This is a genomic window from Bifidobacterium samirii, assembly GCF_003952945.1.
Classification (GTDB): Bacteria; Actinomycetota; Actinomycetes; order Actinomycetales; family Bifidobacteriaceae; genus Bifidobacterium; species Bifidobacterium samirii.
Window position 1 is genome coordinate 115343 of record NZ_QXGK01000004.1, and the last position, 53251, is coordinate 168593.

45 protein-coding genes and 2 tRNA genes (1 of these 47 only partly in view) are annotated in these 53251 nt (G+C 66.5%); 12 read left to right on the forward strand and 35 right to left on the reverse strand.

What is annotated here, in order from left to right; translation table 11 throughout:
* A protein-coding gene (locus D2E24_RS03265; protein ID WP_125967900.1) for a Fic family protein crosses the window boundary here: on the forward strand, window positions 1-827 show its 3' portion. Its footprint begins 415 nt before the window's first position; 827 of the gene's 1242 nt are visible here — the last part of the coding sequence; its start codon lies beyond the left edge, outside the window; its stop codon occupies window positions 825-827.
* A gap of 89 nt (window positions 828-916) precedes the next feature.
* On the opposite strand, the gene D2E24_RS03270 is transcribed toward D2E24_RS03265, so the two are convergent.
* The 8 genes from D2E24_RS03270 to D2E24_RS03305 form a co-directional block, all read right to left on the reverse strand.
* Complete coding sequence (locus tag D2E24_RS03270) at window positions 917-1453, reverse strand: PBECR4 domain-containing protein (protein WP_125967901.1); 537 nt, start codon at window positions 1451-1453, stop codon at window positions 917-919.
* Between the two features lie 487 nt (window positions 1454-1940).
* Window positions 1941-3041, reverse strand: a complete 1101-nt coding sequence (ychF, locus tag D2E24_RS03275; RefSeq protein WP_125967902.1) for a redox-regulated ATPase YchF — start codon at window positions 3039-3041, stop codon at window positions 1941-1943.
* Between the two features lie 41 nt (window positions 3042-3082).
* Entirely contained in the window at window positions 3083-3649 is a 567-nt protein-coding gene (tsaE, locus tag D2E24_RS03280; RefSeq protein ID WP_125967903.1) for a tRNA (adenosine(37)-N6)-threonylcarbamoyltransferase complex ATPase subunit type 1 TsaE, read from the reverse strand.
* Between the two features lie 100 nt (window positions 3650-3749).
* A complete protein-coding gene (gene holA / locus D2E24_RS03285) occupies window positions 3750-4724 on the reverse strand; it encodes a DNA polymerase III subunit delta (RefSeq protein WP_125967904.1) in 975 nt (324 codons plus the stop codon).
* Between the two features lie 77 nt (window positions 4725-4801).
* Entirely contained in the window at window positions 4802-6520 is a 1719-nt protein-coding gene (locus D2E24_RS03290; protein WP_164520981.1) for a ComEC/Rec2 family competence protein, read from the reverse strand.
* 254 nt (window positions 6521-6774) lie between these two features.
* A complete protein-coding gene (locus D2E24_RS03295) occupies window positions 6775-7554 on the reverse strand; it encodes a ComEA family DNA-binding protein (RefSeq protein ID WP_241222827.1) in 780 nt (259 codons plus the stop codon).
* A 413-nt stretch (window positions 7555-7967) separates the two neighbouring features.
* A complete protein-coding gene (locus tag D2E24_RS03300) occupies window positions 7968-9302 on the reverse strand; it encodes a gluconate:H+ symporter (RefSeq protein ID WP_125967906.1) in 1335 nt (444 codons plus the stop codon).
* Window positions 9303-9331: 29 nt separating this feature from the next.
* Window positions 9332-10105: an SDR family oxidoreductase gene (locus D2E24_RS03305; RefSeq protein ID WP_125967907.1), complete on the reverse strand. Its 774-nt coding sequence runs from the start codon at window positions 10103-10105 to the stop codon at window positions 9332-9334.
* A 311-nt stretch (window positions 10106-10416) separates the two neighbouring features.
* Between D2E24_RS03305 and D2E24_RS03310 the strand changes: the two genes are divergently transcribed.
* Window positions 10417-11436, forward strand: a complete 1020-nt coding sequence (locus tag D2E24_RS03310) for a LacI family DNA-binding transcriptional regulator (RefSeq protein WP_125967908.1) — start codon at window positions 10417-10419, stop codon at window positions 11434-11436.
* 131 nt (window positions 11437-11567) lie between these two features.
* Here D2E24_RS03310 and leuS read toward each other — a convergent pair whose 3' ends face one another.
* From leuS to D2E24_RS03325, 3 genes are all read right to left on the reverse strand, one after another.
* A complete protein-coding gene (leuS, locus tag D2E24_RS03315) occupies window positions 11568-14537 on the reverse strand; it encodes a leucine--tRNA ligase (RefSeq protein ID WP_125967909.1) in 2970 nt (989 codons plus the stop codon).
* 166 nt (window positions 14538-14703) lie between these two features.
* Window positions 14704-15654 carry a magnesium transporter CorA family protein gene (locus D2E24_RS03320; RefSeq protein ID WP_125967946.1) on the reverse strand — a complete coding sequence of 317 codons (951 nt, stop codon included), beginning with the start codon at window positions 15652-15654 and terminating at the stop codon, window positions 14704-14706.
* Window positions 15655-15896: 242 nt separating this feature from the next.
* Window positions 15897-16673, reverse strand: a complete 777-nt coding sequence (locus tag D2E24_RS03325) for a nitroreductase family protein (protein WP_125967910.1) — start codon at window positions 16671-16673, stop codon at window positions 15897-15899.
* Window positions 16674-16857: 184 nt separating this feature from the next.
* Here D2E24_RS03325 and D2E24_RS03330 point away from each other — a divergent pair, with 184 nt between their 5' ends.
* Window positions 16858-17262 (forward strand): pyridoxamine 5'-phosphate oxidase family protein, encoded by a 405-nt coding sequence (locus tag D2E24_RS03330; RefSeq protein ID WP_125967911.1) that lies wholly within the window; start codon window positions 16858-16860, stop codon window positions 17260-17262.
* 201 nt (window positions 17263-17463) lie between these two features.
* Window positions 17464-18576, forward strand: a complete 1113-nt coding sequence (locus D2E24_RS03335) for a VanZ family protein (RefSeq protein ID WP_125967912.1) — start codon at window positions 17464-17466, stop codon at window positions 18574-18576.
* 119 nt (window positions 18577-18695) lie between these two features.
* Here the strand turns inward: D2E24_RS03335 and D2E24_RS03340 are convergent, their stop codons facing one another.
* The 15 genes from D2E24_RS03340 to D2E24_RS03410 form a co-directional block, all read right to left on the reverse strand.
* On the reverse strand, window positions 18696-19925 hold the full coding sequence (locus tag D2E24_RS03340) for a restriction endonuclease subunit S (protein WP_125967913.1): 1230 nt from the start codon (window positions 19923-19925) through the stop codon (window positions 18696-18698).
* A gap of 2 nt (window positions 19926-19927) precedes the next feature.
* Complete coding sequence (locus tag D2E24_RS03345) at window positions 19928-20815, reverse strand: hypothetical protein (protein WP_241222828.1); 888 nt, start codon at window positions 20813-20815, stop codon at window positions 19928-19930.
* Entirely contained in the window at window positions 20812-22389 is a 1578-nt protein-coding gene (locus D2E24_RS03350; protein WP_241222829.1) for a type I restriction-modification system subunit M, read from the reverse strand. Before D2E24_RS03350 ends, D2E24_RS03345 begins: the two co-directional genes overlap by 4 nt.
* Window positions 22390-22391: 2 nt before the next feature.
* Entirely contained in the window at window positions 22392-25304 is a 2913-nt protein-coding gene (locus tag D2E24_RS03355) for a type I restriction endonuclease subunit R (protein ID WP_125967914.1), read from the reverse strand.
* Window positions 25305-25754: 450 nt separating this feature from the next.
* Window positions 25755-25827, reverse strand: a tRNA-Ala gene (locus D2E24_RS03360).
* Window positions 25828-25969: 142 nt separating this feature from the next.
* A complete protein-coding gene (locus D2E24_RS03365) occupies window positions 25970-27187 on the reverse strand; it encodes a hypothetical protein (protein WP_125967915.1) in 1218 nt (405 codons plus the stop codon).
* Between the two features lie 383 nt (window positions 27188-27570).
* A complete protein-coding gene (locus tag D2E24_RS03370) occupies window positions 27571-29118 on the reverse strand; it encodes an amino acid permease (RefSeq protein ID WP_125967916.1) in 1548 nt (515 codons plus the stop codon).
* Window positions 29119-29405: 287 nt separating this feature from the next.
* Window positions 29406-30110, reverse strand: a complete 705-nt coding sequence (locus D2E24_RS03375) for a histidine phosphatase family protein (RefSeq protein ID WP_125967917.1) — start codon at window positions 30108-30110, stop codon at window positions 29406-29408.
* A gap of 9 nt (window positions 30111-30119) precedes the next feature.
* On the reverse strand, window positions 30120-30497 hold the full coding sequence (gene rsfS, locus D2E24_RS03380) for a ribosome silencing factor (protein WP_125967918.1): 378 nt from the start codon (window positions 30495-30497) through the stop codon (window positions 30120-30122).
* A gap of 66 nt (window positions 30498-30563) precedes the next feature.
* Window positions 30564-31946 (reverse strand): bifunctional UDP-N-acetylglucosamine diphosphorylase/glucosamine-1-phosphate N-acetyltransferase GlmU, encoded by a 1383-nt coding sequence (gene glmU / locus D2E24_RS03385; RefSeq protein WP_125967919.1) that lies wholly within the window; start codon window positions 31944-31946, stop codon window positions 30564-30566.
* A gap of 113 nt (window positions 31947-32059) precedes the next feature.
* Window positions 32060-32130, reverse strand: a tRNA-Gln gene (locus tag D2E24_RS03390).
* 119 nt (window positions 32131-32249) lie between these two features.
* Window positions 32250-33272 (reverse strand): ribose-phosphate diphosphokinase, encoded by a 1023-nt coding sequence (locus tag D2E24_RS03395; RefSeq protein ID WP_125967920.1) that lies wholly within the window; start codon window positions 33270-33272, stop codon window positions 32250-32252.
* Window positions 33273-33419: 147 nt separating this feature from the next.
* Window positions 33420-34091: a nicotinate-nucleotide adenylyltransferase gene (gene nadD / locus D2E24_RS03400; RefSeq protein WP_206430914.1), complete on the reverse strand. Its 672-nt coding sequence runs from the start codon at window positions 34089-34091 to the stop codon at window positions 33420-33422.
* A gap of 13 nt (window positions 34092-34104) precedes the next feature.
* Window positions 34105-34671: a phosphoribosylglycinamide synthetase gene (locus tag D2E24_RS03405; protein WP_241222830.1), complete on the reverse strand. Its 567-nt coding sequence runs from the start codon at window positions 34669-34671 to the stop codon at window positions 34105-34107.
* 108 nt (window positions 34672-34779) lie between these two features.
* Window positions 34780-36063: a glutamate-5-semialdehyde dehydrogenase gene (locus D2E24_RS03410; protein ID WP_125967922.1), complete on the reverse strand. Its 1284-nt coding sequence runs from the start codon at window positions 36061-36063 to the stop codon at window positions 34780-34782.
* Window positions 36064-36198: 135 nt separating this feature from the next.
* On the opposite strand from D2E24_RS03410, the gene thrC reads away from it, so the two are divergent.
* Entirely contained in the window at window positions 36199-37686 is a 1488-nt protein-coding gene (thrC, locus tag D2E24_RS03415) for a threonine synthase (protein ID WP_125967923.1), read from the forward strand.
* 120 nt (window positions 37687-37806) lie between these two features.
* Here the strand turns inward: thrC and D2E24_RS03420 are convergent, their stop codons facing one another.
* Genes D2E24_RS03420 through D2E24_RS03430 form a run of 3 tightly spaced genes read right to left on the reverse strand, consistent with a single transcriptional unit; the run spans window position 37807 to window position 39838 of the window.
* Window positions 37807-38553 carry an ABC-2 transporter permease gene (locus tag D2E24_RS03420; RefSeq protein ID WP_125967924.1) on the reverse strand — a complete coding sequence of 249 codons (747 nt, stop codon included), beginning with the start codon at window positions 38551-38553 and terminating at the stop codon, window positions 37807-37809.
* Complete coding sequence (locus tag D2E24_RS03425; protein ID WP_125967925.1) at window positions 38550-39443, reverse strand: ABC transporter ATP-binding protein; 894 nt, start codon at window positions 39441-39443, stop codon at window positions 38550-38552. The genes D2E24_RS03420 and D2E24_RS03425 overlap by 4 nt, the downstream gene beginning before the upstream one ends.
* 23 nt (window positions 39444-39466) lie before the next feature.
* The gene (locus D2E24_RS03430) at window positions 39467-39838 is read right to left on the reverse strand and encodes a GntR family transcriptional regulator (RefSeq protein WP_125967926.1); all 372 of its coding nucleotides are present in this window, start codon (window positions 39836-39838) and stop codon (window positions 39467-39469) included.
* A 276-nt stretch (window positions 39839-40114) separates the two neighbouring features.
* On the opposite strand from D2E24_RS03430, the gene D2E24_RS03435 reads away from it, so the two are divergent.
* The 7 genes from D2E24_RS03435 (at window position 40115) to D2E24_RS03465 (ending at window position 46955) form a co-directional block, all read left to right on the forward strand.
* A complete protein-coding gene (locus tag D2E24_RS03435; protein ID WP_125967949.1) occupies window positions 40115-41119 on the forward strand; it encodes an NAD kinase in 1005 nt (334 codons plus the stop codon).
* Complete coding sequence (recN, locus tag D2E24_RS03440; protein WP_125967927.1) at window positions 41119-42858, forward strand: DNA repair protein RecN; 1740 nt, start codon at window positions 41119-41121, stop codon at window positions 42856-42858. The genes D2E24_RS03435 and recN overlap by 1 nt, the downstream gene beginning before the upstream one ends.
* A gap of 54 nt (window positions 42859-42912) precedes the next feature.
* Window positions 42913-43629: an HAD family hydrolase gene (locus D2E24_RS03445; RefSeq protein WP_125967950.1), complete on the forward strand. Its 717-nt coding sequence runs from the start codon at window positions 42913-42915 to the stop codon at window positions 43627-43629.
* A gap of 157 nt (window positions 43630-43786) precedes the next feature.
* A complete protein-coding gene (locus tag D2E24_RS03450; protein ID WP_125967928.1) occupies window positions 43787-44056 on the forward strand; it encodes a type II toxin-antitoxin system TacA family antitoxin in 270 nt (89 codons plus the stop codon).
* Complete coding sequence (locus D2E24_RS03455) at window positions 44053-44547, forward strand: N-acetyltransferase (protein ID WP_125967929.1); 495 nt, start codon at window positions 44053-44055, stop codon at window positions 44545-44547. Before D2E24_RS03450 ends, D2E24_RS03455 begins: the two co-directional genes overlap by 4 nt.
* 222 nt (window positions 44548-44769) lie before the next feature.
* Window positions 44770-46233, forward strand: a complete 1464-nt coding sequence (locus D2E24_RS03460; RefSeq protein WP_125967930.1) for a TrkH family potassium uptake protein — start codon at window positions 44770-44772, stop codon at window positions 46231-46233.
* A gap of 68 nt (window positions 46234-46301) precedes the next feature.
* The gene (locus D2E24_RS03465) at window positions 46302-46955 is read left to right on the forward strand and encodes a potassium channel family protein (RefSeq protein ID WP_125967931.1); all 654 of its coding nucleotides are present in this window, start codon (window positions 46302-46304) and stop codon (window positions 46953-46955) included.
* Window positions 46956-47073: 118 nt separating this feature from the next.
* Here the strand turns inward: D2E24_RS03465 and D2E24_RS03470 are convergent, their stop codons facing one another.
* The 6 genes from D2E24_RS03470 to D2E24_RS03490 all read right to left on the reverse strand — a co-directional run bounded on the left by D2E24_RS03470 (window position 47074) and on the right by D2E24_RS03490 (window position 53024).
* Window positions 47074-47910: a TlyA family RNA methyltransferase gene (locus D2E24_RS03470; protein WP_125967932.1), complete on the reverse strand. Its 837-nt coding sequence runs from the start codon at window positions 47908-47910 to the stop codon at window positions 47074-47076.
* A gap of 25 nt (window positions 47911-47935) precedes the next feature.
* On the reverse strand, window positions 47936-48064 hold the full coding sequence (locus D2E24_RS10705; protein ID WP_277594585.1) for a hypothetical protein: 129 nt from the start codon (window positions 48062-48064) through the stop codon (window positions 47936-47938).
* 125 nt (window positions 48065-48189) lie between these two features.
* Window positions 48190-49221, reverse strand: coding sequence for an HAD-IIA family hydrolase (locus D2E24_RS03475; protein ID WP_125967933.1), 1032 nt, complete (start codon window positions 49219-49221; stop codon window positions 48190-48192).
* Window positions 49222-49229: 8 nt separating this feature from the next.
* Window positions 49230-51014, reverse strand: a complete 1785-nt coding sequence (locus tag D2E24_RS03480; protein ID WP_241222831.1) for a tetratricopeptide repeat protein — start codon at window positions 51012-51014, stop codon at window positions 49230-49232.
* A 214-nt stretch (window positions 51015-51228) separates the two neighbouring features.
* Window positions 51229-52551, reverse strand: a complete 1323-nt coding sequence (gene tyrS / locus D2E24_RS03485) for a tyrosine--tRNA ligase (RefSeq protein ID WP_125967934.1) — start codon at window positions 52549-52551, stop codon at window positions 51229-51231.
* A 113-nt stretch (window positions 52552-52664) separates the two neighbouring features.
* Window positions 52665-53024 (reverse strand): hypothetical protein, encoded by a 360-nt coding sequence (locus D2E24_RS03490; RefSeq protein ID WP_125967935.1) that lies wholly within the window; start codon window positions 53022-53024, stop codon window positions 52665-52667.
* Between the last annotated feature and the right edge of the window lie 227 nt (window positions 53025-53251).

Below are 53251 nucleotides of genomic sequence, written 5' to 3' on the forward strand. Positions count from 1 at the left end.
AGGGAGAGCAACGGCTTGACCTGCCGCGAGAACTGCAGGACATCCGCGGCATTTACGATCAGGTGACCGCCGGCGAGATCGCGGACAAGAACCGCCCGGACGGTGACCTGTTCCGTCAGGGGAAGGTCGCCGTATGGGATGCGAACGGCCGCAGGCTCCACGACGGCGCATACCCCGAATCCGAGATCAAGGTGCAGCTGACCAAATGGATCGCTTTGCTCTCCGACGAGGGCATCCCCCCGGTGCTGAGGGCGGCGATGTGCCATTACGCCTTCGAATGCATCCATCCGTTCTATGACGGGAACGGCCGGACCGGCAGGTTCCTGATGGCGCTGCAACTGAGCAAGCATCTGAGCGTGCCCACCGCGATATCGCTCAGTCCGGTCATCGCCGACGCCAAAAGCCAGTACTACAAGGCGTTCGACGACGCTCAATTCCCGCTCAACTGTTCGGATGCGTCGCTGTTCTGCCATCGGATGGTCCGATTCATCATCACGGCGCAGCGGAACATCATCGACGATCTGGATGGCAGGCGCACCGCGCTGACGGCGGCTCAGGACCAGCTTGGCCGCTACGTCGAGCAGGAGGGCCTGACGTCGAACCAGCGGGAGATCCTGTTCCACCTGCTGCAGGTGGAGCTGTTCGACGGCGACCCGCAGCCGGTGTCGCGCAAGAGCCTGCGCGCCCATCTGGACGTCGGCAACACCAGACTGATGACCTCCATCGAACGTCTGCTCGCGCTGGGACTGCTGCAGGAGCATGGCATGCGCCCGATCCGGTACTCGCTGTCCGAAGCCGCCCGGGAACGCTTCCTGCGACTGCGGTAGCGGCCGCGATAGAGGCCGACTCCGGACGTATCAGTCATGTACATCAGCGAAAAGCCCCGACCGCTCATCTACGAGCGCCGGGGCTTTGGTCAGCCGTCTGTGGTCGGCCGGTATTCGATGCGGTCGATGCGGTGGATGGCGCTGCCAGGCTTCATGGCTTTCTCGTAGGATTTGCGGACGAGTGACTGCGGGTAGTAATAGTCGTGTTCACGGTCGTAGCCGACGCCGATGCACCATACGGTGTTGCCGGTATAGAAGAGGATACGGCTGTTGCCTGATTCCACGATGACTTCGGCTTTGTCGAGATGGAAGGCCCCGGTGATGGCTTCGGCCTTGTATGGGAGCCATCTGGGGTCTCCGTTGGGGGCGAGTTGACGTTCGGAAATACGTTTGCCGGCGGCTATATGTTCGTAGAGTTTGACGTACGGGTATCGTCTGGTGCGGGTGCCGTCGGTGTAGTAGTCGAGGCCGCACAGATGAGCGAAGTTCGAAGCCTCCCACCGGACGGGCAGGGCAAATCCGTCCTCGCAGATGAACGTGGTGGTCATGCCGACCAGTCTGGAGTATGCGGGGATGGCGGCTCTCGCCGATGCGAGCATGAGGCTCTTGGCCTTGGTTATGTTCATGCGCACCCCCGTGAAGTCAAAAAAATTAGAGGGGCATCCGGCGAAGATGCCCCTCCGAAGCCGCGTGACCGTCTTTTTACAGTCTTCTGCATGACTAAACCCGAAGGTCTGTTGTGGCATCGGTCCGTCCAAACCGTCTGGCCCTGCCAGTGGGCGGTGACATCCAGCTCTCGCGGGTGGCGTTCATGATTGCGCCATCGGATGCCTGCGGCAGCCGGTCATGCGGCCTCAAGCCGGAAATCCCGCCCCACCAGCAAGGCGGACTCAGGCTTTCAAGCTCGCCTCACAGCCTAACATCCTCATCGACGAAAAGCCAACTCCTGTGCCGTCAGCGAGACGCGACAGGAACACTGCCGCCCCTCAAAGGGGATCCCATCGTGATTCCATCCGCACGGGAAACACCGGTTTCCCGATAATCGAAAAGCGGCGTGGTACCCGCGTTCCAGAACTCCGAAACGCGGGCACCACGCCGTTTTCGGCAACCGGCTTACTTGCCCTTGGACACGTTGAACTTGAACTCGACGATGTCGCCGTCCTGCATCACGTAGTCCTTGCCTTCGAGGCGCAGGCGGCCCTCCTCCTTGATCTTGGCGATCGAGCCGGAGGCGGCCACGAAGTCGTCGTAGGAGACGACCTCGGCCTTGATGAAGCCGCGTTCGAAGTCGGTGTGGATCACGCCGGCGGCCTGCGGGGCGGTGTAGCCCTTGTGGATCTGCCAGGCACGCACCTCCTTCTCGCCGGCCGTCAGGAACGTGGACAGGCCGAGGATGTCGAATCCGACGCGGGCCAGCTGATCGAGGCCCGACTCGTCGAGGCCGGCGTCGGCGAGCATCTCGCGCGCGTCCTCCTCGTCGAGGTCGGTCAGGTCGGCTTCGAACTGGGCGTTGAGGAAGATCGCCTTGGCGGGGGCGACGGATGCGGCCAGACGCTCCTTGAGCTCGTCGTTGGCGAGTTCGGCGTCGTCGACGTTGAACACGTAGATGAACGGCTTGGCGGTCAGCAGGTGCAGGTCGACCACGTCGGCCTTGTCGATGCGGCCTTCGGAGGCGGCGTGGTCGATGGTCTCGCCCGCTTCGAGGATCTCCTTGGCCTTCCTGACGGCGGCCACGTATTCGGGGGTGACCTTCTTGCCGCGCAGGTCCTTCTCGAGCTTCGGCAGCGCGTTCTCGATGGTCTGCATGTCGGCGAGGATCAGTTCGGTGTTGATCGTGTCGATGTCGTCGGCCGGGTCGACCTTGCCGTTGACGTGCACGATGTCGTCGTTCTCGAACGCGCGCACGACCTCGCAGATCGCGTCGGCCTCGCGGATGTTGGCGAGGAACTTGTTGCCCAGGCCTTCGCCTTCGGAGGCGCCCTTGACGATGCCGGCGATGTCGACGAACGTGACGGTCGCGGGCACGATCTTCTCGGTGTGCACGAGTTCGGCGAGCACGGGCAGGCGCTTGTCGGGCAGCGGCACGATGCCGGTGTTCGGTTCGATGGTGGCGAACGGATAGTTCTCCGCAAGCACGTTGTTGCGCGTCAGCGCGTTGAACATGGTGGACTTGCCGACGTTCGGCAGACCTACGATTCCAATGGTAAGAGACATGCCTTCCAGTCTAAGGCCACGCTGGACGTCGGCGCGGGCCGTCAGCCGAGCGACGCCGCGCGGTCGCGCCATGCGTCGCCGACCGGCACGAGCGTGACGGTGCGCACGCCGTCGCCGGTCAGTTCACCGTCGGCGGACGTCGCCGCGCCGGCGCGCACGGAGCGGTCGATGTGGATCTCGAGCCGTTCCGGTGCGAGCGCGGCGGCCATCTGCTCGCCCCATTCCATCAGCACGACCGTGCCGGCGCCGGGCGATTCGAGCTCCTCGTCGAGGCCGAGCGATTCGAGCTCGTCCAGGAGACGGCCGATCGCGTCCTGGCCGGGCGCGTACGCATTGCCGCCCAGCCGGTACGCGTCGACGTGCACGAGGTGTGCGGGCGAGCCGTCGGCGAGACGACCGTCGAGTTCGCGCGCGATGGTGAACGTGGGCGACACGATCGGCTCGTCGATGCCCAGTCCCCGTCCGAAGCCCTGTGCGAGCGTGGTCTTGCCGGCGCCGAGCGGGCCGGACAGGAGCAGCACGTCGCCGCCGCGCACGATGCGCGCGAGGCGTTCGCCCAGCGCGCGCATGTCGTCGCCGGTGGGCACGTCGATGGTGATTGCGGTCATGGTCGTGGGTCCTCCCCTGTTCCGTGTCGTCTGATAGGTGCGGGTCCGATGCGGCCGGATGCCGGCGGTCGCGCCCGTGGTTCCGTGGCGGTCGCGGCCGTCAGCGTCCCTTGTGGCTGATCGCCTCGATGCAGCGTTCGAGCGCGTACACCGGGTCGCCGCCGTTCGTCTTGCTCTGTTCGTCGGCCCATGCGAGCAGCTGCACGCAGCGGGCCATGCCGGCGGACGTCCATCCGCCCAGCTGGCGCATCGAGTTCTTGAGCACCCACGGGTTCATCTTCGCCTCGGCCGTGCTCAGCGTGCCGGATTTGACGGCGGACGCCTTGGCGAGGCCGCGCAGTTTCATCGCGAGCGCGCCGATGAGCGCGATCGGGTCGGTGCCCTGTTCGACGGCGGCGCGCATCTGCACGATCGCGTCGGCGGTGCGTCCGGCGATGGCCGCGTCGGCGACGGCGAATCCGGTGACCTGCGGGTTGGCGGTCATGTACTGGTTGACGCGTTCGATGCCGATCGGGTCGTCGTCGAAGTCGAAGCACAGCTGGTCGCACATGGCGGCGAGTTCGCCGGTGCGTTCGCCGAGCACGGCGACGAGCTGCTGGGCGGCGAGCGGGTCGACGCGGCGCCCCTGCCGTTCGAAGCGTTGGATGGTGAAGTTGAGTTTCGCGTCGGCCTTCTTGAGGTCGGGGACGGTCTCCTTGCGCGCGCCGGCCTTCTCGAGCCGGTCGACGAGCCGTTTGCCCTTCACTCCGCCGTCGTGGCGGCAGATGACGACGCTGGCGTCCGTCGGATCGTCGGCGGCCTGTCCGCAGTAGTCGACGATCGCGTCGCCGAGTTTCTCGTCGGCGTTCTGCAGGTTGGTGACGACGACGATGGCCGCGTCGCTGAGCAGCGACGGGCTGACGGCCTCGTCGAACGCGTAGCGTCCGGCGACGGTCGCGTCGAGTTCGACGGTTTCGGCGTCGGGGCGCCGGTGTTCGGCCTGGATGCGCAGGTCCCGTGCCGTCTGCTCGTTGAGGTACGGGTCGCCGCCGTATACGATGCGTACCGGCGCGCCCGCCCCTGCCTTTTTCGCCATGCCCACCAATCTGACCGTATCGCTGGACAACGCCGTCCGCGCGCGGGGCCGTGCATGGGTCCGATCGTAGGTCCCGGTCATGGTCCGGCCTCCCGTCCGGGCGGGTCCGCCCAGTCGGTGCCGAACGCGTCCGCGGTGCGCTCCCACCATAGGGCGATCCGGTCGCGGATGCGCGGGCGGAACGACTGGCCGGGCAGGCCGGGCACGTCCGTGCGCAGCCGTCGCGCGAGCCGTCGCCCGGCGACGACCAGCAGGGCGAGCGCCGTTTCGGCGGCGAGCATCAACACCGCGCCGGCGATGCCGTCGACCCATGGGAGGGTCGCGTGTTCGCCGGCGGCGAGTCGGGAGGCGACGGCTTCCATGACGCGCGTGCCGCATGCGGCGAGCCGGGCGGGCGGGTAGCCGAGGACGGGGCTGATCCAGGAGAGGGCGAGCGAGGCGAGGCCGGCCATCGTGGCGAGGTCGACGAACGGCGAGACGAGCAGGTTGGCGGGGATGGAGGCGAGCGGCAGTTCGGGGCTCATGATGATCTGGATGGGCAGGGTGAGGCTCTGCGCGGCGACGGTCATGGCGAGCGGCGCGGCGAGGAAGGCGGGCAGCAGCATGCCGAGCCATGCGCCGATCGGCCCGGCGAGGAGCACGATGCCGAGTACGGCGGCGCCGGAGAGCGCGAACCCGTAGCTGCGCGCCATGGTCGGGTCGACGGCGAGGACGATGAGGACGGTCCAGCTCAGCGCGCTGACGGATTGGCTGCGGCGGCCGAGCCAGTGGGCGCCGGCGCCGATGAGTCCCATGACGAGCGCGCGGCGCACCGAATCGGACGGGTACATGCCGGCGGCGAGCAGCAGGTATGCGCCGGCCACGCATGCGGCGGTGATGCGCCGCGGCGTGAGGAACCGGGCGCACAGGCGGCGGATCAGGCCGGCGACGAGCATGAAATGGCCGCCGGATACGGCCATGAGATGCATGATGCCGGATCGTCGGAAGTCGTCCTCGACGCGCTGCGCGTACGTGCCGTCGATGCGGGAGACGGTGCCGTCCGCGGCGACATGGTCCTGGCCGAGCATGCCGAGCGTGAGCCCGGGCACGAGGATACGGCCCTGGTCGGGCAGCCGGTCGGCGACGGCGAAGAACGCGTCGTGCATGCGGGCGATGACGCGCTTGTGCAGGCAGGGTGCGCGGATCGTCTCGATGCCGGACGATCCGCCGGCGGTCTCGCTGCCGGCGGTCAGCCACAATGGCTGCCGCCCGTAACGCGCCTCCGTCAGCACGCCGCGCACGCGTACCGTCGCGCCGTCGGCGAGCGCCGCGCAGTCGCGGCCGGACGCGTACAGTCGCGCCGGCATCGCGGACGCGCGTTCGACGAGCGCGTCGGCCGCGGCGGGGTCGGCGGCACTGACGACGGCGGTGTTCTCCCCCGTTCGTTCCGTCATGCCGGTCGTGCCGAGGACGTCAGCCGGCGCGGCGACGGCGTCGATGATGACGTCGGCCTGGCAGTCGGTGTCGCGCGTGTCGGCGACGGCGGCGGGCGTGCGGATGCGCACGCGGACGGTGACCGTCGTGTCGCCGGCGCGGACGGCCGTGGCCGCCGGGTCGGCCCATTGCCGCAGGTCGACGGCGAGCGTGGCGACGCCGATGGTCAGCGCGGCGGCGCAGGCGACCGTCATGATGCCGTGCGTTATGCGCATGCCGCGCGCCACGGGAGGTGCGAATATCCGGTGGACCGGCAGGACGGTCAGGATGACCAGTATGGCGGTGATGGCGACCGGCGCAATCGCGATGAGGACTCCGGCCACGATCGAATCCGGACCGGCTGCCGTTGCCGTGGCCGTATCCAATGTCGGTATCGGAGTCGTGGATGGCATCGCGTCTGACGCTGCGGAGGCAGTGGTCGAAGCCGACGATGCGGGCGGACCTTCCATGATGGTCGTGAATCCGTGGTGGACGGCGAGGCCGGACGCCCATGCGAACAGGGCTGCGGGCAGCATCCGCCAGTCGCGGCTCCCCTGTTCTCGATCCTTCCACCGCCGGTCCCGTTCGTGTCGGACGCTCATCGGACCGTCACCTGATCCCTGATCTTGGCGAGGGTCTTCGCGCCGATGCCTTTGACGTCGAGCAGCTGGTCGACGCTGTCGAACCGCCCGTGCTGCGTGCGGTAGTCGATGATGCGCCCGGCGGTGACCGGCCCGATGCCGTTGATGGTCTGCAGTTCGTCCGACGTGGCCGTGTTGAGGTCGATGCGCCCGTCGTCGGGGGCGGCGGCCTCGGCGGACGGCCGATTCCCATCGTTCGCGCTCGACTCGCCGACGCCGGGATTCCCGCCGTCGTCCGTCGGCCCGACGCCATCGGCGGCTGTACCGTCACCCTCCGATGTCGTACCAGCGGAATCGTCGGAGGATGATGCACCGGCACCGTCCGGGGATGTCCGCTCCCCCGTCGCAACGTCCGACTGCCCGCCGCCGACCCCGCCGTTCCCACTACCGTCATCGTCGCCGACGGCGCCACCGTGGTCGCCGGCGACGCGCGTCGCGGCGTTCGCGGCGGACAGGGCGGTCTCGTAGCGGATCGCCTGACTGAGAAGCATGGTCAGGCTGGCCGACAGTGCTGCGGCGAGCAGCAGGATCGCGCCCAGCGCGTGCGTCGGCGTGAACGCGAGTCGCGGACGGTCGCGTCGGACGCGGCCGCGTTCCGTCTCGCCGTCCGACGATCGCACGCCGGTCAGGTCAGCCAGCGACGCACGTTCCGCAGCGACGGCGCGGACATCGGCGTGGCGCCCTGCAGCGGCCGACTTGCGACAATCCGACGCATGACGGCCGTTCGACTGCGCCACCGTCGGTATCGGCGACGGCGGTGGCGGCGGAGGACCGACCGCCGCAACCATCGGAGCCGACGATGCCGGCCTGTCAGCCAACCCGCGCAGCCGCGAACCAGCCGCACCGGCGGCGGACACGGCGTGGCCGGCCGCACCGACCGCTCCGAGGCCGGCGTCACCGGTGCCGGCCGTCGATCCGGCCGGGAGTATGCGAAAGGCGCCCATGCATGCCACGATGGGTCATGCATGGGCGCCTTGTCCAGCGCGACCGGGTCATGTGGTCGAACGCTCGGGTTATCCACAACAGGTTATCCACACGAGCGCCGGGCCTCCCGCACCGGCGTCGTTATGACGGCATGAGGCCGAATCCACGCCCTGCCTCAGCAGATAGGTAGTGCGACTTCACCATCCACATCGCATCGGGCTGGGAATCATACGATCAGGGACAGTCCAAGCACCGACACGAGTCCCGTCACCGACATCACCGTGGTGGCGGCCGTCCAGGACATGAAGGTCTCCTTGAGGGTGAGGCCGAAGTATTCCTTGATCATCCAGAATCCCGCGTCGTTGACGTGGTCGGCGATCACGGAACCGGCTCCCACCGCCAGCACCATCAGGGCCGGATTGACCGGGGACAGCGCCATCAGCGGAGCCACCAGTCCGGCCGCGGTCAACGATGCGACGGTGGCCGATCCCAGACATAGACGCAGCACAGCGGCCACCAGCCACGCCGCGATGAGCGGAGGCATGTTGATATCGGCGAACAGGTTGGAGACGTAGTCGGAGATGCCGCCGTCCACGAGCACCTGCTTGAATGCGCCGCCACCGCCGATGATGAGCAGCATCATGGCTATCTGCTTGACGGACGCGGTCATCGAACCGGCGATCTCGGTCATGGTCCTGCCCCGGGCGAATCCCATGGACCAGACCGCGAACAGCATGGACAGCAGCATCGCCGCATCGGGAGCGCCGACGAACTGGATGACCTGGTTGATCGCATTGCCTTCCGGGAGCGCGAACGAGCAGATCGTGGCGACGGAGATCAGCAGCACCGGCATCATGGAGGTGAGTACGGAGATGGCGAAACCGGGGGTCTCGTCCTCGTCGAACTCGTGGAATTCGCCCAGCACCGCGATGTCGACGTTCCTGCGGTACAGCCCCGGCTTGATTCGATGCAGCAGCATGTTGAACAACGGACCGGCTACGATGACCGTTGGAACGGCGACGATGACGCCGTAGAGCAGAACATGCCCCATGTTCGCACCGAGGGTCTCGGTGATGGCGGTCGGCGCCGGATGCGGCGGCAGGAATGCATGCGCCACATTAAGGGTGATGGCCATCGGAATGCCGAGATACATGAGCGGCAGGTCAAGTTCGCGGGCGATCACGAAGATGATCGGCAGCAGGACCACAAGACCCACTTCGAAGAACAGGGCGAAGCCCACGATGAACGCCGCGAGCACCACGGCGATCTGGATATGACGCTGGCCGAATCGCCGGATCAGCGTCATGGCGATGCGATGCCCGCCGCCGGAGTCCGAGACGAGCTTGCCGAGCATGGATCCGAATCCGAAGATGACGGCCAGATGGCCGAGCTGACCTCCGATGCCGGTTTCGATGGTGCTTGGAATGTCACCGACCGGAATCCTGAGTACGAGCGCAGTCAGGAAGGAGACGACGATCAGCGAGACGAAGGTGTTGAGCTTGCATTTGACGATCAGGACGATGAGCACTGCCACGGCGCAGGCCACGATGAGCAAAGGCATGATGTTCTCCACTCAGAGGACCGTCGATGCTAGCGCAGCAGGTAGCCGCCGTCGACGGGCAGCATGACGCCGGTGACGTAGTCGGATGCGTCGGAGCACAGGAACACCATGGCACCCATGAGCTCATGGGGTTCTCCCCAGTGGCCGGCGGGAATATGCTCGCGGATTTCGACGCTGCGCACCGGATCCTCCTGCAGCGCCTTGGTCATCGGAGTGTTGATGTAGCCGGGGGCCAGTCCGTTGACCTGGACGTTGTATGGCGCCAGCGCGTCGGCGTAGGCACGGGTCAGGCCCATGACCGCATGCTTGCTGGCGGCGTAGGGGAAGATGAACTTGCCGGCCCGGTAGGACTGCATCGAGCCGATGTTGACGATCTTGCCGCTCCGCTGTTCGATCATCACCTTCGCCACTTCATGGGACAGATAGTACAGGGCGTTGAGGTTCAGTTCGATGACCGCCTTCCAGTCCTCGTCCGGGAAGTCGACGAGTTCGTGGCGGCGCTGCATGCCGGCATTGTTGATGAGCACGTCGATGCGGCCGAATTCGGACATCGCCGCGTCCACGATCTTCTTCGCCGCGCCGGGTTCGGTGATGTCCTGTTCGAGGAACACCACCTTGCGGCCGTTGGCTTCGACGGCGGCACGGGTCTCCTCCCAGCCGGTCCGGTCGTAGGATACGACGAATACATCGGCGCCGACCTTGCTTACGGCCTGGGTGTAGTACTGCCCCAGTCCGCTGGCTCCGCCGGTGATGAGCACGACCTTATCGGTCAGTTCAAAGCTGTGAATAGAAAACTCCGCCATTGTGGTTCTCCTCGTTGATTGCACCTTTGCAGGCCGCCAATGCTCGTTCACCGCCGGCCCGTTTCGGGATCATTATTGGTGTATCGTTATCATCACTCATAAAAACCCTGTTGTTTTCTGTGTGGTGTATCGATACCCCCAAAATATATCATCGCCACCAGAGTGCGTCAATTTGCATGGTGTATCCTTTTCCCAAGGAGGTGGAGAACGGCCCATTTCCAAGCATCCGCCGGCGTGTCGCCGCATGCCGTCACGCTGATCGGCACCCGGCGCGGGCCCCTCCATCACGGAGCTTGATACAAGGAGGTTCCATGGCCAAGGTGACCATCGCCGATATCGCCCGCGAGGCACAGGTATCGGTGACCACGGTGTCCAGGTTCATCAACGGCAATTACGGCAAGATGAGCGACGCCACCAGAACCCGCATCCAGGAGACCGTGGATCGTCTGCAATACCGGCCCAGCGCATCCGCCCAACGCATGCGCCAGCAGGACACCCACGTCATCGGCGTGGTCGTGGCGGACATCTCGAACGTGTTCTCGTCACTGATGTTCAAAGGCATCTACACCAAACTGCAGCCCATCGGCTATGACGTGATGCTCATGAATGCGAACAACTCGCTGCAGGAGGAGCATGATGCGATAGACCGTCTGCTCTCCCAGCAGGTGGACGGGCTGATCGTACAGCCCAGCGCCCGTCTTTTCTCCGCCTATGAATCCATCATCGATGCGCGTAAGCCGCTGGTGCTGATCGACAGGGAACCGGACGACCGTCCCGACGACATCGCCCAGGTCACGGCCGACAATACGGATTCCTGCCGTCTTCTCGCACGCCATCTGGCGGACAAGGGGTACGGCAACATCATCGCGCTCACCCGTGTACGCAGCGAGATCTCGGCGCAGAACAAACGTGTGGAGGGGCTGCTGTCCGGAGCGGAGGACAGCAATGCGCTGCTGCTGCATTTCGAAGCCGGCGAGGAGGACGTCGACTGGCTGGCGCGCAAGATCGCCGTCACGCTCGACCATGTGCATGGCCGGACCGCAATCGTCTCGCTGATGGGGCCACTGCTGTTCGACACCCTTGCCGCGCTGCGCCGTCTGCATATCACGTTTCCGAAGGATGTGGGGCTGGTCAGCTTCGACGACTGGCAGTGGTCGCAGTATGTGCAGGACGGCATCCATCTGCTGCAGCAGGACCCCCAGAAGCTGGGACAGGCCGCCGCGCACAATCTGCTCGAGCAGATCCGCTCCCGGGCCGGGGGGAACGACCCGTACGCCGCAAGCCGTATCGTCACATTGCCCGTCGAAGTGGTGGAGGCACCCTCGATATAGCGCAACCGCTCGCGGAGGCGCATGACCCGGCCGGAATACCGTGGCGCCCGTGAACCCCATCAGGTTCACGGGCGCCACGGTATCGGAAGATTCATGCCTTCAATCCCCGCTCAGGGCGGGGACGGCGAACGTCACTCGGCCGGGACGATCGACACGATCTTCGGGGCCTTGACGATCACCTTGCGCGGGGCCTTGCCGCCCAGACGCTCGGCGACGGCCTCCAGTGCAAGCCTCTCCAGCTCGGCCGGGTCGATGTCGGCGGCGACTTCGAGCTTGGCGCGCACCTTGCCCTTGATCTGCACGACCGCGGTGACCGTGTCCTGACCGACGTAACGCTCGTCGGCGACCGGCCACGGCTCGTGGGCCAGCGACTCGGCGTGGCCCAGACGCGCCCACAGCTCCTCGCAGATGTGCGGGGCGATCGGCGAGAGCATGAGGATCAGCGGCTCGACGGCGGCGCACGGCACGGCGTCCAGCGTCGTCAGATGGTTGTTGAGCACGATGAGCTTGGAGATCGCGGTGTTCGGGCGCATGCCCTCCATCTCCTCGGTCACCTCGGCGATCGTGTTGTTGAGCAGCTTGAGCGTCTTGGCGTCGAGCTCGCCGTCGGTCACGCGCACCTCGCCCGTGGCCTCGTCGAGCACGTTGCGCCACAGGCGCTGCAGGAAGCGCATGCCGCCGACCACGTTGCGCGTGTTCCACGGGCGCGAGTCGGCCAGCGGGCCCATGCTCATCTCGTACAGGCGGAACGTGTCGGCGCCGTAGTTCACGTACATGTCGTCCGGGGTGACGATGTTCTTGAGGCTCTTGCCCATCTTGCCGAACTCGCGGTTGACGTGCTCGCCGTTCCAGGTGAACGTCGGCTCGCCGCTCGCGTCCGGCTCGCCCTCCTCGACCTCGGCGGCCGGCACGTACTGGCCGCGGTCGTCGGTGTAGGCGAACGCCTGGATCATGCCCTGGTTGAACAGCTTGTGGAACGGCTCGGCCGAATCCACGTAGCCCAGGTCGAACAGGACCTTGTGCCAGAAGCGCGAGTACAGCAGGTGCAGCACCGCATGTTCGACGCCGCCGATGTACAGGTCGACGCCGCCGGCCTCGCCCGCGGTCTCGTTGTGGTTCGGGCCCATCCAGTAGTCGAATTCGGCGCGGTCGACCATGTGCTCGGCGTCGGTCGGGTCCAGGTAGCGCATGTAGTACCAGCAGGAGCCGGCCCAGTTGGGCATCGTGTTCGTGTCGCGCCAGTACGTCTTCACGCCGTCGCCCAGGTCGAGCTCGACCTTCACCCAGTCCTCGTTGCGGCTCAGCGGCGCCTCCGGGTTGGATTCGGCGTCCATCGGGTCGAAGGTGCGCGGCTGGTAGTCGGGCACGTCGGGCAGGTTGATCGGCAGCGACGAATCCGGCAGCAGGTGCGGCACGCCGTCCTCGTCGTAGACGATCGGGAACGGCTCGCCCCAGTAGCGCTGGCGGGAGAACAGCCAGTCGCGCAGACGGTAGCTGACCGTGCCGCGGCCGACGCCGGCCTCCTCAAGCCACGCGTTGACCTTCGCGATCGCGTCGTCGACGCGCAGGCCGTCCAGCGACAGCGCGTCGCCCTTGGCGTGGGTCGCCTCGACGGACGAGTTGATGACGATGCCGTCGTGCGAGACGAACGGCGCCCTGCCCTCGTAGGCGGACAGGTCGTCGCCGGATTCGGGCAGCGGCTGCACGGTGTAGATGACCGGCAGACCGTACTTGGCGGCGAAGTCGTAGTCGCGCTGGTCGCCGCCCGGCACGGCCATGATCGCGCCGGTGCCGTAGTCCATGAGGACGTAGTCGGCGGTGAACAGCGGCAGCTGCGCGCCGGTGATCGGGTTCGTCGCGTACAGGCCGGTGAACAGGCCGGTCTTCTCGCCGGCCTCCTCGACGCGGTCCTTCGCGGTCTTCGACTCGGCGGCCTTGCGGTAGGCGGCGACGGCCTCGACCGGGGTCGCGTAGCCGCCGGTCCACGCCTCGGGCGTGCCTTCGGGCCATTCGGCCGGCACGTGATGCAGCAGGGCGTGCTCCGGGGAGACGACCGCGAACGTGGTGCCGAACAGGGTGTCGGGGCGGGTGGTGTAGATCTCCATGTCCTGCACACCGTCGGCCGTGGCGACCTCGAAGTGCACGGACGCGCCGTGGGATTCGCCGATCCAGTTGCGCTGCATCAGCTTGACCTTCTCCGGCCAGTCGATGCCGTCGAGGTCGGCGATCAGACGGTGGCCGTATTCGGTGATGCGCATCGACCACTGGCGCAGCTCGCGCTGGAACACCGGGAAGTTGCCGCGCTCGGACTTGCCTTCGGCGGTGACCTCCTCGTTGGCGAGCACGGTGCCCAGGCCCGGGCACCAGTTCACCGGCGACTTGGAGATGTAGGCCAGACGGAAGTCGTTGAGCACGTCCGCCTGCTCGGCGCGGGTCAGGTCGGCCCACGCGCGGCCCTCGAAGCCGGGGATGGCGCGCTCGCCGGATTCGAATTCGGCCACGAGGTCGGCGATCGGACGGGCGCAGCCCTTGGTGCCGCTCGGGTTGACGGCCTCGGGATCGTACCAGGCGTCGTAGATGCGCGAGAAGATCCACTGGGTCCAGCGCACGTAGCCGGGGTCGATCGTGGCGAACGAGCGGCGGTCGTCGAACGACAGGCCCATGCGGTGCAGCTGGCGGCGCATGTTGGCGATGTTCTGCTCGGTGGTGATGCGCGGATGCTGGCCGGTCTGCACCGCGTACTGCTCGGCCGGCAGGCCGAAGGCGTCGTAGCCCATCGCGTGCAGCACGTTCTCGCCCTTCATGCGGTGGTAGCGGCTGACCACGTCGGTCGCCAGGTAGCCGAGCGGGTGGCCCACGTGCAGGCCCTTGCCCGACGGGTAGGGGAACATGTCCATCGCGAAGAAGGAGGGGCGGCCCTCGGCGTTGCGGCCCTTGCCGTCCTTGAGGTCGCCGTTGACGTTGGCGGCCCAGAACGTGCCTTCGTCATCCCACTTCTTCTGCCACTTCGTCTCGATGTCCTGCGCGAGCGTCGCGTTGTAGCGGAAAGCCGGTTCGGCGGGCACGCCGGCGGTCTCCGCGGGGTTCTTCTCATTAGCCATAAGCCGCATTATTGCCGTGTTGCCGGACATGCGCGAGCGCCCGCGCGCATAGTGGGACGGCGGCGGAGCGCCGGCGGGAAGGGCCGTCGCGGCGTAGGCGCGGGCGCCCGCGGGAACGGGTCCCACGGACGCTCCCCGCGCATCGCGCATCGTCGCGCCGATCGCGTTACTTGAACATGCGCGAGCGGGTGAGGAACCAGGTGACCACGGCGGACATGGCCACGGAGATGAGGATGATGACCGCGAACCCCCACGGCTTGTCGCTGAGCGGCATGCCGAGCATGCCCTCCTGGAAGTTCATGCCGTACATGGAGAAGATGAGCGTGGGGATCGACAGCGTGATGGAGATGATCGTGAAGATGCGCATCACGTTGTTGAGGTTGTTGGACACGATCGAGGCGAACGCGTCGGTCATGTTCGCGAGGACGCCACTGTAGATGTTGGCCATCTCGATGGCCTGCTTGTTCTCGGTGATGACGTCGTCGAGCAGGTCCTCGTCGTCCGGGTACTGGCGGAAGCGGCCGAGCGTGGTGAGCTTCTCCATCACGATCTCGTTCGACTTGAGCGACGTGGTGAAGTAGACGAGGGTCTTGCTCAGCTCCATGAGCATCACGATCTCGCGGTTCTGCATGGAGTGGCGCAGCTTGAGTTCCAGCTTGTCGCTTTCGCGGTCGATGATGCGCAGGTAGCGCAGGTACATGGTGGCGTTGCGGTACAGGATCTGCAGGATGAACCGCGAGCGCATGAACGTGTTGAATCCGCGGATCGTGCCTTCCATGAACGGGTGGAGCACGGGTGTGTCCTGCATGCATACGGTGATGATCATGTTCTTGGTCAGGATGATCGACAGAGGGATCGTCTCGTACCAGTCGCGTCCGCCGCGCTCCTCGACGGTGGGGATGTCGACGATGATCATCGTGTAGTCGTCCTCGACGTCGACGCGCGAGCGTTCCTCGTCATCCAGGGGGGCGCGCAGGTCGGCGAGGTCGATGCCGGTCTCCTGGGCGACGGTGGTCAGCTCCACGTCGGTGGGTTTGCTGAGCGATATCCACGACCCGTTCTCGGGTTTCTCGATCTGTTCCGTCTGTCCGTTGATGGTGCTGAAGATGCGCAGCATGATCGTCTCACCCGCCTTCCGTTCGCGATGTCGTTCCGTCACGGCCGGGCCGACGGATGCGCCGGCACGGCCTCGACAAGGATAGTCCCGCCTGTGGGACAGCCGCGGCGTGGCCGGAGCATCGGTGATGCCGCGGTTCCGATGCCCGGGTCACGCGAACCGTACGTTTCGCGTGACCCGGGCATCGGCATCCGGGATTCCCTCGTGTCCGGGTCACGCGGACGGCCGTGCCCCGGGTCGCGTCACTCCGATTCCGGACGGTCCTGCCAACGGAAGTCGGCGTCGGCCGCGCCGAGTTCGAAGTGGAGCCGGGCGATGCCCAGTCCGATGGCCGGCTGCACGCCGTCGAGCATGTCGGCGCGCACGGTGCGGCCGTCCTCCAGCAGCGTGAACCGGTACGGCTGCTTGCCGAGCGCGCTCGGCGCCAGCTGCACCGCCTCCAGCGCGCGCACGAACCAGTCGGGCGCGCCCGCCAGACCATCCGTCGCGTCCGTAGCCGCCGATGCATCCGCCGCCGATGCACCTGCGTCGACCGCATCCGTCACGCCCGCCGGCCGTTCGACCGCGCCGAGCTCGTCGACCGGCTTGCTGCGATGCGGCCGGCCCGGTCGCGCGCCGTGGCCGACGGCGATCGCCGCGGCCATGCGCTCGCCGGGCGCGATGTCCCATGATCCGTCGTGCTCCTGCGTCTCGTGCAGCACGACCCAGCCGGTGTCGAGGCCCAGCCGCACCGCCTCGAGTGCGAGGCGTTCGCCGTAGTAGCCGATGCGCTCGTCCAGGTCGTCGGATTCGGCGCCGATGAGCGCGATGCAGTGGCGCACGCCCTTGAACCGCCCGTAGTGGGTCGGGCAGCCGCCGAACGCGTCCGCGTCGTCGTGCACGAGCTGGATGTGCAGCCCGCCGTCCCGGTTCGCCTCCCCGATGGCGGCCGTCAGCGCCGATTCGACGTCGCCTCCGATCGGCTCGTCCGTATAGTCGCGCACCGCGTGGCGCGCCGCCATCGCCTCCATGATGTCCATGATCCCGTCCTCTCCCTTGGATCCATTCGGCCCATTCGGCCCGTCCGGTGCGTCCGGCCCGGCCGTCCAGCCCCACCTTCCTATCAGCCCGGGACCTCCCGTGAGATTGTTCACAGCGAAACGCGCGGCGTGCCGCATCCGTCGCGGCGTACGCTGGAATGACGCACGTTGGAAAGGACGTACCATGGCAGCACTCACCGCCGAGATGAAGGACTTCATCGCACACAACCTCGCCTGGATCACCACGGTCTCCAAGGATGGCGAGCTCGACCTTGGCCCGAAGATGTCGATGTTCGTGGTCGACGACACCCATATCGCCTATCACGAGCGCACCGCCGGCCAGCACTACCGCAACCTGCAGGACGGTTCGCCGCTGGTCATCGCCGTCGCGAACCTGGCCGAGAAGAAGGGCTACCGCTTCCGCGGCCCGGTCACCCTGCACACCGAGGGCGCGCTGTACGACGAGCAGGTGCGCATCGCCGAGGAGAAGGGCACGAAGAAGCCGGCCGCGATCCCGGTGATGGAGATCGCCGAGATCCAGGACCTCGCCTCCGGACCGACCGCCGGCAAGACGATCGTCAAGGACTGACGTCCGCGCAGCGTCGGACCGCGACCGGCCGCGACCGGGCGTAACGCACCGGGGCGGGCCGCCGGTCCGCCGCATACGTCATCATCCGAAGGGCGCCTCCGTACGCGGGGCGCCCTTTTCCATGCGCGGATCGGCTCCGGTGCGCGCCGGATCCGCCGCGGATGGGTCCGAAGAGAGGAAGACGAGAGGAGAGAGGGAATCATGGGGTATCTGGCGTATTTCTCGCGCCCGTTCCTGCTGGCGGTGGCGTTGTGGCCGTTCGTGTCGGCCATGCTGACCGTGCCGGTGCTGGCGCTGCTCTATCATCGCGACAACCGGCTGCGGTTCACGCAGGTGGTCGTCGCCTACGGGTCGGTGCTGTACGCGATCGGCCTGATGTGCTTCACGATGTATCCGATGCCGGACGATCCGGTCGCCTACTGCGCGGCGCATCATCTGCACCCGCAGCTCAACCCGCTGCAGTTCGTCGCCGACATCCGCTCCGACGGCACGTCCGCGATCATGCAGCTGGCGCTCAACGTGCTGTTCTTCATCCCGCTGGGATTCATCGCCGGCCGCGTGTTCCGCTGGCGTCTGCGTGCGGCGCTGCCGTTCGGCTTCCTGGTGAGCCTGCTCATCGAGACGATGCAGCTGACCGGCATGTTCGGCCTGTACCCGTGCTCGTACCGTCTGTTCGACGTGGACGACCTGGCGACGAACACGCTCGGCACGCTGGCCGGCTTCGGCATCGCGATGCTGCTCAACCGTCTGTTCCCGATCCGCGAGGCCGACAGGACGACGGTCACCAGCCCCGGTTTCGTGCGCCGTCTGATCGCCTACGCACTCGACTGCGCGGCGATCTCCCTGTCGGCGGGCACCGTCACCGCCATCGCCACGCTCGTCTACAACGATCTGATCCTGCCGCCCGACGCGCCCTGGCAGTCGATTCCGTCCGCCGGCCGTTTCAGCTTCGCCGACCTGATGTTCGGCGTCGCGTTCGCCGCGTTCGAGATCGTGGTGCCGGTGATGCGCGGCGGCCGTACGCTCGGCGGCAGCTTCACCCACATGACGTGCGAGACGCGCCCGCGTTCCGGCTGGCGTCGTCTCCTCTTCTACGTCGTGCGTTCCGCCGTGATGTTCGTCGCCGTGTTCTCCGGCCGCATCCCGTGGTCCGGTCTGCTCATGATCGCGCTCGCCGTCTTCTACGCCGTGCGCCACCAAATGCCGTACGACCTGCTGCCTGCCTCGCCGTCGGCGGCCGCGGCGGATGATACTGCACATACGACTTCGTCTGACAGCTGCTCCCCTGCAGACCCGTCATCGACCTTGGCGTAATTACATCGTTAACACTGTTATATCGTCGTTGCGCGCGATGATGGTCCATACGCGCGTAACGACGATATACCTCGACTAAGCCGTCTTTTACAGTCGGCACGGTGTCCGGCCTCAGCGAACTATACGAACATCTGCTGAAGCAAACCCTTCTTCAGCTCTCGCCACTTGGCAAGCTCGTCCTTCGCCTTAGCGATGACTTCATCGAGTGAGGATAAGCAGTCGGCAATCTTGCGCTGTTCGGAGAGAGAAGGAATGATGATGCTCGTAAGCGCGATATTTGTCTTGCTTATCGAAGTCACCTTGATACCCTGCATAAATGGGCGCAGCTGATCATGAAAAGCATCAGAGTTCAAATAATAGCCAAGGAAGTGACGCGAAAATTCTCGTTGCGGACGGCAAGCAATCGTATGCAGCCCCGACACTACATTCAAATCTCCGACACACTCAACCTCCACCGCCTTGCCGACTGTATCATCTTCAGCGGTATCAGCAATCACGACATCGCCATCTTGCAGCTTGTCATACTTGTCCCAAGCCGCATCATCATTGACAAATGGGACGTCAGCATTACGCACGTCCACGCAGGCTCCATACTTAACCAAAACGTCACCGTAATGGATGTTCTTTGCCGGTCCGCCTTCGTAGTTCAAATAGTCACGTGAGAATGTATTGTTATTAAGACCGACAAATGTATCAGCATATGACATTTTCTCCCACGCCGGATACTCTGATCCGTCGTCGTCCTTGAACCGCACTTCTTGGCTGAACAGCTTCTGCATCACGCCCTTCTTGCGCTCTTCCCACGCAGCGACTTCCGCCGTCTGAGCAGCAATGACATCATCAACCGAAGAAAGCAGCGCGACAATCTTTCGCTGCTCAGGGAGAGAGGGAACGACTATTCCCCTCCCACTAATGTCATTCCTACTTATGGCAGTAAAAGTGCCTCCTTGTGCAACTGAATCCCATGTCCGCTCAATCCTCTGAAACAGCTGATATAGGAACTCTTGATCATAACCTGGCTTAACTCTTACTGCAGCAACACCACGACCACAGCAGATATCTCTATCTGCGCGACCAACTAAACCAACAGGAGCTCGTACCGATATAATGATGTCTCCCTCGTAGGCCAGTTTAGTTACTTGACGCGTAAAACGAGTCGGGCATGTTTTACGCTCACACATATCAGCATTACCCTGTACTAACGGTTTTCCCTCACCAACAGTATTATAGGAACTTGATTCCGGCGATTGCCCCATGGTAATAAATGCCACGCTACCAAGTTCCCCGTTCGACCATTCCGGATACTCTGACCCATCATCGGCTTTGAATCGCAATGTCGGCTTAATCATGTTCACCCCTCCTTCAACACCAGTCGGGTATACATCTCAAAAACTGACAGCAAGAACAAATCCTCCATCGTTTCGATAGACTCCCCTGCATAACAACCCGGCGAACCATAGTTCTTATCTGACTCCATATCACCATACCCATAAACGGCAATATATTGAGCAAGCGTTGTCGCAAACTGACATGCTTCAATTTCTTGAACATTTCGGAATTGATATGCATCCTTAAGTTCTTCAATCGGATTATCAAATGAATTCAGGTCGCGAAAAACTTCACTTAGAACATCAGTAATGCATTCCTCGTAAACCGTAGTTCCATCAAATTTTGCCCCCATCATCAATCCTGCTTCCCTGTCCATATAAGCAGGTCGATACGAAATTTTTTGCAATGGAATCTTTTCACTGGAGTAACGTTCTAAACTACGCAAAACATATTTTCCACCGTCATAGAACGGCGACCTATCTTGCGGAAAATTATCGTGAATAACCTTTTCAACAGCATCAATACAGCGGTAAAACATTCTTTCCGTATGCACAACACGTAAATCAAGTTCGCAGTATTCAAGGATGCGATTCTGTACTTCAAGCGTCAAGCAGCAGAATTCTCGATACATCTCACGCGAATAATAAAACAGGTCATTCTGCATAGCAGCGATAGCACATAACGGAATCAATCCCCTGTCTGGATAATACTTTGATATGAACGCCACAGCCTGTGCTTTAACTTCTTGCTTATGACGACGCTCATCGCGTTCATCCTGCCATTTTTCGAAGGCTGCGATCTGCTTACTCTGTCTGTACTGGACCACGGCAATGACAATCGCCAGAATCAGCGACAATCCACCGCTAATAATCGAAATCCAGTCGGAGATGCTTAAACAGCACACCCTCACACCCCCAGTTCCTTCAGCATGCTTTCGACTTTGGCGATAGCCTCTACTTTTTCGACTTCGATGCGCTTGAGGTCGCGGCGTACCGATTCGAGGTCCACCGGTTCCTCTTCCTCGAAGGTGTCCACGTAGCGCGGGATGTTCAGGTTCCAGCCGTTGGCTTCGATTTCGTCCATGAACGCCACGTGGGCGAACTTGTCCACGTCCACACGGTTGACGTAGGCGTCGACGATCTTCCGGATGTGTTCGTCTTCCAGCGTGTTCTGGTTCTTGCCCGGCTTGAACTCCTTGCTCGCGTCGATGAACAGCACGTTCTCGCTGTTGCCGTTGCGCTGGGATTTGAGCACCAGCAGGCATACGGGGATGCTCGTGCCGTGGAACAGGTTCGGAGCCAATCCGATGACCGCGTCCAGACGGTTCAGGTCCTTGACGATGTACTTGCGGATGACCTCCTCGGCGCCGCCGCGGAACAGCACGCCATGGGGCAGGAGCACGGCCACGCGTCCGTCGTCCTCGTCCATGTGGTAGATCATGTGTTCCACGAACGCGTAGTCCGCATGGGATTTCGGCGGCAGCTTGCCCGCGCCCGAATACCTCGGATCGTCCAGGAGCGCCGGATTGGCGTCGTACTTGAGCGAATACGGCGGGTTGCACACCTGCACCGTCATCTTCACGTCGCCGTACTTGTCCTCGCGCAGCGTATCGCCCTTGTAGATGTCGAAGTGCTGATAGTCGACGCCGTGCATCAGCATGTTCATGCGTGCGAGGTTGTATGTGGTGGCGTTGTTCTCCTGACCGTAGAAGTGGCCCACGCGTCCGGTCGTCAGGTGCTTCTGCACTTCGAGCAGCATGGAGGCCGAACCGCACGTGCAGTCGCCCACGGTCTTCGCCTCGTCCAATCCGGCGGTCGCGAGCATCGCCACCAGTTTCGACGGCGCCGCCGGCGTGAAGAACTCGCCGCTCTTCTTGCCCGCGTCCGATGCGAACAGTCCGATGAGGATCATGTACGCGGTGCCGAGCACGTCGAACTGGGAGTCGGCGAAGCTGAAGTCGATCTCGCTGATTTTCACGATGACCTTCGCGATCAGCGTCGTACGGTCGGCGACCGTGTCGCCCAGATCCGGATCTTGCAGCTTCATGTCGTTGAACAGGCCGGAGAACGCCGCCTCCGACGCCTGCCCCATCGTGGAGCCGGTCAGCTCGTTCACGGCGCGCTCGTAATCCTCGACGCTGAACCGGTCGGCGTCGGACTCCGGGCGGACGATCCTGCGCACCAGTTCGCGGAACAGGTTCTCCGGCCTGATGATGTAGCCCAGATGTTCGATGGACCATTGTTCGACCACGGGACGGTACGCCGCGTCGGCGAACGCCTCCTCATAGGTGAGGCCGTCCTCCTTCAGGATCTCCTGCATGTAGTCCTCGGTGCGCTCCGACAGGTAGCTGTAGAAGATCGTGCCGAGAATGTAGTTGCGGAACTTCACGGAGTCCATGTTGCCGCGCAGGTCGTTTGCGATGGCCCACAGCTTCTGGGACAACGCGCCGGCCTGCGCCTGGTATTTCGCCGAATCGATCATCATCCTCATTCTCCTTCCGCCTTGTAGCGGTCATACATGTCCGTTACGAACTGTTTGATGTCGCCTGTCGTCTTCGTGATCTTCAGCAGTCCCATATGGTACGCCGCCAGCTTTCTGCGGATCGCCTCTTCGAGGACGCTGCCGTTGAACGTGTACTCCGAGAAGACCTCCGACACATCCTTCGCCTCCAGCCCATGCTCGTAGGCGAACGATTCGATCTCCGACTGCAGGCTGTCGCGTTCGAACTGCTCGTAGGCCTGCTGCACGTCCGCCCCTTCGGGCAGGTCGTAGAACCGCGTGCGGATGAAGGCTTCCAGAACATCCTTCTTCGCGCGCAGCGAATCATTGTCGGAGCGTTCGATCTCGCGCATCACCAGATCGATGTCGCGGGCGCGCTCCTCCTCGCTTTTGCCGCCGTCATGCGTGGACTTCAGCAGGCTCAGGATGTACATCACGTTGATGCGATCGGTGCGGACCAGTTCCACGTCGAAGTCCACGTCGACGGGGACGGGGACCTTCGGGTCGGCCTTCTTCGCTTCATCATGATAGTAGAGGTACCAGCTCTTATAGCCTTCGTACTCCTCATCACCCAACGCCACGGACAGGTCGGCCCAATCGAACTTGCCGAAGGTCTTCAACGTGGCGAGCGTCCCGGACAGCGATCTGAACGCGACGACGAACCGACGGATGTCATCCTCGCTCTGCAGCTGCCCCGCATCGTCCACGGTCTGCGCCGCCCGACGCAGCACGTCGACCTGATCCATCCACCTGCCCACGTAGTACTCGTAGCTTTCCAGCAGATACTCGTTCGGGTCGCCGTCGCCGGAGAACAGTCGCAGCGCATCGTCCTGGGCCTTCTTGATGTTGCGGTAGGAGACGATCTGCCCGAACTGCTTGGTGACCTTGTCGACGCGGTTCGTGCGGCTGTACGCCTGCACCAGTGTATGCCAGATGAGGTTCTTGTCGAGGTACAGCGTGTTCAGCGGCTTCGCGTCGAATCCCGTCAGCATCATGTTGACCACCAGCAGGATGTCCACCTGCGGCAGGTCCTTCTGCTTCATGCGGCGCGCGATGTCCTTGCGGTAGGCGTCGAACGAGTCCGGGGAGAACGCCGTGCCGAACATGCCGTTGTAGTCGCCCATGCAGCGCGACAGTAGTTCCGCGGAATGCTCGTCGCCGCCCTCATCCATGTCCTCGTTGGCCTGATAGGTGAAGATCGCCGCCACCCTGTACCGTTCGCGCTCGGGCCGCGCCTCGTTCAACGCCTTGAACGCGTCATAGTAGCGACCCAGCGTCCTGATGGAGTCCACGGCGAACAGCGCCGTGTACACGTCCTTGCCCTGCGGGCGGACGTGCTGCTCGTGATGCGCGAAGATGTCCTCGGCGATCACACGGATGCGTTCGTCATCGTGGTACAGGGATTCCAGGTCGAGATTGTGACGCCGGCAGTAGTCCGGATCGTCCAGCTGTTCCGGATCGATGCCCTGCGCCGCGATCTTCTTCGCGAAGATCGTGCGCTGGTATTCGACGGAGAACCGCAGCACGTTGCCATCCGCGATCGCATCCTTGATCATGTAGCGGTGCAGGCATGCGTCCAGCTTCGTCCCCGCATGGAAGACGTCGGCGGTCGTACGGCCGTCGCCTCCCTTGTTCGCTTCGAAGATCGGCGTTCCGGTGAATCCGATGTAGTTCGCGTTATTGAAATGCCGTTGGATGTCGCCGTGCATCTTGCCGAACTGGCTGCGATGGCATTCGTCGATGATGAACACAACCTTCCGGTCCCGGTACGAGTCCATCAGCTTCTCGTAACGCTTAGATTTGACGGCGTTCGCCATCTTCTGGATGGTCGTCACGATGAGCTTGCGGTCGCTCTGCCTCAGCTGTTCGACCAGCACGGCGGTGGAATCCGACCCGTCCACGCAGTCCTTTTCGAACGAGTTGTACTCGTCGACCGTCTGGTCGTCCAGATCCTTGCGGTCGATCAGGAATACGACCTTGTCGACCCGCGGCTCGTCACGGAGCAGCTGCGCCAGTTTGAACGAGGTCAGCGTCTTGCCCGACCCGGTGCAGGCGAAGACGTACCCGTTCTGGTTCGACTCCAGAATGCGGCGCTTCGCCGCCTTGACCGCGTAGATCTGATACGGGCGCATGACCATCAGGACGGGTTCGGTCGTCTTGATGACCATGTACTTGTCGAGCATCTCCGTGATCGCGGAACGGCGCAGGAACTCCGCCGAGAACTCGTCCAGCTTGTTGATGCGCGTGTTGTTCGCGTCCGTCCAGAAGAACACGAGGCTCTTCAGAATCGGACTGTATACGCCGTTCTCCATCTCGTTCTCGTTGCAGAAGTACTTCGTCTGCACGGAGTTCGACACCACGAACAGCTGCAGGTACCGGAACAGCCCCTTGAACGAGAACTTCCGGTAACGGTTGATCTGGTTGATCGCCTCATTGATTTCGACGCCCGGGCGTTTCAGCTCGACCTGCACGACCGGCAGTCCGTTGATGAGAATCGTCACGTCGTAACGGTTCGTGTAGACCACGTCGTCCTTGTGCGCGGCGTCCATCGTGACCTGATGCGTCACCTGATAGATGTTGCGGTCGAGATCGGAGCTGAAGAAATCCAGATACGCGGTCTTCCCGTTATCCAAGGTCAGCACGTACTTGTCGCGCAGGGTCTTCGCGGACTCGTACACGCTGTGGTTGTCCACATGGATCATCACACGGTCGAACTCGGCGTCGGTGAACGACGCCTCCCCCTTCGCGTCGATCAGCTTGCTCGCGTTGAACGCCGCCAGCTGCGTCCTGAAGTTCGCGACGACATCATCGTAATCACGGAGAGCCACGAACCGATATCCGAGGCTTTCCAGCCGGTCGATGAAGAGACTCTCCACCTCATACTCGGAAACATGCGCCATGCCCCACACCTCCCTTACCATTCATGGTTCGCAATATACTTCATTCCGACCCATAATCCGAACGCAACGATGCCGACGGAACCGAAACCTGAATTCAGTACCAATTTACCCGTTCACGCCGCTCTGAGCCGGAACCGTGCCGTAGCGTGAGTCCCGTAGTACACTATGCCGCCTCTTCCAAGGAGCAGGATATGCGGAGTAAGTCACACAGAAAATGGGGAGCCAAGAAGATAGGCAGCGCCATAGTCGCCGTGGTAGCTACCGGCCTAATCGTGGCCGTGGTCCCGTGCGGCACGGCTCACGCACCTGCGGTGAGCAGCTGCACGACGTGCGAGGTGCCGGATCCGACGGTATCGGCAACCTCCCCGACGGCCACGACCGACCGACTGTCGAATGCTCGCCGGCGGTCGTGAATACGAAAAAAGCCGGTCATTGCTGACCGGCTGTCTGTGGAGCTAAGGGGATTCGAACCCCTGACCCTCTCCATGCCATGGAGATGCGCTACCAGCTGCGCCATAGCCCCGTGTTCCTTGCGAACTTTTGATAGGTTACGGCAGATTCGCAAGGAACGCAACCGTCGGCGTGTCGCCCCGGTTCCGGCGGGATTCGTACCACTGACCGATGACCCTATTCGCCATCGGATGCGGCATCATATTCGGCCGACTTCATTCACCGTCGGATTGCGAGGACGTACCGTCCGATGTGCCGGCGTCCGTCGAACCGGTGGTGCCAGGCGTCGTGCCGGTGGTGGAACCGGAGCCGCTGCCGCCGGTCGTGTCGGACGAGGAGCCGCCGGTCGTGGTGCCGCCGCCCGTAGTCGTGCCGGAGCCGGTCGAGTCGCCGGTGCCGCCCGTCGTCGTGCCGGAAGTCGTACCCGACGTGGAGCCGGACGTGCCGCCGGTCGTGTCGGAGCCTCCGGTGGATCCGGAGGTGCCGCTTGTGCCGCTGCCGCCGGTCGTGGTGCCGGTCGATCCGCCCGTGCCGCTGTCGGCGCCGTCGGACGTACCGTCCTTGCCGGTGGTGCCGGCCGTGTCGTCGGCGTCGTCCTTGGTCGTATCGCCACTGGTCGTGCCGTCGGTCGTCGCATCGTCGCCGGTCTCCCCGTCGATGACGTCGGGGCGTTCCGGATGGCGTGCGGGCGCGTTCTGGCCGACCCAGTCACGCACGACGGTGTCGGTGCCCTGCCCCTGGGTGACGAGCATGACGATGCCGGCGGAGACGCCCACCGCGACGAGCGCGCTGACGACCGCCACGATGATCGCGGCGCGCTTCTGCCGGCGCTCGTCGAGCAGCCGGCTTGCGGTCAGCTTCGTCGTGCCGGACGCGCCGGCACGACCGGACACGCTGCGGCCGGACGCCACGCGACGGCCGCCTGTCGTCGCACCGGCGGACGTGCCCGCGGCCGCACCGCCCGCCGGCAGTCCGCCGATGACGGTCGTGGCATCGCCGGGGCGCAGGACGGTCGTCACATCGTCGGCGGCCATCGCCGTGCCGACGATCGCGGTGGCGTCGAGCGCACGCGTCGCGTCGACGGCGTCCATCGCGACCGTTTCGCCGGCCGCGGCGGCGTCGGCGCCCGACTTGCCCGCGACGGAACCGGCGTCGGACGACGCCTCGGCCGTGCCCGACGCAGCAACAGCATCATCGGACGACGACGTGCCGTCGTCCTTGCCGACGCCGGCGGCGCTCTGCAGCTTCTCCCCCGACGCCTGCAGCATGTTCTTGTAGACCTGCGATGCGACGGCCGACACGACCGAACCCGCGGCGACGCCGATGACGGAGCCGGCGATGCCGATCTTGGCCGACAGCAGGAACGACGTGACCGCGGCGAGCGCACCGGCGGTCAGCGACGTCAGCGATATTCCCTTGAAAACGTTTCTCACGCCTCGCAACCCTAGCGGGGTTTCCCGGCAACGCGCTGGGGAACGGCCGGAAACGACCACATCCTTACATTTGCCTCACCAACAGCCACACGGCAACGTCAGATGGACGTTTTCCAAGGAAGTTCCGTCAGCGATGATGAATCACGGCCAAGCCGAGGATTGCTCTCACTGACGAATCCTCAGTGAGAACAACCCGGGAGCTAGCCGGCGATCATACTCGCTGGCGGTGCCTCAGTGAGGAAAATACATGACCGAGCCGGGTAATCTTCTCACTGACGGCCCCTCAGCGAGGAAAGCGCTCGACCAAACCCGGTAATCATCTCGCTGGCGGCCCTTTCAACGAGCGGACCGTACGAGCAGGCCGGGGATTTCTCTCGCTGACGCTACGCCTCCGACGACGACGGCACAGCCGCGGTCACCGCCGGCTCCGCATCGCCGTGACGGCGGCGCCACCATGCCTGCACGTAGTACAGGGCGTAGCAGGCGATGACGAACACGATTTCGGCCACGAGGGCGAAGCGCTGCTCGACGTCGAACACGACGAGCACGAACGACGCGGTACACAGGATGAACGCGGCCCACGAGACGCACGGGTAGCCGGGCGTGCGGTACTTGAGCTCGTCGACGGTGTGTCCGGAGGCGATCCAGCGGCGGCGGAACACGATCTGGCAGTAGGCGATCGCGATCCACACCACCACGGCGGACAGGCCGGAGAGCGCGACGAGCACCAGGTACACGGTGGACGCGGCGATCACCGAGGAGAGCAGGGCGAGCAGGCCGCCGGCCATCGCCGCGCACAGGGCGAGCATCGGCACGCCGCGGCGGTTCGTCTTGGCGAACCAGCGCGGGATGAGCCCCTCGTGGCCCATCGACCACACCATGCGGGTCGAGGCGTACAGGCCGGAGTTCGACGCGGACAGCACGGCGGTGAGCACCACGAAGTTCATGATGTCGGCCGCGTACGGGATGCCGATCGAGTTGAACACGAGCACGAACGGGCTTTCGCCCACGCCGGCCTCGCGCCACGGGATCAGCGCGCACATCACCACGATCGAGCCGATGAAGAACAGGACGAGACGCCACAGGGTCGTGTGGATCGCCTTGGGGACGGCGGTTTCGGGGTCGCGCGTCTCGCCGGCGGTCACGCCGATCAGCTCGGTGCCGGAGAACGCGAAGTTGACGGTGAGGATCGTGGCGAACACGGGCATGAACCCGTTGGGGAACACGCCGTCCTTGAGGAGGTTGTCGAACATCGGCGCATGCGTGTAGCCGGCGACGGGCAGGATGCCGAAGATGGCGAGCAGGCCGATGCCGATGAACGCGATGATCGCGATCACCTTGACCGACGCGAACAGGAACTCCGCTTCGGCGAAGAAGCGCACCGACAGCGCGTTGGCGAGGAAGATCAGCACGATGCACGCGGCGCTCCACACCCAGGTGGGCGTGTCGGGGAACCAGCGCTGCATGAGCAGGCCGGCCGCGGTGAATTCGGAGCCGAGCGCCACCGTCCATGTCAGCCAGTACTGGATCGCGATGACGAAGCCGCTGGCCGGGCCGATGAACCGCTGCGCGTACACGTGGAACGAGCCGGTGACCGGCATCGCCACCGACAGTTCGCCCAGCGTGAGCATCACCAGGTAGACGATGAGCGCGCCGATCGCGTACGCGAGGATCGTGCCCATCGGGCCGGCCTGCGCGATCGTGTAGCCGGAGCTGAGGAACAGGCCGGTGCCGATGACGCCGCCCAGCGAGATCATCTGCAGATGGCGCGATTCCATGCCGCGCTTGAGTTCGGTGTGTGCGCCCTTGATGTTCGCGCGCGGTGCGTCGGATGCGGGTGCCGTCTGCGGATGCGCCGGCTGCATCGATTGCGGCGTCGGTGATGACGATGATGACGGTGATGATGACGCGGTGGCGTCGGTGGTGCTCATGCTTCTGCCTTTCGACGGATGCCATGACGGATGATACGGAAAAGACGATGGCGGGCGGTGCGCCCGATGGCGGACGAAGCGCGCCCGATGGACGCCCGTCGGCGCCCGGAACAGTATACGCGGCGCGGTGACGCCGGCGGCCGGCTGCGGTCGTTCGCGCCCGGGCTGCCCGGGCCGTCCGGCCGTTCTCCGGACCGCCCGGGCATGGCGACGCCCCCGGCCGCGTATGTCGCATACGCGGCCGGGGGCGTCGTGACGGGCGCACACTACGGGGATCGGCGGTCGGCTCAGCCGAGCGTCGGATGCTCCCATTCGTACGTGTCGGCGAGCGCCGGCCCGTGATTGTAGTCGGCGAGGCGCCAGCGGACGGTGCCGTCGGCGAGGTCGGCGGGGATGAGGCGCGCCCAGTGGGCGTTGCGCGGGCCGAGGATGTCGCCGAAGCCGCTGGCGGCGGTGTCCATGTGGAGGAGGGTCTGGAGGGTCTGGCTGATCCAGGCGCCGTGGGAGAAGACGAACAGGTCGGTGTCGTCGCCGGCGCGGCGCGCCCAGTCCTCGACGGCCTGGGCGCCGCGTGCGCCCACGACCTCCTTGGGTTCGGCGCCGTGGTTGAGCTCGCCGCCTTTGAAGTCCTCCCAGAGGCGCCAGTCCTCGGGCCAGCGTTGCGCGAGTTCGTCGACGTTGAGGCCTTCCCATTCGCCGAAGCTGCGTTCGCGGACGCGCTCGTCGGGGTGGACGGTCAGGCCGAGCGGGTCGGCGAAGGCGTGGGCGGTGGCCATGGCGCGGCCGAGGTCGGAGGCGACGACGAGCTGGCGTCGTTCGTCCTGGTGCGGGTCCACGTACAGTTCGCGCAGCGCTTCGCCGGTGCGTGCCACCTGCCAGGCGCCGATCTCGTCGAGGGGGATGTCGATCTGGCCCTGGAGCCGGCGTGCGGCGTTGTAGGCGGTGCGTCCGTGGCGGACGAGCGTGATGGAGTGCACGTGGACGTCGCTCATGGCTGTTCCTTACTCCTCGGGGTGGGCCAGGTCGAGCTCGACGGCCGGGCAGTCGCGCCACAGGCGTTCGAGGCGGTAGAATTCGCGGGCCTCCTCGTGCATGACGTGGATGACGAAGTCGCCGTAGTCGAGCAGGAGCCACTGGGCTTCCTCGAGGCCTTCGCGCGAGCGCGGCTGGCGCTTGTCGGCCTTGAGGTAGAGGTCCTTTTCGATCTCCTCGGCCACGGCGAGGACCTGGCGTTCGTTGGCGGCGGTGGCGACGAGCATGATGTCGGTGATGCCGAGCAGGTCGCTCACGTCGTAGGCGACGATGTCGCGGGCCTTGAGGCGGTCGGCCGCTTCGGCGGCGATGCGGATGTCGTCGATGGAGTTCTGGACTGCGGTCACGGTCGGTGGGCTCCTTCTTTCGGTTTGGTGTTCGGTTGGTTGGATCGGTTGGGTCGGCGGGCGCGTTCAGCGCTCCCAGGCGGGTTTCCAGTCTTCGACGGCGTGCTGCGTGTTCTCGGAGTACACCATCGCGTCGGAGGGCACGTCGTGGCGGATGACGGATCCGGCGCCGGAGGTGACGTTGTCGCCGACGGTGACGGGCGCGACGAGCAGGTTGCCGGCGCCGATGTGCGCGCCGGAGCCGATCTCGGTGTGGTGCTTGTGCACGCCGTCGTAGTTGGCGGTGATGGTGCCGCCGCCGATGTTGGTGTGGTCGCCGAGGGTGGCGTCGCCGACGTAGCTCAGGTGCGGCACCTTGGTGCCGTCGCCGATGTGCGCCTTCTTCATCTCGACGTAGGCGCCGGCCTTGGAGCCTTCGCCCAGCTCGTTGCCGGGGCGCAGGTAGGTCCAGGGGCCGATGTTGGCGGCGCGGCCGATGTGCGACTCCTGCACGCGGGAGCGTTCCACGACGGCTTCGGCGTCGACGGTCGCGTCGATGAGCGTCGTGTACGGGCCGACGGTCGCGCCTTCGCCGACGACGGTGTGCCCCTGCAGGAACGTGCCGGGCAGGACGGTCACGTCGCGGGCGAGCTGCACGTCGTCCTCGATCCACGTGGTGGCGGGGTCGAGGATGGTCACGCCGGCGCGCATCCACGCCTCGCAGACGCGGCGGTTGTGCTCCTTGGAGAGCGCGGCGAGCTGGACGCGGTCGTTGACGCCTTCGACGCTCAGCGGGTCGGGGGCGGCGAACGCGCCGACGTTGCCCTGCTTCTGGGCGGTCTCGAGCGCGTCGGTCAGGTAGAACTCGCCTTGGGAGTTGTTGTTGTCGAGGCCGGCGATGGCGGCGGCGAGGACCTTCGCGTCGAACACGTACACGGACGTGTTGACCTCCTGGACGGCCAGTTCGCTGCGGTTGGCGTCGCGCTGTTCGACGATGCGCAGGACGTGGCCCTCGCGGTCGCGGATGATGCGGCCGTAGCCGGTCGGATCGTCGAGGATGGTGGTGAGCACGGTCGCGCCGTTGCCGCTCTCCTCGTGGAAGGCGAGGAGGCTCCTCAGCGTTCCGGCGTCGAGCAGCGGCATGTCGGAGGCGGCGATGAGCACGTAGCCGTCGAGCTTGCCTTCGGCGTCGAGCTGGGACATCGCGCACTGGACGGCGCGGCCGGTGCCGGGGATGTCGTCCTGGTTGACGATCTCGACGTCCGGATGGTAGGAGCGGGCGGCGGCGGCCACGCGTTCGGCCTGGTAGTGGACGACGACGGCCAGCGTGTCCGGGTCGAGCGCGGCCACGGAGTCCATCACGCGGTTGAGGAACGTCTTGCCGGCGAAGGTGTGCAGCACCTTCGGCATGGCCGAGCGCATGCGGGTGCCTTCGCCTGCGGCGAGGATGATTGCTGCCGATAATGCCATTGTGGCCTCCTGTTGGTGTCGCCGACGCCCCGAGTGCCGGCCGACTGTCGAAACGGAAAACGCCCGGCCGCGGCCACGGCCATGCCGCGACTCGCCGCCAGGCGTTCCATGCGCTCCCCCACCTGGACTCGAACCAAGACAAAGGGTTCCAAAGACCCGTGTGCTGCCATTACACCATGGGGGAACGGCGAGAGCTGACTCCCGCCAAGTGTTCATTATGCCATAGCCCCAGACAACGTCAAATCGTGCCGATCGTCCGGGCGTCCGGCTTCCCGGCGCGTGCCGGGCGTCAGACGTCGGGCGTCAGGCGAAGAGGAAGCCCTTGCCGTGGTGCTCCGGGTACGTGTCGAACAGTTCGGCGACCGAACCGTCCTCGAACACGGCGCGCACCGCGCTGGCGAGCAGCGGCGCGATGGACAGCACGGTCAGGCCGTCCCAGCGCTTCTCCTCGGGGATCGGCACGGTGTCGGTGAGCACGACCTCGCGGGCGCCGCAGTTCTTGAGGCGTTCGACGGCCGGGCCGGAGAGCACGCCGTGCGTGGCGACGACGGTCACCGACTTCGCGCCGGCATCGGCCAGCACGTGGCAGGCGCCGGCGATCGTGCCGGCGGTGTCGATGAGGTCGTCGACGAGCACGCAGTCCTTGCCTTCGACGTCGCCGACGATGCGGTTGGCGACGGCCTGGTTCGGACGGGTGATGTCGCGGGTCTTGTGCACGAAGGCGAGCGGGCCGCCGCCCAGGCGCTGCGCCCACTGCTCGGCCACGCGGATGCGGCCGGCGTCCGGGGAGACGACGGTGACGTTGTCGAGCTGGCCGGCGAAGCGGTCGCGGATGTAGTCGACGAGCACCGGCATGGCGATGAGATGGTCGACCGGGCCGTCGAAGAAGCCCTGGGACTGCGAGGCGTGCAGATCGACGCTCATGATGCGGTCGGCGCCGGCGGTGCGCAGCAGGTCGAACACCAGACGGCAGGAGATGGGCTCGCGGCCCAGGTGCTTCTTGTCCTGGCGCGAGTAGCCCAGCAGCGGGCAGACGGCGGTGACGGAGCGGGCGGAGGCGCGCTTGAGCGCGTCGATCATGATCAGCTGCTCCATGATCGCCTTGTTCACGGGCTTGGCGTGCGACTGCAGGACGAACACGTCCGCGCCGCGCACCGACTCGGTGTAGCGCACGTACATCTCGCCGTTCGCGAAGTCGTACGCCGTGGTCTCCAGCACGTCGATGCCAAGTTGTTCGGCGACGTCGGCCGCCAGTTTCGGGTGCGACCGGCCGGTCACGAGAATGAGATTCTTATCGGGCTTTCCTTCAAGGATGGCGCTCACCATGTCTCCAGACGTTCGGCTTCGTTGAAGTGACGGATTTCATAGTAACCGTGCGCGCCGACCCGCGACACGCCCCGACGGCGCGGGCGCGTCCGGGCGTGTCGATGGTGGGCCGGCGGAGTGCCGGCGGGTGTGCGCCCCGCTCCCCCGCTACGTGTACAGCCCGTGCTTGCCGATGTACTGCACGACGCCGTCGGGCACGAGGTACCACACCGGTTCGCCGTGGGCGGCGCGGCGGCGCACGTCGGTCGACGAGATCGCCAGCGCGGGGATCTCGAGCGTGTCGACGCTGCCGGCGGGCGGCTGCACGCCGTCGGGCGACGAGTAGCCGGGGCGGGTGACGGCGACGAAGTGCGCCAGCTCCCACATGCTCTCGGCGTCCTTCCACTGCATGATCTCGGCGACCGCGTCGGCGCCGGTGATGAAGAACAGCTCGGCGTCCGGGTGGCGTTCGCGGATGTCGCGCAGCGTGTCGATCGTGTACGTGACGCCGGGTCGGTCGATGTCGACGCGCGAGACGGTGAACTTGGGGTTCGACGCGGTGGCGATGACCGTCATCAGGTAGCGGTCCTCGGCGTTCGTGACCTTCTTGTCGAGCTTGAACACGGGACGTCCGGTGGGCACGAAGATGACCTCGTCGAGGTCGTACACCCAGGCGACCTCGGATGCGGCGACCAGATGGCCGTTGTGGATCGGGTCGAAGGTGCCGCCCATGATGCCGATGCGCGGCCGGTCGTGCCGGTTGCCGCGCGTGGACAGCCGCCAGGGGCGGGTCGCGACGGTCGTGTTGCCCGGGGACGGCTCGGCCGACAGGTCGGACATGCGGCGTTCGTCCTCAGCCACGCGGTCCCTCCCCCGTCACGTCGGATGCGGCGGGCGCGGCGGCCGGCGCGGCGTCGTCGACGGCCGCGTCGACGCCGGATTCGTGCGGGTCGATCTTGCCCATGTCCTCGTCCCACTCCTCCTGCACGACGCGCCGGATCTCGGCGAAGGTCGGCAGCGCGAAGTCGGGCTGGTACAGGTCGCGGACCACGGCCACGTGCTCGGTGACGCGGATCAGCGTCTGCGTCATGCCGTCGATGTCGCCGGCGCGCTCCTGCGCGGTGAAGCGGCGCACCTGCTCCTCCATGGCCTCCATGTGGCGGCGGACCGTGGCCAGCTGGGCCTCGTCGAGGTCGGCGACCCGGTCGCCGTGTTCGTCGGGCCAGTCGATGAGCACCGCGTCGGCGTATTCGAGCGAGGCGCGCTGCTCGGCGGTGGCGATGCCGTCCTCGATCTGCACGAGGAACACGTAGCGTACGATGCTCAGCCGTTCCGCGGCGAGCTTCATGCCCAGCCGGGGGTCGTCCACATCGATGTCGGGGCGCAGCGGCTCCCCTTCCCTGACGTCGAGATCGCTCATGATCTCCTCCCTGTCTCGTTGCTCTGCGTTGCCTGCGCACCGCCCCGCGGCGGCGTCACCGTCCGGTCGGCCCTCCGGGCGGTCCGTCCGGCCCGACCGCCCGTGCGTTCAGGCGCGGATCTGGCCGGTGCCGTAGCCGACCCACTGGGTCGTGGTCATCTCGCGCAGCCCCATCGGGCCGCGCGCGTGCATCTTCTGCGTGGAGATGCCCAGTTCGGCGCCGAAGCCGAACACGCCGCCGTCGGTGAACCGCGTGGACGCGTTGACCATCACCACGGCCGAGTCGATGCGCCCGGTGAAGCGTTCGACCGCCGAATAGTCCTCGGCGACGATCGACTCGGTGTGGCCGGTCGAATGCGCGTTGATGTGGTCGATGGCCTCGTCGAGCGATCCGACGACCTTCACGCCGATCGTCAGCGCCAGGTATTCGGTATCCCAATCCTCGCCCGTGGCGGCGACGACGCGCGCGCCGTCGATGCCGGCCGCGTCGATGATGGCCCGAGCCTCGTCGTCGGCGTGCATCTCGACGCCCGCGTCGGCGAGCGCCTGCGCGGCGAGCGGGAGGAAGGATGCGGCGACGTCGCGGTGGACGAGCAGCTTCTCGGCGGCGTTGCACACGCCGATGCGCTGCGTCTTGGCGTTGATGAGGATGGGGATGGCCTTGGCGGGGTCTCCGGAGCGGTCCATGTAGATGTGCACGTTGCCGGCGCCGGTTTCGATGACGGGGACCTTGGAGTCGCGCACGACGGCCTGGATGAGGCCGCGGCCGCCGCGCGGCACGAGCAGGTCGACGTGGCCGCGCGCCTCCATCATGGCGGTGGCGCCGTCGCGCCCGTACGGGTCGACGGTGTCGACGAGCGCGGGGTCGAGGCCGTGCGCGCCGATGGTGGCGCGGATGACGTCGATGGTGGCGCGGTTGGTGGCTTCGGCGGCGTGGCCGCCGCGCAGGATCGCCGCGTTGCCGGATTTGAGGCAGAGGGCGGCGACGTCGACGGTGACGTTGGGGCGCGCCTCGTAGATCATGCCGATGACGCCGATGGGGACGCGCCGCTGCTGGAGGCGCAGGCCGTTGGGCAGGCTGTAGCCGCGCACGATCTCGCCGACGGGGTCGGGCAGGGAGGCGACGTGGCGCATGCCGTCGGCGGCGGCGCGGATGCGCGGCTCGTCGAACAGGAGGCGGTCGAGCTTGCCGTCGTCCATGTGTTCGGCGCGGGCGCGGGCCATGTCGTCGGCGTTGGCGGCGGCGATGGCGACGGCGTTCGCGTCGAGCGCGTCGGCGATGGCGCCAAGCAGCGTGTTCTTGGCTTCGGTGGAGGTCTGGGCGAGTTCGCGCTGGGCGCGTGAAGCCGCGTCGGCCATGGCGCATACCGCGGCGAATGTCTCTTCGGTCATAGGCACACGATAGCGCACGCGGCGGCGGCCGCCGGCTCCCGCGCCAGCATGCGGAACCGGGCGCCAGGGCTGCCCACGTGTGCCGATAGACTCGAAGACGGCAAGCATCGTCCCGATCGTGAGGGGTTCCATTCCATGACGACGTTCCATTCCACGCGTTCCACCACCGATTCGCTCACCGCCAAGCAGGCGATCCGCAAGGGCATCGCCGACGACGGCGGCCTGTTCGTCACCGATGCGCTCGGCCAGTCGAAGGTCGACATCGCGAACCTGGCCGGCCGCCCCTATCAGGACATCGCGTTCGACGTGCTGCACGCGCTGCTGCCGGACTTCGGCGACGAGGAGCTGAAGGGCTGCATCGCCGCCGCGTACGGCGACCAGTGGTCGGACGAGCGCATCACCCCGCTCGAGGAGGTGGGCGACGACTACGTGCTCGAACTGTTCCGCGGCCCCACCTCCGCATTCAAGGACGTGGCGCTGCAGATCCTGCCGCGCTTCATGGCGCGCACCACGCCCGAGGGCGGCGACGCTGACGAGAAGATCATGATCCTGACGGCCACGTCGGGCGACACCGGCAAGGCGGCGCTGGCCGGCTTCGCCGACGCCCCGGGCACGGCGATCACCGTGTTCTACCCGCAGGGCAAGGTCAGCCAGGTGCAGGAGCTGCAGATGACCACGCAGACGGGCGCGAACGTGAACGTGTGCGCGGTGGAGGGCAACTTCGACGACGCGCAGACCGCCGTGAAGACCATCTTCGCCGACCATGAGCTGGCCGAGCGTCTGGCTGGACAGCACCACGTGGCGCTGTCCAGCGCGAACTCGATCAACGTGGGCCGTCTGGTGCCGCAGGTCGTCTACTACTTCTCCGCGTACGCGCAGCTGCTGGAGCGGCAGGTCATCAACGTGGGCGACGAGGTCGAGTTCGTCGTGCCGACCGGCAACTTCGGCGACATCCTCGCCGGCTACTATGCGAAGATGCTGGGCCTGCCGGTCAAGCATCTCATCGTCGCGTCCGACCGCAACAACGTGCTGTTCGACTTCCTGACCACCGGCACGTACAACCGCCAGCGCCCGTTCTTCCAGACGATCTCCCCGTCGATGGACATCCTCGTCTCCTCGAACCTGGAGCGCATGCTCTACTACATGTCCGACGGCGACACGCGTCTGATCACGATGCTCATGAACGACCTCAAGCAGTGGGGCGCGTACGAGGTTCCCGAGACGCTGCTGGCGCGCATCCGCCACCTGTTCGGCTGCGGCTGGGCCGACGAGGACCAGGTGCGCCAGATGATCGCCGACTGCTGGGAGAGGAACCGCTACGTGATCGACCCGCACACCGCGTGCGCGTGGTACGTGGCGCAGCAGATGCCGCGCGACCCGCTGACCCCGCGCGTCGTGCTGGCCACCGCCAGCCCGTACAAGTTCCCGCGCGTCGTCAACGAGGCGCTGGGCCTGGACGCGACCGGCACCGACTTCGCGTGCATGGACGTGCTCGCCGAGGCGACCGGCACGGTGCCGCCGGCCGCCCTGCGCGGTCTGGAGACCGCCCAGGTGCGCTTCGACGCCGTCTCGTCCGTCGCCGGCATGACCGACGTGGTCGAGTCCGCCGCCGCGGCGCTCTGATCCGCCCGTCGCGCGGGCATCGGGCCCGCGCATGACATGAGTGGGGTCCTCCGGAACGAACCGGAGGACCCCACTCGCATATGGACCGTCGCGGTCATCGGCCCTCCGGGCGACGCCGGATCACAGATTCCTGGCGAGGTTGAACCGGCGCGACAGCAGGAACGAGAGCTCGTAGGCGGCCGCGCAGACCAGCGCGAACACGAGCGTCGCGCCCAGCGGGGAGGCGTCGGCGGCGTCGGCGATCGCACCCATCGCCTTCGTCAGGGCGTCCATCGCCGATGCGGGCAGCAGCTTGGGCGCTCCCCATGCGATGAGCGCGCCGCCCGCGATGCAGCAGACGATCGCGATGCCGATGATCTGCCACACTTTGGTGAGCGGGTAGCGGTACAGCAGCGGTATGACGAGCGCATCCATGAGCAGGATGACCAGCGTCGGCATGACGGCGCCGGATATGATGTCCCAGCCCAGCGAGCCGAGGTCTCCGGACGCTTCGACGCCTCCCGACAGCATCGCGCCGCCCCAGGCGAGCACGCGCACCGCCACCAGGTCGAGCAGGATGACCAGCAGCCATGCGAGGACGAACAGGTAGCGTCCGGCGACCTGGCGGGCGCGTCCGATGGGGATGAGCCCGTTGATGCGGCGATGTTCGCCCTGTTCCTCGTAGAGGAACGGGTAGATCGTCAGCATGAATCCGACGCCGCTGACCATGCCGGGCAGTCCGCCGCCGGTCACGCCGTTGATGCCGCCGGTGACGAGCGGAACGATGAACGCGAGCGTCGGGGCAAGAATGAAGAAGAACCATACGGCGCCGCCTTGGGAGAAGGCGCGCATCGTGTCAAGGCGCATCTGCGCGGCCAGTCGTCTCATCGCAGCACCTCCTCTCGCGCGTTGGTCAGGCGGATGACGTCGTCGATGGACGCGCGTTCGACGAGCAGCCCGGGCGTGCGCGCGGCGACGGTGCGGCCGTCGCCGGCGTGGATGAGCGCGTCGAAGCCGGTCCCGTAGCGGTGGATGCCGATGGCGCGGGCCCGGAGGTCGGCGTCGAGGTCGTCGGGACCGCCCTTGACGATGAGGAACGATTCGGCGAATTCGTCCTTGGGGCCGGTGAAGAAGAGGCGGCCGTCGGTGATGTAGGTGATGAAGTCGGAGGCGCGTTCCAGGTCCGCGGTGATGTGGGTGGAGAACAGGACGCTGCGCTCGCCGTCGGCGATGGTGTTCTGGAGGATGTCCATGAGTTCGTCGCGGGCGAGCACGTCGAGGCCGCTGGTGGGCTCGTCGAGGATGAGGAGGCGGGCGTCGTGGCTGAGGGCGACGGCGAGCATGAGCTTCATCTGCATGCCTCGCGAGAGTTCCTTGACCTTCTTCTTCCGGTCGAGGCCGAAGCGGTTGAGGTAGCTCTCGAACACGGCCCGGTCCCACGTGCGGTACATGGGGGCCATGGCCTGCTCGACCTTGGCGACGGTCCACACGTCGATGAGGTAGCTGACGTCGAAGACGACGCCGAGGCGTTCCTTGACGGCCTCCTCGTCGCGGATGTTGTCGAGGCCGAGGACGCGGATGTCGCCCTCGTCGCGGCGGATCATGTTGAGGATGAGTTTGATGAGCGTGGACTTGCCGGCGCCGTTGGGGCCGATGAGGCCCATGATGTAGCCGGCGGGCAGGTCGAAGGTGATGTGGTCGAGGGTGAATCCGGAGTCGTAGCTCCGGGTGGCGTCCGTGACGGACAGCGCCATGGGTGCGGCGTCGATGGCGGTCATCGCCATGCTCCTTTGCTGGTTGCCTACTGACGGTAGGCGTCGTCGAGCATGTCATGCAGACGTTCGGCCGGGATGCCGGCCGCTTGGGCGGCGGTGGCGGCTTCGGCGAGACAGTTGCGGACCCGGGTTTCGAGCTGTCGTTTCATCAGCTCGTTGCCGCGTTCCATGACGAACGTGCCCTTGCCCTGGATGTTGCGCACCACGCCTTCGTCGGCCAGTTCGTTGTACGCCCTGGTGACGGTGAGAACGGAGATGCGCAGCTCCCTGGCCAGGGTGCGCAGGGAGGGCAGGGCCTCCCCCGCGGCCAGTTCACCGGACAGCACCGCCGAACGGATCTGCGTCTTGATCTGCTCGTAGATGGGTTCTCCGGACACGGATGAGATGATCAGCTTCACCTGCGTCCCCTTTCGATATTGAGTTGTCGGCCCTGCGGCCGTTCAGCTGTTATATAGAACTGTATAACTGTTATCGACGACTGTCAAGGTGTGTTGCATAACAGTACAACAGTCGGCGCGTCGCGCGCGGCCGGCAGCGTCGCCGCGCGGCCGTCGCGCACCCGCACGCCCGCAGTACGCCCGCCGCACGCCCGCGAATCGAACAACCGTTCGGACATCTCACGCGAATCGACTACGATGGGGCGCATTGGTGTTTCTTCTTCCAAGGGGGATGCGATGGCCGGCGTACGTCATGCCGTGGTGGTGACCCACACCCGTCTGCGCGAGAGCGGCACGGTGGTGGCCGAGGCGGTGGAGCAGCTGCGCGCCGCCGGATTCGACGTGTCCATCATCGACAACGCCGAGGCGCCCGACTTCGGCGCGCGGCCGCCGGTCGTGCGCGACGACACCGAGATCGTCGTCGTGCTCGGCGGCGACGGCACCATCCTGCGCGCCGCCGAACTCGTGCACTGCACCCGCGTGCCGATCCTCGGCGTCAACCTCGGCCACGTCGGCTTCCTCGCCGAATTCGAAAGCTTCCAGATGGCCGACGCGATCCGCCGCGTCGCCACCCACGACTACTCGATCGACGAGCGCATGATCGCGCACGTCGACGTGTGGTTGCCAGGCGCCGCCGAGCCGATCGAGGACTGGGCGCTCAACGACATCGCCCTCGAGCACGCCGACCGCGGCAAGATGGTCGAGCTGTCCATCCGCGTCGACGACGTCGAGATGAGCTCGTTCGGCTGCGACGGCGTCATCGTCTCCACGCCCACCGGCTCGACCGCGTACGCGTTCTCCGCCGGCGGCCCCGTCATCTGGCCGGACGTGCAGGCGCTCCAGCTCGTGCCGCTCGCCGCGCACGCCCTGTTCGCCCGTCCGCTCGTCATCGGCTCCGGATCCACGTTCGCGATCGACATCCTCGACGATTCGATGTCCGACGGATGGATCTGCTGCGACGGCCGTCGACAGCGCGCCCTGCCCGTCGGCACGCGCGTCGAGATCCGCCAGTCGAAGGACACGCTGCGTCTGGCGCGGCTGTCGGGCGTGCCGTTCACGAACCGGCTCGTCACCAAGTTCGACCTGCCCGTCGTGAGCCTGCGCGAACAGGCGCGCGGCAACGCGGCCGCACCGCACCACGGCCATGTCTTCCCCGACGGCATCGGCACGCTGCACAGCGCGCATAAGGCCGATGCGCCGGCGAGCGCAGCGACCGCCGACGGCGAGGCGGCCGGCCGCTGATGCTCGAAGAACTCGAAATCCGCGGGCTCGGACCGATCCGTCACGCCCTGCTCACCCCCGCCGCCGGCATGACCGCCATCACCGGCGAGACCGGCGCCGGCAAATCCATGCTGCTGAGCGCCATCCGGCTCATCTCCGGCGGGCCCGCCGACGCCGGCCGCATCTCCCCCGACGCGCAGGAGGCGTGGACGCAGGGCGTGTTCGCCGTCGGCGACGGCGAGGCGGCCGCCATCGCCCGCGACGCCGGCATCGAACCCGAGGACGGCGAACTGTTCCTGTCGCGCACCGTACGCGCCACCGGCCGCTCGCGCGCCGTCGCCAACGGACGCGGCGTGCCGCGCGCCCTCCTCGACGCATTGTCAGGCGCGCTCGTCACCATCCACGGCCAGGCCGACCAGCTGCGCATCGCCTCCCCCGCACGCCAGCGCGAATTCCTCGACGCCGTCGCCGGCGACGAGCGCGAACTGGCCGACTACCATACGGCGTTCGACGCGCTCGCCGCGATGGACGAACGGCTCGAACGGCTGCGCAACCAGGAGGCGACCGCCCGCCAGCAGGCCGACTACCTGCGCGAATCCATCGAACGCATCAACCGCGTCGACCCGCAGGACGGCGAGGACGACGAGCTCAAGGCGCGGCGTTCGCGCATCGAGAACGCGGCCGACATCATCCAGGGCGTCAGCGCCGCCATCGGCGCGCTCGACGCCTCCCAGATCGACACCGACGGCGAGACGGTCGGCGCCGGCGAGCTCATCACGCGCGCCGCCCAGTCGCTGCGCGCCATCCGCGCCGACGGCGACTTCCCGGAACTCGCCGACCGGCTCGACTCCATCAACGCCGACCTGTCCGACGTCGTCTACTCGCTCAGCCGCGACCTCGACGTGGACGGCGACGTGGCCGACCTCGACGAAATCAACACGCGCATCCACGAGCTCGGCGAGCTCACGCGCCGCTGGGGCCCCACGCTCGCCGACGTGATCGCCTGGCGAGACAAGGCCGTGTTCGACGTGGAGGACCTCGACGCGTCCCCCGAGAAGGTCGCCGAACTCGAAACGGAACGACGCCGGCTCTTCGACGCGGCGATGGACGCGGCCGTGCGCCTCAGCGAGGCGCGTGCGGCGGCCGCCGGCGAACTCGCGGCGACCGTCACCGGCGAACTGTCGAGCCTCGCGATGGACGGCGCGCGCCTCGACATCCGCGTCACGCGGCGCGACGGCCACGGGCGCACGCCCACGTGGCCGCTCGACGCGAACGGCGTCGACGACATCGCGTTCCTGTTCACCCCCTACGAGGGCGCGCCCCAGCTGCCGATGGGCAAAAGCGCGTCCGGCGGCGAGCTGAGCCGACTCATGCTCGCGATGGAGCTGGCGGCCGCCTCCAAGCGCACCGACGGCGACGGCGCGCCGATGACGTTCATCTTCGACGAGGTCGACGCGGGCGTCGGCGGCAAGACCGCCGTCGAACTCGGCCGACGGCTCGCCCGGCTCGCCGGCAGCGCGCAGGTGATCGTCGTCACGCATCTGGCGCAGGTGGCCAGCTGGGCCGACGCCCAGTTCGTCGTCACCAAGGAGCCGCCGGATTCGCCCGACGACGAGCCGGGCGTCGTCACGTTCGTCGACGAAGTGCGCGACGAGGACCGCGTGCGCGAGATCGCGCGCATGCTCTCCGGCACCGAATCCGAGGCGTCGCTCGACCACGCGCGCGAACTGCTCGACTCGTCGCGCCGCGCCGCGGACTGACGGACCGGCATGTCGGATCGGCATATCAGAGAAGGGACGATGGGAATCATGACGATGGACGACAACGTCACGGCCGTCACGGGCGCGGCGGACGCGACCGCCGCGCCGACCGGCGTCGTCAACGCCGGCAAGGCCGCGATCTTCGACCTGGACGGCACGCTGCTCGACTCGATGGGCGTGTGGGACCAGGTCGACGAGGACTTCCTGTCCAAGCGCGGCATCCCCGTGCCCGCCGACTATGCGACGACGATCGCGGCGATGCAGTTCCGGCAGATCGCCGAATACACGATCGCCCGCTTCGGCCTGAGCGAGACGCCCGAGCAGATCATGGCCGAATGGGACGAGATGGGACGGCGCATGTACGAGACCTCCGTCGAGGCCAAGCTGGGCGCGCTCGACTATCTGACCGACCTGAAGGCGTCGGGCGCCCGGCTCGCGGTCGCCACGTCGCTGCCGCCGGCCCTGCGCGAGCCGGCGATGCGGCATGTGGGCATCCTCGACCTCTTCGACACGACCGTCAGCGTCGACGACGTGGGCGACGTCGGCAAGGACCGTCCCGACGTGTACCTGCTGGCCGCGCAGCGGCTCGGCGTGGACCCGCATGACTGCACGGTGTTCGAGGACCTGCTCGTCGCCATGCGCTCCGCCCGGTCGGCCGGCATGCGCGTGTGGGCGATGCACGACGATTCGTCCGCCGCCGACTGGCCCGCCATCTGCGACCTGGCCGACGGCGTCCTCTTCGACTTCACCAACGCCCCCCGCATCCTCTGAGCGGGCGCATCCTGCAGCCATCCGAAGTCACGATTCCGTGGATTTGTATGCGTCCACCTCGTTCCGACGCGAACAAATCCACAGGTTCCGGCCCCAGAAGACGACAAGCGGAGCCCACGGATTTCTCGCGTACGGACATTTGCCGTACAATCGAATCATGAGTACGACAATCACCAAGGAAAGCCGCTTCGAGATGCGGATGACCAGCGAGCAGCGCGACCGGATCGCCCAGGCCGCGGAATCCAAGGGGATGACGGCGTCGCAGTGGGCGCTGTCCAACCTGCTGGAGGCCGCCGCGCGCGACATCCAGGCATCGCGGGTGGTCGCGCTCTCCGACGTGGCGTGGAACGACTTCGTCGTCGCGCTGGACGAGCCGATGCCCGACGCCGCGGCCGAGCTGCTGGGCAGGGAGCCGATCTGGGCATGAGCGAGCATCCAAGGCCGACCAGACCACGACGGCTCACACCGCAGGATCCGGTATCCGGATTCGACTGCGGCAATCCCGTGGTCAACGACTGGCTGACCCGCCACTGGACCATGTCGCAGCGGCAGCATACCGCGGTGGCGTACGGCACGTTCGTCGGGGACGATCTGGTGGGGTTCTACACGCTCAGCGCCCGCAGCGTGACGCACGGGGAGGCGACGGGCTGGCTGCGGCGCAACTCCCCCGACCCGATCCCCGTGATCCTGCTCGGGATGCTCGGCGTCGACATCCGATGGCAGACGCTGCACATCGGCGGTCAACTGCTGCGCGACGCGATCCTGCGCGCGCTCGGCGCGGCGGAGATCGTCGGCGCGAGGGCGCTGCTCGTGGAGCCGGCCGGGGACCGTGCCGTGCTCTTCTACGAGCACTACGGCTTCCGCCACATCCGGGATTCCGAGATGATGTTCCTCCCCCTCGACCGGGACAAGCACTAGGTACCGCGTCAGCGCAAACGAACACTGGCCCATGGCATACCAGCCGCCCGGTGTCGTCGGGCGCGGCACCTCCGTCCGACCGTTCCCGGCTGCGGTTCCGCCGGTTCCGGCTGCTCCCCCCGCCTCCGAACCGCGACGAAGTAGGCGTTCGGGACGAGTGGGCTTACAATGGCCTGTTGGAATCGAAGCAACGACGGAAACGCGGAAAGAGAAGGGGCGCTCATGTCGAACCTCGTCTTTGACGAGTCCTCCTCCAATCGCGAGGCCTCGCGCGGCTACGCATGGTGGTTCTCGGGAGACACGTTCGAGAAGGCCGCGGCCGACGAGCGCCGCCCGCGCAAGCGCACGATCAGCCAGCATCTGACCTCCCAGCCGGGCCGGCTGACCATCATCTACTTCATGGCGCTCGTCACCGCGGCCACGACGATGCTGCTCCTGCCCGAATCCACGCCCGAAGGCGAGACGACGACGTTCTCGACCGCCCTGTTCACCGCCGTGTCGGCGCTCAGCACCTGCGGCATCTCGATCGTCAACTCGACGACCCACTGGACCATGTTCGGCCAGGGCGTGCTGCTCGTGTCGGTGCAGATGGGCGGCCTGGGCGTCATGACGTTCGCCTCGCTCATCACGCTGGCGATCAACCACCACATGAAGGCCACGCAGCGGCTGCTGACCGCGAGCGAACTGGGCACCACCAAGCTCAGCGAGGTGCGCGGCGTCCTGCGCGTCGTGCTAGGCACGTCGCTCATCATCGAGGCGACGACGTTCCTGGCGCTGTTCCCCGGCCTGCTGCGCGTCACCGGAGGAGACTGGGGGAAGACCGCGTGGGAGGCGCTGTTCTTCGCGGTCATGTCGTACAACAACGCCGGGTTCACGCCCGACGGCGCCGGCCTGCACGTCAACAGCTGGGCGGTGGGCCTGCCGATCATGACGTCCGCGTTCTGCGGCACGCTCGGCTTCCCGGTGCTGCTCAACCTGCTGCGGTGCACGCGCGACCATACGCCGCCGCGCCGCTGGAGCCTGCACACGAAGGTGACGCTGACGATGACGTTTCTGATCGTCGCCGCGTCGCTCATATGGTTCCTCGCCGTCGAATGGGACAATCCGGCGCTGTTCGCCGACGCGGACGTCGAGACGCGCATGCGGCATGCGATGGTCGCCGCGGTCATGCCGCGCAGCTCCGGCTTCGACCTGTCGTGGGTGCCGCAGGTGAGCGAGCCGACCAAGGTGTTCATGAGCATGGTGATGTTCGTGGGCGGCGGCAGCACGTCCACGGCGGGCGGCATCCGCGTGACCACGCTCGCGGTGATCCTCATCGTGTGCCGCGCGTCGTTCACCGGACACAAGGACATCACCGTGTTCCGCCGCCGCATCCACACCGACGTGGCGATGACGGCCGTCAGCATCACCACCACCTGCCTGCTGCTCGTCATGTGCGCGTCGCTGGCGTTGATGATCGTCTCGGGCTGCACGTTCAGCGACGGCCTGTTCGACGCGTGCTCCGCGTTCGGCCTGGGCGGCTACACGGTGGGCGTGGCGCGCGAGGACAATCCGGCGGCATTGGCGATCCTCGCGTTCACGATGGTGGTCGGCCGTCTCGGCCCGATGACCATCGCGTATTCGATCAGCAAGCCGCGCGCACTCGAATCGCTGCGCTACCCGACCGAGCCGATGGTCGTCGGCTGACGTACGGCAGCGGGCGACCGGCGCGGATCGACAACGGTTTTCACGGAAAGTCACGGAAAGGAACCACAATGGCGCATACCAACAGAAGCGTGCTCGTCGTCGGCCTGGGCCGATTCGGCAGCGCCGTGGCCACGACGCTCGACGCGATGGGCCAGGACGTGCTCGCCGTCGACCGCGATCTGGAGCTCGTCAACCGGTGGTCGTCGCAGATCCCGACCGTCCAGGCCGACATGACCGACGTGCTGGCGATCGAACAGCTCAACGCGTCCGATTTCGACACGGCGATCGTGGCGATCGGCGACAGCGTCGAGGCGTCCGTCATCGCCACCGGCAACCTGCTCGACGCGGGCATTTCGGACATCTGGGCGAAGTCGGTGTCGAAGGAGCATGCGCGCATCCTGCAGCGCATCGGCGCGCGGCACATCATCAACGCGGAGACGGACGCGGGCAAGCGCGTGGGCCATCTGGTCAGCGGCAACTACCTCGACTACATCGAGATCGAGGGCGCGCACACGGTCGTGAAGATCCACACGCCCCAGCATGTGGTCGGCTATTCGATCGAGGACGCGAAGGTGCACGAACGCTACGGCATCACCGTGGTCGGCATCAAGACGCCGGGCACCGAATTCCAGTACGGCTCCAAGGAGCTGGTGATGCACCGCAACGACGAGCTGGTCATCATGGGCCGTGAGGATCAGATCGACAAGTTCATCCGCGGCTGAGAGGCGCCTGGTGCAGTGACGGCCGGTTCCGGCGGCATATCCGTCGGAACCGGCCGTCGTCGTATATGCAGGCCGTGCGCAGGCGACGGTGCGGCCCGGTGCCGCCCGTCGTCGTCCGTCACGCCGCCGCGTACAGCAGGTATTCGGCGTTGCCGTGCGTGCCCTCGATCGGCGAGGGCGCGGCGGACAGGACGCGCAGTCCGTGCGCGCGTGCGCAGGCGACGACGTCGGCCAGCGCGCGCTCGCGCAGCGCCGGGTCGGCGACGACGCCGCCGCGGCCCAGCCCCTCGCGTCCCACCTCGAACTGGGGTTTGACGAGCAGCACGATGCGCGCGCCGGGCGCGGCGATGCGTGCGATCACGGGGATCACGTACGTCAGGGAGATGAACGACACGTCGGAGACGATCATCTGCGGCCGCCACGGCAGCGTGTCGGCGGTCACGTCGCGGATGTTGACGCCGTCCATGCGGATGACGCGCGCGTCGGCGTCGACGCGCGCGTCGAGCTGGTCGTGGCCGACGTCGAGCGCGACGACCTGCGCGGCGCCGCGGCGCAGCAGCACCTGGGTGAAGCCGCCGGTGGACGCGCCGATGTCGAGGCAATGCAGGCCGGCCGGTTCGGGCAGCGGCTCGAACAGCGCGTCGAACGCGACGCCGGCCGCTCCCCTATCGGCGTCTTCGTGACCGCCGTCGGGGCCGTTGCCGGTGTCGGCATCGGGGCCGACGGCGCGCGCGCCGAACACGTCGAACGCGCCGACGAGCTTGTACGCGCCGCGCGACACGTAGTCGTCGCCCTTGTCGACCGCGATCGCGGCGTCCGGGGCGACGGGCATGGACGGTTTGGCCGCGGTCCGCCCGTCGACGGTCACGTGGCCGTCGCGGATGAGCCGCTGCGCCTTGGAACGGCTGTCGACCAGCCCGCGGGCGACGATCAGCGCGTCGAGTCGTTGCGTCATGCGTTGCCGCCTTTCCCTAAGCCCGTCAGCGGGCGTCGTCGAGGTCGCCGGTCAGCTGGTCGAGCACGGATTGGAGCGCTTCGATGCGCCGCGCGTCGTCGGCCTCGTCGAAGCCGGCGAGCTGGGGGAAGCGTCGGATGAGTTCTTCCGGCATGATGGTCCTTTCGTCACTGTCTTGCCGTCGTATGGTGCGGCCGTATGCGGGCGGCCGTCGCCCGACATGCGTGCGCCCGGCCCGCGTCCCGCGATCGGCGGGCGCGGACCGGGCGCAGGGGCCGGCTAGAGTCGGAAGTCGGGCAGGTCGAGCGCGGCCGGGTCGCCGCCATGGTCGGCGTACGACCATGCGGCGCAGCAGGCGGCGCGCAGCGCGTCGACCGACGTCGCGTCGTCGACGCCCAGCGTCGCAGCCGCCTCGTCGAGCGTGGCGTGCGCGTCGCGGCAGCGCCAGACGCCGCCGTCGAGGCGTTCGACCGGCGGCTGCGCTTCGAGCAGGCCGCGCAGGTCGGGCACGATGTAGCTGGGGCGCAGGTGCGCGGGCGCGAGCATGAGTTCGCGCGGGTTCGTCACGCCGGTGAGCACGGCCAGCGCGTCGTAGCCGCCGCGCGTGCCCGCCTCGATGTCGGTGTCGAGACGGTCGCCGATGGCCAGGCACAGCGTCTTGTCGACCGGCTGCGCGTCGTCGCCGGCGGCGAGCAGACGCGCCTCGTCGTACATCGCCGACTCGGGCTTGCCGGCCGAGGCGACCGGTTCGACGCCGGTCGCGTTCATCACGGCCTGGATCATCGACCCGCAGCCGGGCGCGATGCCCATCTCGCGCGGGATCGTCAGGTCGCGGTTGGTCACGAAGTACGTCGCGCCGTGTTCGACCGCGTACGCGACCTCGGCCATCTGGCTCCACGTCATGTCGGGATACCAGCCCTGGATCACGGCGGCCGGCTCGTCGGCGGCCGATTCGACGACCGTCAGTCCGGCGGCGGCGACCTCCTCGCGCAGGTGCGCGGCGCCCAGGACGAGCACCTTCGCGCCGGCGGGCACGTGGCGGGCGACCATGCGCGCGGCCACGACCGACGACGTGATCACCTGCCGCGGTTCGACGTCCAGGTCGAAACCGCGCAGCTGCTCGGCGACGACGCGCTGGAACCGCGACGAGTTGTTGGTCGTGTATTCGATCGTCATGCCGGCCGCCTCGGCCGCGCGGATCGACTCGGCCGCGTGCTCCACCGGGTTCTTGCCCCGGTAGACCACGCCGTCGAGGTCGAGCAGCGCGAGCCGGTAGGTTTCGGCGACCGGCCTGTCGGTGTGCTTGAGCATCGCGTGCGTCACTCGGCGTCCGCCGCGTCGTCGATGCCGGTGCCCGGCTCGACGTCGGACTCCACACCGGCCTCGGCGGCCTGCGCGTCCAGCTCGGTCTCGTCGTCGCCGGCAGCGGTCTCGTCCGCGTCGGCGGCCTCGCCCATGCCGGCGATCTCCTCGACGGACTCGCCGTCGCCCTCGCCGTCCTCGGCGTCCTCGGACTCGGCCTCATCGGACTCGGCCTCGTCGCCCTCGCCCGGCTCCATGCCGAAGTCGGCCGGCGCGTACTGCGCGTCCGCCTCGCTGATGCCCAGCATGTCGAGCTCGTCGTCGGTGAAGCCCTCCAGATCATGGTCGATGATCAGATCGTCCATGTCCTCGTCGTCGTCCGCGTACTGCGTCTCCAGACGGTCCAGCAGCGGTTCGAGCGCCGCCGCGTCGTCGGTGCGGCCGCACTCCTCGAGGAAGTACTGCTCGGCCTGGATGGCGCGCATGCGGTACTCGCCCGGCAGGCCCTTGGAACGGCCCAGCGTGTGCACGATCTCGATGGCCTTGTCCATCTGGTTCATGTCGGACAGCGCGCCCGCGTACACCAGGAACATCTCGGCCTTCGCCTCGCCGCGCAGATACTTCGCGTCGTCGCTCGTCGCGACCTCGATCGCCTTCTTCGGGTTGCCGGTGCCGCGCTCGCAGTCGGCGATGAACGGCAGGTAGTCGAGGAAGCCGTTCATGCGGTACGCGGTGCGCAGCTCGCGCAGCGCCAGCTTGTAGTCGCCCTGACGGTACGCGATGAAGCCGAGCGTCTCACGCGCGAAGTCGATGCGGGACGCCTGACGGGCCACCCACTTGGCGTGCTCGAGCGCCAGCTGCGGGTCCTTCTCCTCCAGCGCGTACGCGGCCAGGATGTGCAGGCCGATGTTCTCCGCATGCTCCTTCGCCAGACCGCGCAGACGGTCGCGCTCGTCCGACGACAGCATCGACCACTCCATGCCCTTGGGCATGCGCGGCTCGTTGGGGCGACGGTCCGTGTACGGGTTCTGCGACGGGAAGCTCATCGTGCCGTCGGAGTTGCGGCGCGGACCGCGCTGCATGTACTCGCGGCGCTTCTCCTCACGGTATTCGCGCTTCTCCTCGGTCGTGAACTCGCGGCGCTCCTCACCCTGCGGACGGCCCTTGCGCTCGTCGCGGCGGTCGTCACGCTTGAAATCACGACGGTCGTCACGCTGGTAGCGCGGGTTGTCGCCGCCACGGCGGTCGTCACGCTTGAAATCACGGCGCTCGCCGCGCTGCTCGCCGTCACGGCGGAAGTCACGACGGTCGTCGCGCTTGAAGTCGCGACGGTCGTTGCGGCGGTCGTCACGACGGAACTCGCGACGCTCGCCCTCGCCCTGGCCGTCGCGGCGGAAACCGCCGTCGCGACGCTCGCCGTCCTTACGGAAGCCGTCGTTCTTGCGGAAGCCGCCGGACTTGCCGCCCTTGTGGAAGCCGCCCTTGCCGCCGTTGCCGCGGTAGCCGCCGCGCTCGCCGTCCTTGCGGAAGCCCTCGCCGTCACGGCGGAACTCACGACGCTCGCCGTCGCGGTGGAAGTCGCGGCGCTCGCCGCGCTGCTCGCCGTCGCGCTCGCGGCGGAAACCGCCGTCGCGGCGCTCGCCGTCCTTACGGAAGCCGTCATGCTTGCGGAAGCCGCCGGACTTGCCGCCCTTGTGGAAGCCGCCCTTGCCGCCGTTGCCGTGGCCGCCGGGACGCGACGAGCCGTAGGACTTGCGGTTGCCGTACGATTTGCCGCCCGAGCGGCGCTGTTCTTCTGCCATGGATGTCCTTTGACTAGATTCCTGATCCCCGTCCGGGGAACGACTGATGAGACGGACCGGGCGACGCCGGCGGGCTCCCCCGCCGACACTCCCCGGTCGGCTGTGATGATGGCTCCCCGAGTGGGGAGCCGGATGAAACGATGCGGATCGCGCTACGCCGCGACATTATGACGGCCGGCCATGCCGGCGCGTCCCGTCCGCGGCCGTGCGCGGGTCAGTGGCGTTCAACGACGCCGAGGGCCTTCTTGCCGCGGCGGATCAGCGCGAAGCGGCCGTGCAGGAAGTCGGCGGACTGAAGCGGCTGGTCCTCGGATTCGACGCGCGCGTTGTTCAGGTAGACGCCGCCGGCCTTGATGGTCTTGCGGGCCTCGGAGACGGACTTGAACAGGCCGGCGCGCACGCCCGCCTCGGCGATGCGCTCGCCGTCGGACGCCGGGGCGAACTCCTTGCCGCCGTCCTCGGTCTCGATCTTCAGACCGTCGATCGCGGCCTCGAGCGTCGCCTCGTCGATGCCGGCCAGGTCGCCGCCGCGGCCGAACAGCGCGGCCGACGCGTCGATCGCGGCCTGCGTGGCGGCCTCGCCGTGCACGAAGCTGGTGACCTCCCACGCGAGCGTGCGCTGGGCCTCGCGCGCGCCCGGATTGGTCTTCGACTCCTCCACCAGACGCTCGATCTCGGCCTTCGGCAGGAAGGTGAACACCTTGAGCAGGTTCTCCATCTCCACGTCGGGGCGGTTGAACCAGAACTGGTAGAACTTGTACGGGCTGAGCATCGTGCCGTCGAGCCACACGGCGTTGCCTTCGGACTTGCCGAACTTCTTGCCGGTCGCGTCGGTGATGATCGGGCTGGTGAACACGTGCACGGACTCGCCCTTCACCTTGCGGATCAGGTCCATGCCGCTGGTGAGGTTGCCCCACTGGTCGTTGCCGCCGATCTGCAGCGTGCAGCCGAACTCCTCGAACAGGTGCAGGTAGTCGTTGCCCTGGAGCACCTGGTAGCTGAACTCGGTGAACGAGATGCCTTCCTCGGAGTTGAGGCGGCGGGCGACCGTGTCCTTGGCGAGCATGGTGCCCAGGCGGAAGTTCTTGCCGACGTCGCGCAGGAAGTCGATGACGTTCATCTGCGCGGTCCAGTCGTAGTTCGACACGAAGCGCACCGGGTTGGCGCCTTCGGTCTCCAGGATGCCGCCGATCTGGCGGCGCAGGCGGTCGGCCCAGCCGGCCACGACGTCCTTCGGGTTCAGGGTGCGCTCGCCGGACTGGCGCGGGTCGCCGATCAGGCCGGTCGCGCCGCCCACGAGGGCGATCGGATGATGGCCGGCGGCCTGCAGGTGGCGCATGTTGATCAGAGCGACGAGGTTGCCGATGTGCAGCGACGCGGCGGTCGGGTCGAAGCCGCAGTAATAGGTGATCGGCTCCCCGTTCAGCGCTTCGGCGAGCTGATCGCGGTCGGTGGACTGCGAGATCAGCCCGCGCCATTCCAGTTCTTCGAGGACCGAATCGAATCCGGCCTCCTTGAAGTCGATGACGTGAGCCATAACCGTGGTTTCTCCCTATGCAATTCGCGGGTTTTGTGCGCCTATCAGTCTCTCAGAACAGGCCGACAGGCCCGCCCGGCGAGGCGGGCGAAGCCACGGCGGCATGGCGTCGTCTACCGAGGTATGCCGAAGTCGACGTGCGTGCGTTCGCGGCCGAGCGTGGCCGCCTTGGTGAACGCCTCGTAGTCGTCGCATTCGGCGAGCGCCATGTCCTTGACGACGTGCCGGTCGTCGAGGATGACGGGGAACACGCATTTGAGCCGGCACCAGCTCCAATAGGAGCGGCCGGGCTGCATGTACAGGTCGAACAGTCCGTCCCGGAAATCCTGATACAGGATGGACACCATCACCGAGCAGGACGAGCAGATGAAATACGGTCCGAAATAGACCGCCCACGTGAACGGGTCCAGCATGCCGCTACCGCCGGCGATCATCTCCACGAACACCGCGGTGATCAGGACGGCGAGGACCATGCCCCAGTTCTTGAACGATTGGAGGAACGCCTTGCAGTCACGAAAACAGAATCGCCTTCACGATTCGCCCCCTTGATATATCCAATCGTGGTTCTCCACGGGGGGTGTTCCTATGTTTTTGTCAACTCTGTAGGTGGTCGACGTGTCGGTTCACGGACCGGGCGTTATGGGCACGCTCCGCCCTGCCGGCGGCGTCCGGCGTGTTCGTCGTGGCGCTCAGGCCGCCA

Excerpts from the sequence above, each read along its gene's own strand:
- D2E24_RS03270 (WP_125967901.1), bottom strand. The coding sequence starts at position 1,453 with ATGAACATAACCAAGGCCAAGAGCCTCATGCTCGCATCGGCGAGAGCC.
- ychF (WP_125967902.1), bottom strand. The coding sequence starts at position 3,041 with ATGTCTCTTACCATTGGAATCGTAGGTCTGCCGAACGTCGGCAAGTCC.
- tsaE (WP_125967903.1), bottom strand. The coding sequence starts at position 3,649 with ATGACCGCAATCACCATCGACGTGCCCACCGGCGACGACATGCGCGCG.
- holA (WP_125967904.1), bottom strand. The coding sequence starts at position 4,724 with ATGGCGAAAAAGGCAGGGGCGGGCGCGCCGGTACGCATCGTATACGGC.
- D2E24_RS03300 (WP_125967906.1), bottom strand. The coding sequence starts at position 9,302 with ATGCCTTTGCTCATCGTGGCCTGCGCCGTGGCAGTGCTCATCGTCCTG.
- D2E24_RS03305 (WP_125967907.1), bottom strand. The coding sequence starts at position 10,105 with ATGGCGGAGTTTTCTATTCACAGCTTTGAACTGACCGATAAGGTCGTG.
- D2E24_RS03310 (WP_125967908.1), top strand. The coding sequence starts at position 10,417 with ATGGCCAAGGTGACCATCGCCGATATCGCCCGCGAGGCACAGGTATCG.
- leuS (WP_125967909.1), bottom strand. The coding sequence starts at position 14,537 with ATGGCTAATGAGAAGAACCCCGCGGAGACCGCCGGCGTGCCCGCCGAA.
- D2E24_RS03320 (WP_125967946.1), bottom strand. The coding sequence starts at position 15,654 with ATGCTGCGCATCTTCAGCACCATCAACGGACAGACGGAACAGATCGAG.
- D2E24_RS03325 (WP_125967910.1), bottom strand. The coding sequence starts at position 16,673 with ATGGACATCATGGAGGCGATGGCGGCGCGCCACGCGGTGCGCGACTAT.
- D2E24_RS03330 (WP_125967911.1), top strand. The coding sequence starts at position 16,858 with ATGGCAGCACTCACCGCCGAGATGAAGGACTTCATCGCACACAACCTC.
- D2E24_RS03335 (WP_125967912.1), top strand. The coding sequence starts at position 17,464 with ATGGGGTATCTGGCGTATTTCTCGCGCCCGTTCCTGCTGGCGGTGGCG.
- D2E24_RS03340 (WP_125967913.1), bottom strand. The coding sequence starts at position 19,925 with ATGATTAAGCCGACATTGCGATTCAAAGCCGATGATGGGTCAGAGTAT.
- D2E24_RS03350 (WP_241222829.1), bottom strand. The coding sequence starts at position 22,389 with ATGATGATCGATTCGGCGAAATACCAGGCGCAGGCCGGCGCGTTGTCC.
- D2E24_RS03355 (WP_125967914.1), bottom strand. The coding sequence starts at position 25,304 with ATGGCGCATGTTTCCGAGTATGAGGTGGAGAGTCTCTTCATCGACCGG.
- D2E24_RS03370 (WP_125967916.1), bottom strand. The coding sequence starts at position 29,118 with ATGAGCACCACCGACGCCACCGCGTCATCATCACCGTCATCATCGTCA.
- D2E24_RS03375 (WP_125967917.1), bottom strand. The coding sequence starts at position 30,110 with ATGAGCGACGTCCACGTGCACTCCATCACGCTCGTCCGCCACGGACGC.
- glmU (WP_125967919.1), bottom strand. The coding sequence starts at position 31,946 with ATGGCATTATCGGCAGCAATCATCCTCGCCGCAGGCGAAGGCACCCGC.
- D2E24_RS03395 (WP_125967920.1), bottom strand. The coding sequence starts at position 33,272 with ATGGTGAGCGCCATCCTTGAAGGAAAGCCCGATAAGAATCTCATTCTC.
- nadD (WP_206430914.1), bottom strand. The coding sequence starts at position 34,091 with ATGTCCGACCTGTCGGCCGAGCCGTCCCCGGGCAACACGACCGTCGCG.
- D2E24_RS03405 (WP_241222830.1), bottom strand. The coding sequence starts at position 34,671 with ATGAGCGATCTCGACGTCAGGGAAGGGGAGCCGCTGCGCCCCGACATC.
- D2E24_RS03410 (WP_125967922.1), bottom strand. The coding sequence starts at position 36,063 with ATGACCGAAGAGACATTCGCCGCGGTATGCGCCATGGCCGACGCGGCT.
- thrC (WP_125967923.1), top strand. The coding sequence starts at position 36,199 with ATGACGACGTTCCATTCCACGCGTTCCACCACCGATTCGCTCACCGCC.
- D2E24_RS03420 (WP_125967924.1), bottom strand. The coding sequence starts at position 38,553 with ATGAGACGACTGGCCGCGCAGATGCGCCTTGACACGATGCGCGCCTTC.
- D2E24_RS03425 (WP_125967925.1), bottom strand. The coding sequence starts at position 39,443 with ATGACCGCCATCGACGCCGCACCCATGGCGCTGTCCGTCACGGACGCC.
- D2E24_RS03435 (WP_125967949.1), top strand. The coding sequence starts at position 40,115 with ATGGCCGGCGTACGTCATGCCGTGGTGGTGACCCACACCCGTCTGCGC.
- recN (WP_125967927.1), top strand. The coding sequence starts at position 41,119 with ATGCTCGAAGAACTCGAAATCCGCGGGCTCGGACCGATCCGTCACGCC.
- D2E24_RS03445 (WP_125967950.1), top strand. The coding sequence starts at position 42,913 with ATGGACGACAACGTCACGGCCGTCACGGGCGCGGCGGACGCGACCGCC.
- D2E24_RS03450 (WP_125967928.1), top strand. The coding sequence starts at position 43,787 with ATGAGTACGACAATCACCAAGGAAAGCCGCTTCGAGATGCGGATGACC.
- D2E24_RS03455 (WP_125967929.1), top strand. The coding sequence starts at position 44,053 with ATGAGCGAGCATCCAAGGCCGACCAGACCACGACGGCTCACACCGCAG.
- D2E24_RS03460 (WP_125967930.1), top strand. The coding sequence starts at position 44,770 with ATGTCGAACCTCGTCTTTGACGAGTCCTCCTCCAATCGCGAGGCCTCG.
- D2E24_RS03465 (WP_125967931.1), top strand. The coding sequence starts at position 46,302 with ATGGCGCATACCAACAGAAGCGTGCTCGTCGTCGGCCTGGGCCGATTC.
- D2E24_RS03470 (WP_125967932.1), bottom strand. The coding sequence starts at position 47,910 with ATGACGCAACGACTCGACGCGCTGATCGTCGCCCGCGGGCTGGTCGAC.
- D2E24_RS10705 (WP_277594585.1), bottom strand. The coding sequence starts at position 48,064 with ATGCCGGAAGAACTCATCCGACGCTTCCCCCAGCTCGCCGGCTTCGAC.
- D2E24_RS03475 (WP_125967933.1), bottom strand. The coding sequence starts at position 49,221 with ATGCTCAAGCACACCGACAGGCCGGTCGCCGAAACCTACCGGCTCGCG.
- D2E24_RS03480 (WP_241222831.1), bottom strand. The coding sequence starts at position 51,014 with ATGGCAGAAGAACAGCGCCGCTCGGGCGGCAAATCGTACGGCAACCGC.
- tyrS (WP_125967934.1), bottom strand. The coding sequence starts at position 52,551 with ATGGCTCACGTCATCGACTTCAAGGAGGCCGGATTCGATTCGGTCCTC.
- D2E24_RS03490 (WP_125967935.1), bottom strand. The coding sequence starts at position 53,024 with ATGGTCCTCGCCGTCCTGATCACCGCGGTGTTCGTGGAGATGATCGCC.